The 56,275-nt window shown below is 42.7% G+C and carries 66 protein-coding genes (2 of these 66 cut by a window edge); 49 read left to right on the forward strand and 17 right to left on the reverse strand.

Annotated features, from left to right (window positions below; all coding sequences use genetic code 11):
* The 7 genes from FTV38_RS04425 to FTV38_RS04455 all read left to right on the forward strand — a co-directional run.
* Window positions 1-536 carry the 3' portion of an inositol monophosphatase family protein gene (locus tag FTV38_RS04425; protein ID WP_078189303.1) on the forward strand. It extends 295 nt beyond the left edge of the window, so only the last 536 of its 831 coding nucleotides appear in the window; the start codon falls outside the window, past its left edge; it ends in the stop codon at window positions 534-536.
* A 456-nt stretch (window positions 537-992) separates the two neighbouring features.
* Window positions 993-2,804, forward strand: a complete 1,812-nt coding sequence (locus FTV38_RS04430) for a DEAD/DEAH box helicase (protein WP_180021587.1) — start codon at window positions 993-995, stop codon at window positions 2,802-2,804.
* Between the two features lie 407 nt (window positions 2,805-3,211).
* The gene (locus tag FTV38_RS04435) at window positions 3,212-4,030 is read left to right on the forward strand and encodes an ABC transporter ATP-binding protein (RefSeq protein WP_218947263.1); all 819 of its coding nucleotides are present in this window, start codon (window positions 3,212-3,214) and stop codon (window positions 4,028-4,030) included.
* On the forward strand, window positions 4,027-4,806 hold the full coding sequence (gene mlaE, locus FTV38_RS04440; protein WP_078189301.1) for a lipid asymmetry maintenance ABC transporter permease subunit MlaE: 780 nt from the start codon (window positions 4,027-4,029) through the stop codon (window positions 4,804-4,806). Before FTV38_RS04435 ends, mlaE begins: the two co-directional genes overlap by 4 nt.
* Window positions 4,806-5,486 (forward strand): outer membrane lipid asymmetry maintenance protein MlaD, encoded by a 681-nt coding sequence (locus FTV38_RS04445; protein WP_168379104.1) that lies wholly within the window; start codon window positions 4,806-4,808, stop codon window positions 5,484-5,486. The genes mlaE and FTV38_RS04445 overlap by 1 nt, the downstream gene beginning before the upstream one ends.
* 17 nt (window positions 5,487-5,503) lie before the next feature.
* Window positions 5,504-6,139: an ABC transporter substrate-binding protein gene (locus FTV38_RS04450; RefSeq protein ID WP_180008463.1), complete on the forward strand. Its 636-nt coding sequence runs from the start codon at window positions 5,504-5,506 to the stop codon at window positions 6,137-6,139.
* Between the two features lie 39 nt (window positions 6,140-6,178).
* Window positions 6,179-6,439, forward strand: a complete 261-nt coding sequence (locus FTV38_RS04455; protein ID WP_218945760.1) for a lipid asymmetry maintenance protein MlaB — start codon at window positions 6,179-6,181, stop codon at window positions 6,437-6,439.
* Window positions 6,440-6,517: 78 nt separating this feature from the next.
* Here FTV38_RS04455 and FTV38_RS04460 read toward each other — a convergent pair whose 3' ends face one another.
* Window positions 6,518-7,531: a CorA family divalent cation transporter gene (locus tag FTV38_RS04460; RefSeq protein ID WP_078189297.1), complete on the reverse strand. Its 1,014-nt coding sequence runs from the start codon at window positions 7,529-7,531 to the stop codon at window positions 6,518-6,520.
* Window positions 7,532-7,686: 155 nt separating this feature from the next.
* Between FTV38_RS04460 and FTV38_RS04465 the strand changes: the two genes are divergently transcribed.
* On the forward strand, window positions 7,687-8,292 hold the full coding sequence (locus FTV38_RS04465; RefSeq protein ID WP_180021591.1) for a TIGR00730 family Rossman fold protein: 606 nt from the start codon (window positions 7,687-7,689) through the stop codon (window positions 8,290-8,292).
* Entirely contained in the window at window positions 8,292-8,699 is a 408-nt protein-coding gene (locus FTV38_RS04470; protein WP_180021593.1) for an NUDIX domain-containing protein, read from the forward strand. Before FTV38_RS04465 ends, FTV38_RS04470 begins: the two co-directional genes overlap by 1 nt.
* 46 nt (window positions 8,700-8,745) lie before the next feature.
* On the opposite strand, the gene FTV38_RS04475 is transcribed toward FTV38_RS04470, so the two are convergent.
* Entirely contained in the window at window positions 8,746-9,378 is a 633-nt protein-coding gene (locus FTV38_RS04475; protein WP_180021595.1) for a ComF family protein, read from the reverse strand.
* A 146-nt stretch (window positions 9,379-9,524) separates the two neighbouring features.
* Window positions 9,525-11,570, reverse strand: a complete 2,046-nt coding sequence (gene recG / locus FTV38_RS04480; protein WP_180003443.1) for an ATP-dependent DNA helicase RecG — start codon at window positions 11,568-11,570, stop codon at window positions 9,525-9,527.
* A 59-nt stretch (window positions 11,571-11,629) separates the two neighbouring features.
* Here recG and FTV38_RS04485 point away from each other — a divergent pair, with 59 nt between their 5' ends.
* A complete protein-coding gene (locus FTV38_RS04485) occupies window positions 11,630-12,409 on the forward strand; it encodes an NAD-dependent epimerase/dehydratase family protein (protein ID WP_180021597.1) in 780 nt (259 codons plus the stop codon).
* Window positions 12,410-12,607: 198 nt separating this feature from the next.
* A complete protein-coding gene (locus tag FTV38_RS04490) occupies window positions 12,608-13,156 on the forward strand; it encodes a methyltransferase domain-containing protein (protein ID WP_373685436.1) in 549 nt (182 codons plus the stop codon).
* 87 nt (window positions 13,157-13,243) lie between these two features.
* Here FTV38_RS04490 and plsB read toward each other — a convergent pair whose 3' ends face one another.
* Window positions 13,244-15,817 (reverse strand): glycerol-3-phosphate 1-O-acyltransferase PlsB, encoded by a 2,574-nt coding sequence (gene plsB, locus FTV38_RS04495; protein WP_180021599.1) that lies wholly within the window; start codon window positions 15,815-15,817, stop codon window positions 13,244-13,246.
* A 287-nt stretch (window positions 15,818-16,104) separates the two neighbouring features.
* On the opposite strand from plsB, the gene FTV38_RS04500 reads away from it, so the two are divergent.
* Window positions 16,105-16,977, forward strand: coding sequence for an acyl-CoA thioesterase II (locus tag FTV38_RS04500; RefSeq protein ID WP_180021602.1), 873 nt, complete (start codon window positions 16,105-16,107; stop codon window positions 16,975-16,977).
* A gap of 246 nt (window positions 16,978-17,223) precedes the next feature.
* A complete protein-coding gene (locus FTV38_RS04505) occupies window positions 17,224-18,483 on the forward strand; it encodes a dicarboxylate/amino acid:cation symporter (RefSeq protein ID WP_180021604.1) in 1,260 nt (419 codons plus the stop codon).
* On the opposite strand, the gene FTV38_RS04510 is transcribed toward FTV38_RS04505, so the two are convergent.
* The 7 genes from FTV38_RS04510 to FTV38_RS04540 all read right to left on the reverse strand — a co-directional run bounded on the left by FTV38_RS04510 (window position 18,480) and on the right by FTV38_RS04540 (window position 25,864).
* Window positions 18,480-18,905, reverse strand: coding sequence for a VOC family protein (locus FTV38_RS04510; RefSeq protein ID WP_180021606.1), 426 nt, complete (start codon window positions 18,903-18,905; stop codon window positions 18,480-18,482). The two genes, FTV38_RS04505 and FTV38_RS04510, sit on opposite strands and share 4 nt — an antisense overlap.
* Before the next feature lie 221 nt (window positions 18,906-19,126).
* Window positions 19,127-20,071: a metal-dependent hydrolase gene (locus tag FTV38_RS04515; RefSeq protein ID WP_180021608.1), complete on the reverse strand. Its 945-nt coding sequence runs from the start codon at window positions 20,069-20,071 to the stop codon at window positions 19,127-19,129.
* Between the two features lie 157 nt (window positions 20,072-20,228).
* Complete coding sequence (yihA, locus tag FTV38_RS04520) at window positions 20,229-21,089, reverse strand: ribosome biogenesis GTP-binding protein YihA/YsxC (RefSeq protein WP_180021610.1); 861 nt, start codon at window positions 21,087-21,089, stop codon at window positions 20,229-20,231.
* 85 nt (window positions 21,090-21,174) lie between these two features.
* The gene (locus FTV38_RS04525; RefSeq protein ID WP_078192461.1) at window positions 21,175-21,618 is read right to left on the reverse strand and encodes an Rrf2 family transcriptional regulator; all 444 of its coding nucleotides are present in this window, start codon (window positions 21,616-21,618) and stop codon (window positions 21,175-21,177) included.
* 86 nt (window positions 21,619-21,704) lie between these two features.
* Complete coding sequence (gene hmpA, locus FTV38_RS04530) at window positions 21,705-22,913, reverse strand: NO-inducible flavohemoprotein (RefSeq protein WP_078192460.1); 1,209 nt, start codon at window positions 22,911-22,913, stop codon at window positions 21,705-21,707.
* Between the two features lie 150 nt (window positions 22,914-23,063).
* Window positions 23,064-24,647: a helicase HerA-like domain-containing protein gene (locus FTV38_RS04535; RefSeq protein WP_180021612.1), complete on the reverse strand. Its 1,584-nt coding sequence runs from the start codon at window positions 24,645-24,647 to the stop codon at window positions 23,064-23,066.
* Between the two features lie 14 nt (window positions 24,648-24,661).
* A complete protein-coding gene (locus FTV38_RS04540) occupies window positions 24,662-25,864 on the reverse strand; it encodes a PLP-dependent transferase (RefSeq protein ID WP_180021614.1) in 1,203 nt (400 codons plus the stop codon).
* 158 nt (window positions 25,865-26,022) lie between these two features.
* Between FTV38_RS04540 and FTV38_RS04545 the strand changes: the two genes are divergently transcribed.
* From FTV38_RS04545 to FTV38_RS04695, 31 genes are all read left to right on the forward strand, one after another.
* Window positions 26,023-26,760, forward strand: coding sequence for a type 1 glutamine amidotransferase (locus FTV38_RS04545; RefSeq protein ID WP_180008436.1), 738 nt, complete (start codon window positions 26,023-26,025; stop codon window positions 26,758-26,760).
* 268 nt (window positions 26,761-27,028) lie between these two features.
* Window positions 27,029-27,340 carry a 30S ribosomal protein S10 gene (gene rpsJ / locus FTV38_RS04550; RefSeq protein WP_000070912.1) on the forward strand — a complete coding sequence of 104 codons (312 nt, stop codon included), beginning with the start codon at window positions 27,029-27,031 and terminating at the stop codon, window positions 27,338-27,340.
* Window positions 27,341-27,399: 59 nt separating this feature from the next.
* A complete protein-coding gene (rplC, locus tag FTV38_RS04555) occupies window positions 27,400-28,038 on the forward strand; it encodes a 50S ribosomal protein L3 (protein WP_078189280.1) in 639 nt (212 codons plus the stop codon).
* A gap of 11 nt (window positions 28,039-28,049) precedes the next feature.
* Window positions 28,050-28,652 carry a 50S ribosomal protein L4 gene (gene rplD / locus FTV38_RS04560; RefSeq protein WP_078189279.1) on the forward strand — a complete coding sequence of 201 codons (603 nt, stop codon included), beginning with the start codon at window positions 28,050-28,052 and terminating at the stop codon, window positions 28,650-28,652.
* Window positions 28,649-28,969, forward strand: a complete 321-nt coding sequence (gene rplW / locus FTV38_RS04565) for a 50S ribosomal protein L23 (protein ID WP_005012992.1) — start codon at window positions 28,649-28,651, stop codon at window positions 28,967-28,969. Before rplD ends, rplW begins: the two co-directional genes overlap by 4 nt.
* Before the next feature lie 11 nt (window positions 28,970-28,980).
* Window positions 28,981-29,805 (forward strand): 50S ribosomal protein L2, encoded by an 825-nt coding sequence (gene rplB, locus FTV38_RS04570; RefSeq protein ID WP_078189278.1) that lies wholly within the window; start codon window positions 28,981-28,983, stop codon window positions 29,803-29,805.
* 19 nt (window positions 29,806-29,824) lie between these two features.
* Window positions 29,825-30,100, forward strand: a complete 276-nt coding sequence (gene rpsS, locus FTV38_RS04575) for a 30S ribosomal protein S19 (protein ID WP_004281508.1) — start codon at window positions 29,825-29,827, stop codon at window positions 30,098-30,100.
* A gap of 11 nt (window positions 30,101-30,111) precedes the next feature.
* Complete coding sequence (gene rplV, locus FTV38_RS04580) at window positions 30,112-30,441, forward strand: 50S ribosomal protein L22 (protein ID WP_035265103.1); 330 nt, start codon at window positions 30,112-30,114, stop codon at window positions 30,439-30,441.
* A gap of 1 nt (window position 30,442) precedes the next feature.
* Window positions 30,443-31,195, forward strand: coding sequence for a 30S ribosomal protein S3 (gene rpsC, locus FTV38_RS04585; RefSeq protein ID WP_078189277.1), 753 nt, complete (start codon window positions 30,443-30,445; stop codon window positions 31,193-31,195).
* Window positions 31,196-31,198: 3 nt separating this feature from the next.
* A complete protein-coding gene (gene rplP, locus FTV38_RS04590) occupies window positions 31,199-31,612 on the forward strand; it encodes a 50S ribosomal protein L16 (RefSeq protein WP_078189276.1) in 414 nt (137 codons plus the stop codon).
* Window positions 31,612-31,809: a 50S ribosomal protein L29 gene (gene rpmC / locus FTV38_RS04595; RefSeq protein ID WP_005012982.1), complete on the forward strand. Its 198-nt coding sequence runs from the start codon at window positions 31,612-31,614 to the stop codon at window positions 31,807-31,809. Before rplP ends, rpmC begins: the two co-directional genes overlap by 1 nt.
* On the forward strand, window positions 31,806-32,063 hold the full coding sequence (gene rpsQ / locus FTV38_RS04600; RefSeq protein WP_078189275.1) for a 30S ribosomal protein S17: 258 nt from the start codon (window positions 31,806-31,808) through the stop codon (window positions 32,061-32,063). The genes rpmC and rpsQ overlap by 4 nt, the downstream gene beginning before the upstream one ends.
* A gap of 89 nt (window positions 32,064-32,152) precedes the next feature.
* Window positions 32,153-32,521, forward strand: coding sequence for a 50S ribosomal protein L14 (gene rplN / locus FTV38_RS04605; RefSeq protein WP_005012978.1), 369 nt, complete (start codon window positions 32,153-32,155; stop codon window positions 32,519-32,521).
* A 9-nt stretch (window positions 32,522-32,530) separates the two neighbouring features.
* Complete coding sequence (rplX, locus tag FTV38_RS04610) at window positions 32,531-32,848, forward strand: 50S ribosomal protein L24 (RefSeq protein ID WP_078189274.1); 318 nt, start codon at window positions 32,531-32,533, stop codon at window positions 32,846-32,848.
* Between the two features lie 15 nt (window positions 32,849-32,863).
* Window positions 32,864-33,400: a 50S ribosomal protein L5 gene (gene rplE, locus FTV38_RS04615; protein WP_067762907.1), complete on the forward strand. Its 537-nt coding sequence runs from the start codon at window positions 32,864-32,866 to the stop codon at window positions 33,398-33,400.
* Between the two features lie 9 nt (window positions 33,401-33,409).
* On the forward strand, window positions 33,410-33,715 hold the full coding sequence (gene rpsN, locus FTV38_RS04620; RefSeq protein ID WP_067762906.1) for a 30S ribosomal protein S14: 306 nt from the start codon (window positions 33,410-33,412) through the stop codon (window positions 33,713-33,715).
* A 12-nt stretch (window positions 33,716-33,727) separates the two neighbouring features.
* The gene (rpsH, locus tag FTV38_RS04625; RefSeq protein WP_078189273.1) at window positions 33,728-34,123 is read left to right on the forward strand and encodes a 30S ribosomal protein S8; all 396 of its coding nucleotides are present in this window, start codon (window positions 33,728-33,730) and stop codon (window positions 34,121-34,123) included.
* Between the two features lie 13 nt (window positions 34,124-34,136).
* Window positions 34,137-34,670 carry a 50S ribosomal protein L6 gene (rplF, locus tag FTV38_RS04630; RefSeq protein WP_078189272.1) on the forward strand — a complete coding sequence of 178 codons (534 nt, stop codon included), beginning with the start codon at window positions 34,137-34,139 and terminating at the stop codon, window positions 34,668-34,670.
* A gap of 14 nt (window positions 34,671-34,684) precedes the next feature.
* The gene (gene rplR / locus FTV38_RS04635; protein ID WP_067762903.1) at window positions 34,685-35,035 is read left to right on the forward strand and encodes a 50S ribosomal protein L18; all 351 of its coding nucleotides are present in this window, start codon (window positions 34,685-34,687) and stop codon (window positions 35,033-35,035) included.
* Between the two features lie 2 nt (window positions 35,036-35,037).
* Window positions 35,038-35,535: a 30S ribosomal protein S5 gene (gene rpsE / locus FTV38_RS04640; protein WP_067762902.1), complete on the forward strand. Its 498-nt coding sequence runs from the start codon at window positions 35,038-35,040 to the stop codon at window positions 35,533-35,535.
* A gap of 6 nt (window positions 35,536-35,541) precedes the next feature.
* On the forward strand, window positions 35,542-35,718 hold the full coding sequence (gene rpmD, locus FTV38_RS04645; RefSeq protein WP_005012961.1) for a 50S ribosomal protein L30: 177 nt from the start codon (window positions 35,542-35,544) through the stop codon (window positions 35,716-35,718).
* 3 nt (window positions 35,719-35,721) lie between these two features.
* Window positions 35,722-36,162 carry a 50S ribosomal protein L15 gene (rplO, locus tag FTV38_RS04650; RefSeq protein WP_078189271.1) on the forward strand — a complete coding sequence of 147 codons (441 nt, stop codon included), beginning with the start codon at window positions 35,722-35,724 and terminating at the stop codon, window positions 36,160-36,162.
* 45 nt (window positions 36,163-36,207) lie between these two features.
* The gene (secY, locus tag FTV38_RS04655; RefSeq protein ID WP_171263746.1) at window positions 36,208-37,527 is read left to right on the forward strand and encodes a preprotein translocase subunit SecY; all 1,320 of its coding nucleotides are present in this window, start codon (window positions 36,208-36,210) and stop codon (window positions 37,525-37,527) included.
* A 20-nt stretch (window positions 37,528-37,547) separates the two neighbouring features.
* Window positions 37,548-37,664, forward strand: coding sequence for a 50S ribosomal protein L36 (gene rpmJ, locus FTV38_RS04660; protein ID WP_000867907.1), 117 nt, complete (start codon window positions 37,548-37,550; stop codon window positions 37,662-37,664).
* A gap of 107 nt (window positions 37,665-37,771) precedes the next feature.
* Window positions 37,772-38,128: a 30S ribosomal protein S13 gene (rpsM, locus tag FTV38_RS04665; protein WP_078189269.1), complete on the forward strand. Its 357-nt coding sequence runs from the start codon at window positions 37,772-37,774 to the stop codon at window positions 38,126-38,128.
* A 19-nt stretch (window positions 38,129-38,147) separates the two neighbouring features.
* Complete coding sequence (gene rpsK / locus FTV38_RS04670) at window positions 38,148-38,534, forward strand: 30S ribosomal protein S11 (protein ID WP_001040166.1); 387 nt, start codon at window positions 38,148-38,150, stop codon at window positions 38,532-38,534.
* Between the two features lie 12 nt (window positions 38,535-38,546).
* A complete protein-coding gene (gene rpsD / locus FTV38_RS04675) occupies window positions 38,547-39,173 on the forward strand; it encodes a 30S ribosomal protein S4 (protein WP_078192454.1) in 627 nt (208 codons plus the stop codon).
* 17 nt (window positions 39,174-39,190) lie between these two features.
* Complete coding sequence (locus FTV38_RS04680; protein WP_004650465.1) at window positions 39,191-40,198, forward strand: DNA-directed RNA polymerase subunit alpha; 1,008 nt, start codon at window positions 39,191-39,193, stop codon at window positions 40,196-40,198.
* Between the two features lie 18 nt (window positions 40,199-40,216).
* Window positions 40,217-40,582: a 50S ribosomal protein L17 gene (gene rplQ, locus FTV38_RS04685; protein ID WP_005012953.1), complete on the forward strand. Its 366-nt coding sequence runs from the start codon at window positions 40,217-40,219 to the stop codon at window positions 40,580-40,582.
* 216 nt (window positions 40,583-40,798) lie between these two features.
* The gene (locus FTV38_RS04690) at window positions 40,799-42,289 is read left to right on the forward strand and encodes an NAD(P)/FAD-dependent oxidoreductase (protein WP_180021616.1); all 1,491 of its coding nucleotides are present in this window, start codon (window positions 40,799-40,801) and stop codon (window positions 42,287-42,289) included.
* A gap of 134 nt (window positions 42,290-42,423) precedes the next feature.
* Window positions 42,424-43,221, forward strand: a complete 798-nt coding sequence (locus FTV38_RS04695) for an alpha/beta fold hydrolase (protein WP_373887001.1) — start codon at window positions 42,424-42,426, stop codon at window positions 43,219-43,221.
* 44 nt (window positions 43,222-43,265) lie between these two features.
* Here the strand turns inward: FTV38_RS04695 and FTV38_RS04700 are convergent, their stop codons facing one another.
* Window positions 43,266-44,438 (reverse strand): acyl-CoA dehydrogenase family protein, encoded by a 1,173-nt coding sequence (locus tag FTV38_RS04700; RefSeq protein ID WP_180021618.1) that lies wholly within the window; start codon window positions 44,436-44,438, stop codon window positions 43,266-43,268.
* A gap of 182 nt (window positions 44,439-44,620) precedes the next feature.
* On the opposite strand from FTV38_RS04700, the gene FTV38_RS04705 reads away from it, so the two are divergent.
* From FTV38_RS04705 to FTV38_RS04725, 5 genes are all read left to right on the forward strand, one after another.
* A complete protein-coding gene (locus FTV38_RS04705) occupies window positions 44,621-44,878 on the forward strand; it encodes a succinate dehydrogenase assembly factor 2 (protein ID WP_078189264.1) in 258 nt (85 codons plus the stop codon).
* Complete coding sequence (locus FTV38_RS04710) at window positions 44,871-45,257, forward strand: hypothetical protein (RefSeq protein ID WP_078189263.1); 387 nt, start codon at window positions 44,871-44,873, stop codon at window positions 45,255-45,257. The genes FTV38_RS04705 and FTV38_RS04710 overlap by 8 nt, the downstream gene beginning before the upstream one ends.
* Before the next feature lie 519 nt (window positions 45,258-45,776).
* Window positions 45,777-46,841 (forward strand): hypothetical protein, encoded by a 1,065-nt coding sequence (locus FTV38_RS04715; protein WP_180021620.1) that lies wholly within the window; start codon window positions 45,777-45,779, stop codon window positions 46,839-46,841.
* A 43-nt stretch (window positions 46,842-46,884) separates the two neighbouring features.
* The gene (rrtA, locus tag FTV38_RS04720) at window positions 46,885-47,457 is read left to right on the forward strand and encodes a rhombosortase (RefSeq protein ID WP_168379122.1); all 573 of its coding nucleotides are present in this window, start codon (window positions 46,885-46,887) and stop codon (window positions 47,455-47,457) included.
* Window positions 47,458-47,648: 191 nt separating this feature from the next.
* Window positions 47,649-49,934, forward strand: coding sequence for a TRAP transporter large permease subunit (locus FTV38_RS04725; RefSeq protein WP_180003463.1), 2,286 nt, complete (start codon window positions 47,649-47,651; stop codon window positions 49,932-49,934).
* An 87-nt stretch (window positions 49,935-50,021) separates the two neighbouring features.
* Here FTV38_RS04725 and FTV38_RS04730 read toward each other — a convergent pair whose 3' ends face one another.
* From FTV38_RS04730 to rnr, 5 genes are all read right to left on the reverse strand, one after another.
* On the reverse strand, window positions 50,022-50,897 hold the full coding sequence (locus FTV38_RS04730) for a DMT family transporter (protein WP_180003465.1): 876 nt from the start codon (window positions 50,895-50,897) through the stop codon (window positions 50,022-50,024).
* Between the two features lie 66 nt (window positions 50,898-50,963).
* Complete coding sequence (locus FTV38_RS04735) at window positions 50,964-51,401, reverse strand: hypothetical protein (protein WP_111885422.1); 438 nt, start codon at window positions 51,399-51,401, stop codon at window positions 50,964-50,966.
* A gap of 16 nt (window positions 51,402-51,417) precedes the next feature.
* Window positions 51,418-51,627 (reverse strand): YheV family putative zinc ribbon protein, encoded by a 210-nt coding sequence (locus FTV38_RS04740; protein ID WP_171256675.1) that lies wholly within the window; start codon window positions 51,625-51,627, stop codon window positions 51,418-51,420.
* A gap of 40 nt (window positions 51,628-51,667) precedes the next feature.
* A complete protein-coding gene (locus FTV38_RS04745; protein ID WP_180021622.1) occupies window positions 51,668-53,707 on the reverse strand; it encodes a M3 family metallopeptidase in 2,040 nt (679 codons plus the stop codon).
* A gap of 160 nt (window positions 53,708-53,867) precedes the next feature.
* Window positions 53,868-56,275, reverse strand: the 3' portion of a protein-coding gene (gene rnr, locus FTV38_RS04750; protein ID WP_180021624.1) for a ribonuclease R. The gene runs 10 nt beyond the window's last position; the window shows 2,408 of its 2,418 coding nt (coding positions 11-2,418); its start codon lies off the right edge, out of view; its stop codon occupies window positions 53,868-53,870.

The raw sequence follows: 56,275 nt of genomic DNA on the forward strand, positions 1-56,275 counted from the left end.
GTGTTCCACATTTCTGTATCTCTATTGCAGTTCAACATAAAGGTGTAACTCAACACGGTGTTATTTATGACCCTGTGAAAGATGAGTTGTTCTCTGCAAGCCGTGGTCGCGGTGCGATGATGAACCAACGCCGTATTCGTGTAAATGTAAAAGACAGCTTAGAAAACACTTTCCTTTCAGTGGGTCATGCGTATCGTAAAATTCGTAATGGCGAAGTGGTTTCTTATGCGAAAAACCATTTCAACTCATTGTTAAATGTGACTGAAGCCGGTGCTCAATACCGTCGTTCAGGTTCTGCTGCTCTTGATCTAGCATATGTTGCTGCAGGTCGTTTCGATGGTTATTTCGAACTTGGTTTGAAACCTTGGGACATCGCTGCAGGCGAACTTATTGTGAAAGAAGCGGGTGGTACTGTGGTTGATGCTCGTGGTGGTAACGACTCAATGGACAATGGTCAAGTACTTGCATGTTCTATGAAAATGCTTAAACCACTTATGCAAGCTGTTGTTCCAGCTTGGGGTGAAGCTGCTAAATAATAGAACGCTTAGTTCGAGTTTATTGACAGAATAATGAAATAAAGCCCTCTTTATGAGGGCTTTATTTTTGTCTAATCGGTCAAAAATAATAGTTAAACACCTATAATTTAAAGCTTCTTACAAAAAATATTCTGAAGTTGACTAAAACAGGTGACATTTAAAAACTTTCTGCTATAATCCCCGCACGCACTAAATTTCGTTCATTACCTGAACATTCTCTTCTATCATTGTGTATGCGCGTTCCGGTCCAAAGAGAGGACGATATTTCGCGCCCCACCCAATCGCTAAGCGATTCCTTCAGGTTGCGGCTGTAATCATGTGTGCGTTATACGCATCGTCGTTCTCGGATCGCCGCTGATTCTATATTTTCAGCGTCTTTTGCTGTGCCGCTTTTTGCCGATGTCCATCTGAATTTATATTTTTAATGGAGCACCCATTTTTGGGGTGAAATACTCTATGAGCAAAACTTTTGCTGATTTTCCTTTACATGAGTCGTTACAACTAGCATTACAAGGTCTAGGTTTTACTACTCCGACTCCAGTGCAAGAACAATCAATTCCAGCTGCATTAGAAGGTAAAGACCTTCTTGTATCAAGCCAAACTGGTTCTGGTAAAACTGCTGCATTCTTACTCCCAACTGTGAATGCTTTGGCTGGTCAAGACACATTGATGTCTTTTAAAGAGCGCATGAAAGCGGTAACTGCACCGTCTATTCTTGTACTTTGCCCTACACGTGAATTGGCTCAACAGGTTAGCCAAGACGCAATTGCTTTAGTACGTCACATGAAAGGTGTTCGTATTGCTGCAATCATGGGTGGTATGCCTTTCGGTAAACAAATCCAACAGCTTAAAGGTGCACAAGTTGTCGTAGCGACTCCAGGTCGTTTACTTGACTTGGTGAACCGTCGTCAAATTAAATTAGACAACGTTGATGCGTTAATCGTTGACGAAGCTGACCGTATGCTTGACTTAGGTTTCTCTGAAGACCTAGAAGCGATCAGCGACTTGGCTGCTAACCGTAAACAAACATTAATGTTCTCTGCAACATTTGCGCCGCGTATCATTACACTTGCAGAACGCATGATGAATGATCCACAGCGTATTGCGATTGAAACTGGTCATTCTACGAATACTGACATTACTCAGACACTTCACTGGACTGACGGTTTCGAACACAAGAAAAAACTTTTGACTCACTGGTTATCTGATGAGTCTGTAGATCAAGCAGTTGTATTCGCATCTACCCAAGAAGATACAGATATGTTGGCTGAAGAACTTGCAGAAGCAGGTCACTCAGTTGTCGCTCTTCACGGTGCAATGCCACAAACTGTACGTAACCGTCGTTTACGTAGCATTCGTGAAGGTCGTGCAAAAATCTTAGTTGCGACTGACGTTGCTGCACGTGGTCTAGACGTACCAACTATTTCACACGTAATTAACTTCGGTCTTCCAATGAAGAACGAAGACTATGTACACCGTATCGGTCGTACAGGTCGTGCAGGCCGTACTGGTAACGCGATTACTTTAGCGACTTACCGTGAACGCGGTAAAATCCGTGCTTTAGAAGACTTCTTAGATGCACGTTTAAATGTATCTGAAATTGAAGGTCTTGAGCCATCTCCACCTCCTGCACGCGGTAGCCGTGATGGCGGTCGTGGTCGTCGTGATGGCGGTCGCGGTGGTCGTGGTGGTTTCGGTGGCGGTCGTCGTTTTGAAGGTGAATCAAACTTCAAACGTCGTGAAGGCAACCGTGATGGCGAACGTCGTTCATTCGGTGGCGAAGATCGTCCACGTCGCGAATACAACAACGATCGTCCACGTCGTGAAGGCGGTTTCGAAGATCGTCCACGTCGCGAATTTAACAACGATCGTCCACGTCGTGAAGGCGGTTTCGAAGATCGTCCACGTCGCGAATTTAACAACGATCGTCCACGTCGTGAAAGCGGTTTTGAAGATCGTCCACGTCGCGAATTTAACAGCGATCGTCCACGTCGTGAAGGTGGTTTTGACCGTCGTTCTAACGATGACAACCGTGGTAACCGTGTAGATTACAAACCAGCTCGTGAAGGTTATGGCGATCGTCCAAAACGTTCATTTGGTGAAGATCGTCCACGTCGTGAATTCAACGGTGACCGTCCTCAACGTTCATTTGGTGAAGATCGTCCAAAACGTTTCGGCGATGACCGTCCAAAACGTTTCGGTGATGATAAACCACGTGGCGAACGCACTTTCGGTGAAGACCGTCCACGTCGTAAATTCAATGACTAATTGAATTTCGAAAGAAATATCGAAAAAACCGGTGGAAACACCGGTTTTTTTTATGGATTTAAATTAGCTTTTTAATCAGAAAAATGTATACTTGATCAAACTTTATGTGTTTAATGATAATTAATATGAACGGAAACGCGTTGGCAAATATGCGTACAGTGATGATCGAGGTACTTATGCCTTATATCGGTTTGACACTCTTATTGTGTAATATCGTTTACTATATATACAATTATTTTAACTAAATTCTTCTTTTGGGTTGAAAACACCCTCTATAAAATCGCATTAATAATAAAAAACAATTTACCTGATGGAATGCAGGGATATGCGCTCATGCAATGGTAACATTTTAAACTTCAATCCTTTATAGTATGCATGCTGAAAAAAATGCAGGAAAATCCTCAGCTATGAATAATCAAACGTCTTCTCAGACTCAGGCACTGATCGAAGTGAAAAACCTGAGTTTTAAGCGAGGAGAGCGCGTCATTTATGACAATGTCAGTTTAAAAATTCGTCGTGGTCAGATCACTGCAATTATGGGTCCATCTGGTACAGGTAAAACGACTTTACTCCGTTTAATCGGTGGTCAATTGACTCCCGATAATGGAGAAGTGTTGCTTGATGGGCAGGACATTGCACAGATGTCACGTCAGGAGCTTTTCGCTGCGCGTGCGCGTATGGGGATGTTGTTTCAGAGCGGTGCATTATTTACCGATATGTCGGTATACGAAAACGTAGCCTTTCCCATTCGTGCGCATACCAAGTTGCCAGAGCATTTGATCGCTGAAATTGTTGCGTTGAAATTAGAGTCGGTTGGTTTACGTGGTGCAGAAAAAATGATGCCCTCTGAACTATCGGGTGGTATGAATCGTCGTGTGGCTTTGGCCCGTGCAATTGCACTCGATCCTGAGCTGATCATGTATGACGAACCCTTTGCAGGGCAGGACCCGATTGTGATGGGGGTATTAACTCGCTTGATTCGTTCGCTACGTGAAGCTTTAGATTTAACCACGATTATTGTTTCGCATGATGTGGCTGAAACATTATCAATTGCAGATTACATCTATGTGGTGGCTGAAGGGAAAGTGCAGGGCGAGGGAACACCTGAGCAGTTAAAAGCACATGCCTCGCCGTTTGTGAAGCAGTTCTTGACGGGTTCGGTAGAAGGTCCAGTCGATTATCAATTCAGTCATCAGCCCTATTTAAATCATGAGGTTCGTTCATGAATGCTATTGCCGCATTAGGTAGACGCGTCATTGAACGTGTTCGAGGAATCGGCGTAGCAACCATTATGTTGCTGCAGATTCTTTTTTCCATGCCGACTTTACTTGGCGTGAAATTGTTTATTTATCAGATGTACCGTGTTGGTGTGCTTTCATTACTAATTATTGTGGTATCTGGCTTATTTATTGGCTCGGTACTGGGTTTGCAGATGTATAGCATTCTGTCGACCTTTGGTAGTGAAGCGATGCTCGGCACCGCAGTTGCGCTGACTTTATTGCGTGAACTTGCACCTGTGGTTGCGGCTTTACTCTTTGCAGGTCGTGCAGGTTCAGCTTTAACGGCTGAAATTGGTTTGATGAAAGCCACTGAGCAGTTGTCGAGTATGGAAATGATCGGGGTCGATCCATTAAAACGTGTGATCTCGCCACGACTTTGGGCCGGTATTTTTAGCTTGCCAATGTTGTCGGTGATTTTCGCTGCTGTCGGCATCATGGGCGGTAAATTGGTGGGTGTTGATTTTCTGGGTGCAGATGAAGGCTCTTATTGGAGTGGCATCGAGAACAGTGTGCAATTCTTTAAAGACGTCTTTAATGGCACCATCATCAAAAGTTTTGTTTTTGCATTAATTTGTACTTGGATTGCGGTCTATCAGGGTTATGCCTGTGTCCCAACTTCAGAAGGTATTGCAACGTCGACCACACGTACTGTCGTGTATTCTTCGTTGTGTGTTTTAGGATCAGATTTCGTGTTGACTGCGGTCATGTTCGGAGGTATTTAATGAAATCACGTACGAGTGAACTGGCCGTTGGTTTTTTTGTCATTCTTTTTGCTATTGCTATTTTCTTCTTGGCGATGCGTGTGAGTGGTTTGGTCGGCAATAACATCGAAGACAGTTATGAATTGACCGCGACATTTGAAAATGTAAACGGGATTAAACCCCGTGCCAAAGTCACCTTAAGTGGTGTCAAAGTTGGTCAGGTGGAATCGTTGAAACTCGATCCTGTGACGCGTTTAGTGACAGCACATCTGATTATGGATGGCTCATTAACCTCTTACAACGCAGAACAATTAAAAGAAGTGCAAAAGAATGCACTCGAAGAACTGCGTTACACATCAGACTATGAAGCAGCGACACCTGCGAAACAAAAAGAAATGGAACAACAACTGATTGCTAACATGAAATCCATCACCAATATCGATGAAGATGCTTACATTATGGTGGCAACCAATGGTTTATTGGGCGAGAAATATTTGAAAATTGTACCGGGTGGTGGTGTCAACTTCTTAAAACGTGGTGACCAAATTGGTAATACCCAAGGTACGATGGAAATCGAAGATTTGGTGTCTAAATTTGTGACCGGTGGTGCAGGGAACAAATCTGACAGCACAGCAGATACTGAACAAAAAACAGAAGCTGCTGACACAACAACGGCAGAAGAACCTGCATTTGTTGAATAATTTTTAGGAGAAATTAAGTGAACACATTGTTAAAACATACGCTTACAGCAAGTATCTTATCAACTATGATGGCAGGTACAGCTTTTGCTGCTCCAAGCGAAGCACCACCTGCATTTGTAAAAAAAGTGGCTGATGGCCTCATTACACGTTTAAAAGCAGACCACGCAAAACTACAAAATAACCCTGCGGCTGTGAAAGCGATTGTTCGTCAAAACTTAGACCCGTACATCGATTCACAAGCGTTCACACGTATCGTGATGGGTACGTATGCAACGAATCAATACAGCTCAGCGGCTCAACGTGCACAGTTTGAACGTAACTTCCGTGCAACACTGATCGAAAACTATGGTTCAGCTTTTGCCAAGTTTAGTAACCAAACGTATAGCATGCGTCCATATAAGGTGTCGAACAGTAAGAACCCTGTTGTAACGATTGATTTCCATAACAACGGTGAAAAAATTCCAGTCTCTTTCCAGTTGGCGGATAAAGGTTCACAATGGAAAATCCGTAATATCAACGTTTCGGGTATCGACCTAGGCTTACAATTCCGTAATCAGTTTGCGGCAACTGTAAAACGTAATGGCGGTAACATTGATAAAGCAATTGCGAACTTCAAACCTGATGCTGACGCAGCATTGGACAAGAAAAAATAAGATAGGTGATGTGTGATTAAACTTCATCAACAAGAATTGATGGTTTCAGGCAAAATCGATTACAACAATGCCGAATTGTACTATCAAGACGGCTTGAAATTGATTCAACAACAGCAAGCTTTTCCCTTAGTGGTCAATCTTGCTGAGCTTGAGCATGGCAGTACTTTGGCTTTAGCTGTTTTGGTCCGTTGGTTACGTCAAACGCCAAAAGCGCAAGGTTTGCAGTTTAAAGCAGTCCCTGAAAAAATGATGAAGATTATTCAAGCCTGTCATCTTGAGCATGACTTGCAATTGATCTAAATAAAAAAAGCACCGTAAGGTGCTTTTTTTATTTCAGTGAGAGAAGAAGTTCTCGCAAGTCTACGCAATAGGAACGGATTAAATCCATTTCTTCCAGCGAAAGTACATCAATGGACCAATAAAGAATGCCACGATGATTAAGCTGACCACGATAAAACTTGTTGTACCATGCGCGAAGGGCAGTACATCGGTGTTCATCCCATAGACGCTAGCCACTAACATCGGTGGCGCAAGCATACTTGGTAAAATCGAGAATCGACGAATCGTATCATTCTGTTCGGTGTTAATGAACCCAGAGGTGGTATCCAGTAAGAATCGAACCTTTTGGAACAAAAAGGCATCATGCTCAACAAGAGAGCGCACGTCTTCACTGAGTTCTCGGATGTCGGCATCATAAATATGGCTGCCCAAGGCGCGAGGACGTGACAGGAAGGTGAGAACACGACGTAAGTCGATCAAACACAGTTGAGCTTTCCCGAGCATATCTTCTAAATGCGCAAGTCGGGTAATCATGTCATCTAAGTCTAAAATCATCTCACGATGGCGGTTATTTAGCACTTCTGTGGAATACTTTTCTAAGTCCTTGTGGATATCTTCCAAGATATCCGCAAGCTCATCGAGTTTGGCTTCTAAAAGGCCCAATAAAATCCAAGTTGGATCTTTATAGTCAATTTCATAGTCATTACGACGCGCACGGGCACGAAAGGCACGGAAAGCCACCAGCTTTTCACCCCGTAAAGTGAATAAGCGCTCTTTATGCAAAATAAAGGCAACCGTTTGTACGGTAGCTAAGGTGCTGGCATTTTCTTCGGGTTCGCCATCGACCTGAAAATTTTTATTTTTCGTTAAAAAATAGGTGCTGATGTGCAAAATACCGTCGTCATCACGGTAGAATCGTGCACTCGACGAAATATCTTCTAATGATTTTAATGTAGGTAAATTCTGATCATAGGCATCCATAATCCATTGCTGCTCTTCCTGAGACGGGGCAATGAGATCGAGCCAGACTAAATCCTGATGTAAATCGAAGTCACCATTGATGGTGACATCTTCCAGGCTACCGCGCTCTGTGGCGTAAAAGGCTTCAAGCATGTTGTCTTTTCCCCTTACGCAGTAAGTTAAAAATGAATGGGTGTATTTTAGACAAGGATTTGCTGAAAAACACTGTTCTAATGCTTAATTTATGAAAAAATCTGTTTAAAGTTGATTTTTCCAGCATAGCGTTCCTGATCTGATGGTGATTATAAATGAAATCTATCGCAATTTTCTGTGGTTCCGCCCTTGGTAACAATCCTGCCTATTTACAGGTGGCTGAAAATGTCGGTCGTCATTTGGCGGCACAAGGCATCACACTGGTCTATGGTGGTGGTCGTTCAGGTTTGATGGGGGTTGTGGCAGATAGTGCTTTGCGTGCAGGCGGGCAAGTCATTGGGGTGATTCCAAAAGTCCTGGTCGATAAAGAATTGGCGCATCCAGATTTAACCGAATTGCATGTAGTAGAAAATATGCAACAACGGAAAACTAAAATGTCTGAACTCTCGGATGGTTTTGTGGCGATTCCAGGTGGAGCAGGCACCTTAGAGGAAATTTTTGAGCAGTGGACGTGGGCTCAATTGGGCATTCATTTAAAGCCATGTGCCTTTCTCAATGTAGATGGTTTTTATGACGATTTATTGAATTTTCTGAAAACTACCGCAGAAAAAGGCTTTACCCATCCACGTTTTATCGAAGGCTTAATTGCAGAAGATAATATTGAAACGATTGTTGAGCAGTTTCAACATTTCACTGCGCCAGAGCCGAAATGGGGCATGGTTGAACGTACAGCCTTTATCGCGGATTTGGAACAAGATTGATGAAAACTATTACTGTAGCCGCAGCAATTATTCTAAATGAACAGCATGAACTTTTAGTGGTTCGTAAAAAACACACGGCATTCTTTATGCAAGTGGGTGGTAAGTTAGAACCCAATGAAGCCCCTGAAATCACCATGCTGCGTGAAATTCAGGAAGAAATAGGCTGCGCTGCGCAGATTGAGCAATTCATTGGTCGTTTTGAAACGGCCGCTGCGAACGAAGCAGATCATCTACTGGTGAGTTATGTCTATCTTGTTCAGTTGCAAGGTGAACCGAAAATTGATGCGGAAATTGCAGCGATGCAATGGGTCAGCTTGGATGATACACAAACAAAACTTGCACCTTTAACACGTGAGGTGGTGATTCCTTGGGTGAAGCAGCAGGCGCGATCTCTTGCTGAAAGCTAAACCGCTTCGCTTGCTCAGTTTCTTTATTAGTGGTTGATGTTTGAAACTAAGACTGTGCCGCAGCAATGCATGCGGCATATACCTGCGTGCAATGTAGCTGATGTAACAGCGTACTTAATGCATGGATTGAACTCCCCGTGGTCACCACATCATCGATGATGAGGACTTTGCGGAAACGGCGTTTTTCGGTTGGGTCGATAATAAATTGCTGTTCGATATTTTCTAGTCGTTCTAGCCGACTTAAACCTTTTTGAGCGTGCTGTGCTTGACGAATCACGGGTTGCCAAACAGGGATGCGCAATTGCTTTGCCATCATCTGTGCAACGAGTAGCATTTGGTTGTACCCACGGTCTTTGAGGCGTTCTACTGAAATAGGCATCGGCACGATGGCTTGAACTCTAGCTAAGCGCATGCTTAAAAGGCTCTGTGCCAGTAAATTTTGATACTGCAATTGTTGCTCATACTTATAGCTTTGAATGATGCGATCTATAGGGAAATCATAGTAAAAGGCACAAGAGATGCTGTGTTCATGGCGATCAACCGCTTGTTTAAACCAAGGCAATTGTGCCCAGCAGTCAGTACAAAGCGAATGATGTTGTTGTCGATCGATACCACAGAGCAGGCAAGGGGAAACGCTCTGCATTCCTTTTCGGATGAAATGTTGGATGGATTGGAGCATGTTTTTATTCTAATCATTCTTTTTTGAGTATTTTGCACAGATTGCTGTGAAGTGCAATCACGACACTACAGCAATCTGTTCGACAAGCTTACTGGTTAAAGCCAATCTGTATTTTTAGGATGATCGATCTGTCATCCCAATAATTATTATACATAGGCATAACGAGGAGCTTCCGGCAGCCAGCGTTTTAAAAGTGCTTGAGCCTGTGCAGGATAATCATTTAGGACTTGTTGAGCCACATAGTGTGCCTGATTGAGTAAATGGTCATCTCGCTCTAATTTTGCTACACGAAAGCCCATATCGCCCGTTTGTTTAGTGCCGAGGAGCTCACCGGGGCCGCGAATTTCCAAATCTTTTTCAGCAATAATAAAGCCGTCATTGGTCTCGCGCATAATGCGTAAACGCTCTTGCCCATTTTGCGACAAGGGATTTTTATACAGCAAGGCACAGAAACTGGCTTTGGCACCACGCCCTACACGACCACGTAGCTGATGTAGTTGTGAAAGCCCTAGGCGTTCTGCATTTTCAATCACCATGATCGAGGCATTTGGGACGTCAACACCGACTTCAATCACTGTGGTTGCAATCAGTAATTGCAATTCATTATTTTTAAATTGCTGCATCACTGCTTGCTTTTCATCGGCCTTCATTTTGCCGTGAACAAGGCCAATATTGAGGTCTGGAAAGCGTTCTTTAATTTCATTAAAAGTCGCTTCAGCGGCCTGAGCATCTAAGGTTTCGGATTGTTCCACTAAGGTACAGACCCAATAGGCTTGTTTACCTTCAGCACAATTGCTGGCAATCCGCTGTAGTACTTCTTCACGACGGTCAAGTGGAATGGTGACTGTTTGAATCGGTGTACGACCGGGTGGCAGTTCATCAATGACGGAGGTGTCTAAATCGCCATAAGCCGACATGGCCAAGGTACGAGGAATAGGGGTTGCCGTCATCACCAGTTGATGCGGTGTCATGCCATTGAGACCTTTGTTCCGTAGCGCCAAACGCTGATCGACGCCAAAACGGTGTTGTTCATCAATAATCACTAAACCCAATTTGGCAAATTGTACATTGTCTTGAAATAAAGCATGTGTGCCGACCACTAAATTGGCTGAACCATCTTGAATACTTTGTTCTGCAGCAGCTCGAGCTTTACCTTTTTGCTTGCCGGAAAGCCAAGACACGGTTAGACCCATAGGCTCAAACCATTTTTTGAAATTTAGATAATGCTGTTCGGCCAAAATTTCTGTTGGCGCCATCATGGCCACTTGCCAACCTTCCTCGAGCGCATGACAGGCAGCCACGCCTGCGACTAGGGTTTTACCTGCACCTACATCACCTTGTACGAGTCGCAGCATAGGTTTGTTTTTTTTCAGATCGACCGCAATTTCTTTGGACACACGTTTTTGTGCGCCGGTCATTTCAAATGGCAGCGTACTTAAAAGTTGTTTGGTGAAGTTCTTACTTGCAGAGAATGACGGTGCTTCGATTTGTTGAATATAAGCACGGCGGCTGAGCAAACTGACCTGATGGGCAACCAATTCTTCGAAAATTAAACGTTGCTGTGCAGGATGAGAACCTTGGCTGAGTTGCAACATATTGGCATCGACAGGGGGGTGATGAATATAGTCCAGTGCTTGTTTTAGGGCATAGCCATTGGTGAATTTTTCTGGTAGTAATTCAGGTAAGTCATCACTATATAACTGTAGTGCTTGTTTGACGTATTCACGCAGTTTAGGCTGTGTTAAGCCTTCGGTTGCAGGGTAAATCGCAGTGAGTTGGGTTTGTGGTAAAGGCGTGTGTTCAGTAATCACCTGTAGTTCAGGATGATACATTTCTAAGCCACGAGCACCAACACGGACTTCACCAAAAATCCGTAAACGATTGCCCGGTTTTACCCGATCAGTAATGCCTTTGTAGATATGGTAAAAACGTAAAGTAACTTTGCCACAGTCGTCATCCAGTAGGGCGGCCATCGATTTACGCTTACCGGGTGGGAAGTCGATATTTTTGACTGTACCTTCCAGTAAATAACTGCGACCCACGGTCAATTGGTTCATGGGGATGATCGTGCTACGATCTTCATAGTCGCGTGGCAGATGAAACAAAAGATCATCTGTTGTGAAAATATTTAGTTTTTCAAGTAAAGCAGCGGCGGCATTGCCAACCCCTTGCAATTGATGGACGGCAGCCATGTCCCCTCAACTTCGGTTTATATGATCTAAATGGATCAGTTCTGAGAATAGGTCGTTTGATGCATATTCTATTTATCGGTTATGGTAAAACATCGCAACGTGTTGCTAAACAATTATTTCAGCAAGGTCACCAAATTACCACAGTGAGTCGTAGTGCGAAAGAGGATGATTTTGCAGAACATTTAATCCAAGATGTTCACCAACTGGATTTGTCGCAGGTTCAACCGATTGATGTAGTCTATGTTCTTTTGGCTCCTGCACGTCATGCTCAACTCAATGCTGTGGATGCTTACCGACACACTTATGTCGATTCTGTACAGCCGATTGTTCAAGCATTAGCACATCATCCAATACAACGTTTAATCGTGGTGTCTTCCACTCGTGTCTATGGTGAACATGCGGGGGAGCGGATTGATGATGACACTGTGCCACATCCGATCGATGAGCAGGGCATGTTGTTACTGGAAATGGAGCATCGCTACACACAAGCATTTCCTAACGAATGCGTGATCGTACGTCCCTCTGGGATTTATGGCACATCGACAACACGAATGCAGAAACTGGCAGAAACGACTCATCGCTATCCCAATATTCATTGGTCAAATCGAATACATATCGATGATTTGGCAAAATTTCTGTGTCATCTACTTCACGTGGAACATCCTGAAAAATCATATATTTGTACTAATAACCAACCTCAACCTTTGCATGAGCGAATCTTGGAATTGCAAAGAGCTATGCATTTACCCGAATTGGTTTTAGAGAGTGAAGTAGAAACAGGTAAAAAGATTTATGCAACGCGGATGATGGAGAGTGGTTTTAAGTTAGCGCACGATTGATTGTGATGTGTATGTAAAATTGGCGTGACGTATAAAATTCAGAGCAGCTTTGTGAGTATTAAAAGAAATTCTATAAATGAATAAGATAGGTCTTTTACAACATGTATTGTTCAAATTTTCGGATGGATCTCAAAGGATAAAAATTAAATAATGACAAAATCATTTGCTGAACTTACTTAGAATCTACCCCATAGACCGATTCTGGAAAAAGCTTTGAGTTATTTTGAAAATTTACCAAAGATCTCGATTGATTGTGGTTGTGGTGCAGGAAATGAATCATCATTTCTACTCCGTCATAATTTTAAAGTATATGCATTTGATCCAACTGTTGAAGCTAAAAATATCTGTCTAAGTAAATTTAAAGACAATAAGAATTTTTTATTTTCTAATCAGGCCTTTGAAGACTATAGCTTTCCTAAAGCTAGTTTAATTATTGCTTTATTCAGTTTATTTTTTTGTTCTACGGATTCGCTTGAAAGTGTTTTAAAGAAAATGCAGGAATCCTTAAGTGAGCAAGGCATTTTACTCATACAACTATTAGGGAAAGATGATGATTGGGTAAATAATTTTTCTGAAAAATTTATAGGTTTTGAACAGGAAGAGCTTAAACAATTGTTTGATGCGGACTTTGATATTATTTATATCGATGAATTTAAAGGCAATAAACCGCTAGCCAATGGAAATCCAAAATTTTGGAATGTACATACCTTAATTTTAAAAAAGAAAATATTAAATACTTTTGTATAGTCCAAAAAATAGAGACAAGCTTTTTACAACTTGTCCCTAATTTTGCTCAAATTCTTTTGCTTTTATAGTGAAAAAAATCAGAACCGTTTATTTTTTCTTACGTTTCAAGCGCTTTTTAGCTTGTTCCGCAGCAACTTTATCTAGTGCTTCTTTTAACTCTTCATCACTAAAGGTTGTAATGTGCTGCAACATTTGCAGGGTCACATCATCCAAAACGAGGTTGGCATATTGCGCAACATTTTGGAAATTTTCATCAAACACAATGGCGTTGTTTTCATTGGTACTGATATAACCTTGTTGGGTTAAGACTTTAATAAAGCTTTGGAACAAGGCCTTATCAAAGAACTCTGGCGAGTTAAATTCATACAACACAGACAGACGTTGACCAACCAAGTGGCTGAGTTCTTCAACCTGACGGGTTGAGATGTTGCCTGAACCACGTTGTGTGATTAAAGCCAAAGTCATGTAGTAACGCTCTAGACTTTGCATCACAGGTGCAGCCAAGACCACTAACTGATTGTGCTGCTCTGAGTTAGGCGCAGGGGAGATCAGGTTGCCTTCTGCATCTTCAGAAATTAGCTTGGCTTTGATCAGTACTTCTGCATACGCACAGATCTGATCTTTAAGCTCTTCATTATTCCATTTGAGGAATAACTCAGCTTTTAAGAATGGATAGAGTGTACGAATGACATTAATCAAATCACCACGGCGAATAGAACCATTATGTTCAACCAAAGCGGCAATGAGTGATGGCAAAATAAATGCGTGCAGGATGTTGTTACGGAAGTAGGTTAACAGCACCGCTTGATTATCAGCAATGGCAATAATATCGCCAAGGACATGATTAACACGTTTGATCAGCTTGAGTTTTAAACCATAAGCAATGATTTCTTTACCTGACAGCGGTGTCACTTGCATGCGCTCATCGTAAGGTAAGGCAGTTAAAAGATCGCGATAGGTATCTAACTGCTTAATGCAAATCTCTTCATCTAAAGTATGTTTAGATGTTGCCAATAAAATCAGTGAAAGCAATGAAACTGGGTTCACCACTGCTGCACGGTTAATATTTTCTAAAATCACGTGTGCAGAACTGTTAATGGCATCCGAAACTTCTGGCGGAATTGGATCGTCATTCTTCTCGATTTTGATGTTGCTTGCATTGTGCTGTTTCAGCATATCATCAAGGAAAACTGGCTCACCAAAGTTCAAATGAACTTTACCGAAAATACGTTCGATCTTACGCAGAGTTTTCATAATCCCGATGATCGATTCGCCCTCTTTCGGCTTACCATTCATTTCGCCAACGTAGGTCGCACCTTCCATTAAACGCTCATAACCAATATAGGTCGGTAAGAACACGATTGGTTTGGCTGGATTGCGTAAATGACCATGGACAGTCATGGCGAGCATGCCGGTCTTCGGTGGTAATAAACGACCAGTACGTGAACGCCCCCCTTCGATGAAGTATTCAAGTGGTGTATTACGCGCCAAAATACTATAGAGGTATTCTTTAAATACGGTGGTGTAGAGACCATTGCCACGGAATGAACGACGAATAAAGAACGCACCGCCACCACGTAAAATTTGCCCGACAAATGGCATGTTTAAGTTATCGCCCGCAGCAATGTACGGCACCATCAAGCCACGCTTATAGATCACATATGACAATAATAAATAGTCGATATGGCTACGATGACATGGGGTGTAAATGATCTCGTAGTCTTTGGCTAGTTCACGAACGGTACTGAAGTTATGCACTTCGACGCCATCATAAAGCTGTGTCCACAGACGAGTCAGGGCTAAGTCAGCAAAACGAACCGTTGAGGCTGAATAGTCAGAAACGATTTCATTTAAATAACCAATCGCACGACGTTCAGCTTCAACCATACTGATTTTACTGCGAATGCTTTCACGACGAATCGCATCTTGCACATCCGTAGATTTGATCAGGCCATGCATTACATTACGACGGTCGGATAAATCCGGACCCAAAACCACTTCACGCTGCGCATCTAAATAATCATTCAGTGTGCTAACAATATAAGTCGCAGGTGACAAGTTTGGATGTGTAGTTTTGGCATATTCAACCAAACGACGCAAAGACTGTGGCTCATGGAATTCGAGGTACGATTGACGACCGTGCAAACCAATATTGACCAGCTGCTTCACTTTGCTTGGTGTAGACCATGTATCGGTAAATAATAATTTAAACCAAGAATCTTCTTTATCGGGTTCACGGCCCCACAGCACGGTTACAGGAACGAGCTCAACATCCGCATCAGGATTTTTTTCCAAAACCTCAATTAAACGCAATAAACGAGGTGGAAATGCATGTGGCGGTGGATTGAGTAAGTTGTCTTCATCATGATGTTGTAAAAACACCACAGAGGCTTTTTCTGTTTGTGTACCCACTGTCATTGGGTCGAGTGCAGGGTGTAGCTTTAAACGACGGGTTTCACCATCGACAATTAAAGCATTACTCCGTGAATGATTTTGCAGAACGTAGCAGGTAATTTTCGTTGTCTGTACGCCGGTATCTGTATCGGTTTCAGTCACTACAGGTTCTACAGGGACTTCACCTAAAACATGCGGTGTTACCACAAGGTCAAGCAGTTTACTCGAAAGCTTTCGATACATCTGACCAAAGCCGCTCTTGGACATACAAACTCCTACTTTTCATGACCAAACCACAGAGATTCTGAGGGGAATCTATTCTGCGTAATTGTACTTAAAAACTGTATGTCATTTTCTGACAAATTGCATAGATATTGTAAGATTTTATCGTTAAAAAACGTATTTTTAGCAGTTATATTGCATCAGCAAGGTGACAGATCAGTCAGCGAATCTTTAGGGTTTTAGTCTGGATTTATGGCAAAATGGAAAATATATTTAAACATCTGTTGATGTTGCCTGCGTTAGCTTAATCCCGAATGATAGATAGGTTTGTTATGAATGCCTTAACACAAGAGTTGGTTGATTTACTCAGCCTTGAAAAATTAGAAGAAAATATTTTTCGTGGGCAAAGCCGAAATTTGGTCGGGAAACGTGTCTTTGGCGGACAGGTTTTAGGTCAGGCGCTACGTGCGGCATCTTATACGACAGATCGACCTGCTCATTCTTTACATGCCTATTTCTTATTTGGCGGTGATATCAGTGCACCAATCATTTATGAAGTGGATCGTATTCGCGATGGACGCAGTTTTGTGAGTCGTCAGGTTCGTGCGATTCAACATGGTAAAACCATTTTTATGTGTATGGTGTCATTTGCAGAGCAAGAAGAAGGGTTGAATTACCAAGTTGCAGAGCCAGAATATCCAGCCGTTGATGATTTAAAATCTGAAGCTGAGCTAAAACGAATGATGGTGGAGTTTGTTCCTGAAAACGTCCGTGCATCTTTTATGCGCGACCGTCATGTGGAAATTCGCCCGATTGATCCACAAAACCCGTACCAACCCCAGCCTGCTGCGCCATCGTATGCACACTATATTCGTACCCATGACACGATTGCTGCCGATGTTGATGACATCTCTTTACATCAGGCCATTGCAGCATTCTATTCAGACTTTACGCTGATGACGACTGCACTACGTCCACATGGTTTAAGTTATTTATCACCAAGTTTGCAGTGTGCCAGTATTGACCATGCCATGTATTTCCATAAGCCATTCCGTGTAGATGAATGGATGCTTTATGACATGGATGCCACCGTCAGCGCTAGTTCACGTGGTCTAAATTTCGGTCGCATGTGGCAAAACGGTGAGCTGGTCTGTAGTACGACACAAGAAGGCTTGATCCGTTTACGCGAAATTGAAACCCAATAAGCTTTGAGCAATATGTGTTAATAGTAAAAGCTGAATACTGAAAAAACCGAATCTCCTGATTCGGTTTTTTTATGCCGTCAATATTTGGTATGAATCTACTCACGGATTCGAGTTATCTAATTAGGGTGCAGTACAAATTGAATTGGCTTGAATACATGCTTTGCAGAATTGTAGCAGTATATGTGACAAAAAATTCCTCGATTCCCAGTGGGTCGCATGGCATAGTGCCTGAATAAAGGATGATAAATGCAAGGCACAATGAGCTTAAATACGCAGATTTTAATTGCCGCAATATTGGGTGTGGCATTTGGGTTTTTATTAATTCAGTTTCCAGGGACGCAGTTTTTATCCGCCAGCCTGTATGGCTTGGGGATTGCCAGTAGTATTTTTATTGGTTTGCTGAAAATGATCTTGGTTCCGCTGATCTTTAGTTCGATCGTGGTGGGTGTATCGAATTTACAGGCAGGTGGTCAGCTGAGTCGTACGTGGAAAATTACCTTAGCTTGCTGTGTCACCACCACGACTTTGGCACTGATCTTAGGTCTAGCATGTGCGCATATTTTTAAAGTTGGGCAGGGCGTGGACATCGTTATGTTCCAAGATGCAATGCAACAGCATCAGAGTCCTGACACCCTCACAGCAGGTTCATTCTTTACCAATTTTATTCAAAATACACTGATCAATCCGTTTAAAGCCTTTAGTGATGGCAATGTACTCGCAGTCGTGGTGTTTTCACTATTTCTCGGTGTGGCCTTGGTCAAAGGCGGTGAAAAATTTCGAAGTGTGAGAAAGCTCAGTCAGCAATTTTTTGACATCATGATGATGATCATCGGTTGGGTGATGAAGCTTGCACCGATTGGTATTTTTGCATTATTGGCTAAATTGATTGCTACCGAAGATATTTCGGTGTTGAGTCGCCTCGCGGAGTTTGCTGCCGTAGTCACAGGGACCACGATTTTTCATGGGGCAGTGGTGTTACCTCTGCTGCTTTGGATCTTTGGGAAAATGAGTCCACTGACATTTTTTAGAGGAACACGAGCTGCCTTAATCACTGCTTTTGCAACCAGTTCAAGTTCAGCAACGATGCCACTGTCGATGAAATGTGCGCAGGAAAATTTAGGCGTACGTCCTCAAACAGCAGGTTTTGTGATTCCATTGGGCACACAGTTAAATATGGATGGTACAGCGTTGTATGAAGCTGCTGCTGCGTTATTTATTGCCAACTTGATGGGCTTAGATTTAACCTTGGGTCAGCAGTTAATTGTCTGTGCAACCGCCATGATTGCTTCACTCGGCGCGCCGGGTATTCCAAGCGCTGGAATGGTGACGATGATTATGGTTTTACAATCGGTTGGACTCCCTGCAGAAGCCATTGCGATTTTACTGCCGATCGATCGTCTCTTAGATACGGTGCGAACTGTGGTGAACGTACAGGGCGATATGATGATTAGTGTGGTGGTGGATCGTCATACGCGAGATGTAGATGAACCAGCGTTGTCGAATTAAGCAGATAAAGAACTAAAATGTGGGTTGTAGACGATCTCCCACAGATGTCCATCTAAGTCTTGAAAATAGCCTGCATAACCACCGTAAAACGTGGGCTGTGCGGGCTTAATAGTTTTTGCACCTGCGCGTTGGGCTTGTTGCATGATTTGATCGACGGCTGCGGGACTGTTGACGTTATGTCCAAGAGACATTTGCGTTGGACAAAACGCTGAAGTGCTGAGTCCGGTGTCATGACTCAGGCTATCTTGTGGCCAGAGTACGAGCTTTAAACCGTGTTGTAAATCAAAAAATGCCACAGCGCCATGTTCAAACTCAGTCCCAATAATCCCTGCGCTATTTAGACCTAAACCCTCCTGATAAAACGCGAATGCAGCATGTAAATCTTTCACGGCCAGTGTAATGACGGAGATGTGAGCGTGCATGGAGATGCTCCTGAATGGCTTATTTTTATTTTAGGATGAGACTGAGTATAAATACATTTTAAAGAGAATAGGGAGTTCGGAAGAACTGTACTTTAAACCTCGAACTTATGAGCCTATCCATCTTGAGTTTGTTGATTGCTCAATAAAAAACGGAGCGTAATGGATGTGAGCACAAAAAAAAGCAGGGCGAACCCTGCTTAATACAGATTTTAAAGTAGTGTTTAAGCGACTTTCAGTGCGGCACGTTTTGCAGCAGGAGAGTTGTCGAGATAGGCAATCGCATCTTCCGTTTTTGCTTCATGCACAGGATCGTACCAAGGCATTAAATACCCCAATTGCTGCGACACTAACCAAAGTGGATGTGGCAATAAGCGATTGTCTTTTTGCGCGATACGCGCCCATTCACGCCAAATCCACGGTTTATATACAGCAGGTTTAATCGATGCATAACGCGAGTCTTGCTGCATGATATGTGCAGCACCATCGACCCATAGACCAAGTACGGCAGCAATCACGATCACACTTTGATAATAGCGAGAAATATAGCCCCCACCGAGATGACGATACAAATCAAAAGCCACGGTACGATGTTCTATCTCTTCTGCACCATGCCATTTTACTAGATCGAGCATATTCGGATCGGCACCGAGGCGTTCCCACTCTTTATTATATAAAGCATATTTGCCTAGTACACAGGTCATGTGTTCAACCGTTGCAATCACCCCTAAACGAAAGAGATCCCATTGATGATCTAAAGCTTTGGGTACGTTGAGCCCTAAAGGTTGGTCTGCAAGCAGTTTGCCAAAGAGAAAATCCATGATTTCAAGGTTGCGTTGAATACTGATATTGCGCTGAGACAGATATTCTTTATTGGCAGAGTTATGCGCCTGAGCATGCATAGCTTCTTGGCGGATAAATGCTTTAACGTCCTCGGCTAGTTTTTCATCTCTAATTTGTGGCAATACTTTGTTATACAGACGGCAAAACCAAAACTCACCAGCCGGTAAGATCATGTTAATTTCATTAATAAAATAGCTGACAAAAGGTTGGTTGGGCACCCAGTCAACTTGGGTATCTTGCCACTCAAATTTCACTTTACGTGGTTTAATTTTATATTCGATTGATGATCCAAGTTTTGTGTTTTTCAAGCGGGAGAGTAATTTCATGACCTATCCTTGTTTTTATGTGATCGAGTGCACATCTGATATATTCAGTATCCAAAAAAAATCCTGCATTGTGATTAGCAATACAGGACATTTCATTATCTTCAGATGATACTTTTTGTCAGACAATCATCCTTGCGCTGACTTTAAAAATACTGGATTAGTGGTCTGAATTTTTGCCTTCAGCTTGGGGTAAATCTTCAGATGTGGTGTCGACGTCATCGAATGCTTCCGCATCCACATCGATTTCAATATCATCTTCCGATGCTTCAGGTATGCTGTCGAGATCAAACTCTGTGGATTGCTCTAGAGTGAAGTTTAGGCGACCCGCCATGACACTCGCTAACTCTTCTAAACCTTGTTTATTCAATGATGAGAACAATTGGATTGAGAAGTTAAGTTTCATTTTTTTCAATGCCGCTTTCACTTCTTGTAGTGCTTTAGAGGCTGGGCCACGGTTTAATTTATCTGATTTGGTGAGCAGTACATGCACGAACAATTTACGTGAATGTGCCCATTCCAACATCATGACGTCAAAGTGTTGTAGTGGATGACGGATATCCATCAACAGCACAAGACCTTGTAAACTTTCACGGTGTATCAGATAGTTTTCTAACTCTTTTTGCCACACGATTTTCATCGCTTCAGGTACAGCGGCATAGCCATAACCCGGTAAGTCGACCAAACGCTGATCAGGATTTCCTAAACTGAAAAAGTTGATCATTTGGGTACGACCCGGTTTTTTCGACGCACGAGCCAATTGTTTTTGGTTAGTGAGCGCATTAATGGCACTCGACTTACCCGCATTGGAGCGGCCAGCAAAGGCAATTTCATAGCCGGTATCTTCAACGCAGAGGTTGAGTTTAGGCGCACTCATTAAGAACTCAGCTTTGCGTAGCCAGTTGAGCGAGCGCACAGCGTATTCAGTAATCGCAGAGTCTACTTTTTTCTCATAAGTAATCTTTTGCTTCGGCGCATTGGCCGCTTTACTGTTTCGTGATTTTCCTCTGTGCTGATGCATAACCCAACTTCAATAACTGATTTAACAACACGCATTATAAAGGAAGTCGGGCAGGCAAGCGAATTTTGTCGCAGGCAAAGTGAAATTAGAGATTGATCATTTGAATTGGAGATTGTGTTGTAAATTTAGATGCGCTGCTTGGTTGCAAGACATCGGCAAGTTTGTACTGATCGAGACTTTGATAAAACTGTTCTAAAGCTTGGTCTAAAATGCTTTTTAAACCACACTGACTGCGCAGTACGCAGGGTGGGTCATTGCATTCAACAATTTGGTGATTACCTTGCAAAATCCGTACGATTTGACCGAGCTGAGCCTCAAGTGCTTCAGGGTTAAGGCGGATGCCGCCACCTTTGCCGCGGCTGGTGATTAACCAGTTTTGCTTTGCCATAAAATGCACAATTTTCACCAAGTGATTACGCGAAACGTGCAGGTCTTCTGCAATTTCAGCAATGTTATAAGGCACATCACGAGGACGTGCGATATAGAGCAAAATGCGTAATGCATAATCGGTGAATTTATTGAGTTGCATGATAATACTGTGAGTCTGAGAGAAATAAATAAGGGCTAGTCTAGCATAACTAAACTAACCCTTTGTATTTCAGGTGAATAGCTTAGTTAGTGTTTTACACCACCAGTGCCGAAAGCTTCGCTGTGAATATTGCTAGCAGGAATACCACGAGCAATTAAAGCTTTCTGTTGTTCAGCCATAAATGGCATTGGACCGCAAAGGTAATAATCCGCATTGATCGGTAACAGTGCAGTATCCATGCTGCCTAAGTCTAGACGACCAGCAGCATCATAATCTTCACCTAATTTATCATTAGCATGAGGGAACTCATACGCTGTAAAAGTGCTAAGACGTGGGTATTTTGCTTCCAAATCCTGAATGTGTTTATGCATTGCATGCACTTGTTTGCTACGGCAGGCATGGATAAAGGTTACAGGTTGTGGCATGTCTAAAGTCACCAACTGATTCAGCATCGCAATCATTGGTGTTAGACCTACACCACCACTGATAAAGACATTGCGTTTTTGTGAATCAATCAGGAAGAAATTACCTGTTGGTGCAGACACTTCGATTTCTGAACCGATCTCCAAGCCATGCAGTGTATTTGATACCCAACCTGGAACCAAGTCACCTTTCTGATCTTCACGTTTTACAGAGATACGTAAGTAGTTGTCTTGTGGGCTGGTAGACAGTGTATATTGACGTGGTTGTTTTAGACCCAGCTCATCGACCAATACACGTACAGAGATGTACTGACCTGCTTCATATTTTGGTAAATCACCACCATCAGAAGGCTCAAGGTAGAATGAGGTGATTTCATCACTTTCAGCCACTTTTTTCGCGATTTTGAAATTACGCCAACCTAACCAACTGCCTTTAGTTTGCTGATGTTGCTCATAAATCGCTTTTTCAGTGCTGATAAACAAGTCTGCCAATTGTCCATATGCTGCTGCCCAAGCTGCAATCAGTGGATCTTCCATTGAAATGCTTAATACTTCACTGATCGAGTGCAGCAAATTTTCGCCGACAATATTATAGTCTGGCGCTTGAATGTTAAGACTCACATGTTTATGCGCAATTAATTCTACAACTGGTAAAAGTACAGATGGGTCCTCAATATTTTCAGCATAAGCCAATACAGCACCCGCCAAGGCTTGTGCCTGAGCACCGCTGCGCTGATGTCCCATGTTAAAGGTTTCTTTGAGGTCAGGGTTATTGCCCAACATACGATTATAGAAGTAACCAGTCAGCGCGACACCATTTTCACGTAGAACAGGAACAGTTGCTTTTACTAGGTCAATTTGCTGCGGAGTCATAGCTGATCTCTCATGGCTGTTATTTATAAGATGTATTTAAAATACATTTTTAAATACATCCGCGCAATACATGTTTTAGTAAAAACCATAAAAAAATTATGGAATATAAAAAGATTCCATAAATTTGTACTTTTTAATTGGGCTTTTAGATTATTTCTTGCCGAAAATAGAACCTAAGAGGCCACGGATAATTTTCTGACCTGTCGACCCACCCAAGCTGCGTGCTGCACTTTTTGCAAAAGTTCCTACAGTGTCTTGAATCAGTTTTTCACGTTGTTTGGCTGAGCGCTCAGCGTCTTTTTGTTGTTCGCGTGCAAGGCGTTCTTGTTCACGCGCTTGCTGTTTAGCGAGTGCATCTGCTTCTTTGGCTTGTTGTTTGGCCAACGCTTCTTGTTCTTTGGCTTCTATTTTATCTTGTTCCGCTTGGACGGCTTGTTGTTGGCGCTCCGCCACTTTATTTTGTAAAAGTTCATAGGCACTTTCACGATCTGCTTCGGTGTCATACACACCTGCGACAACGCTATTTGCCATCAGAGCTTTGCGTTCTTCTACAGCAATTGGGCTAAATGAAGAGTAGGGTGGCATCACCCAAGCACGTTCAACAATTTGAGGTGTGCCTTGTTCATCTAGACAGCTGATCAGTGCTTCACCTACAGCCAGTTCCGTAATCACTTGATCGACTTTAAACGCAGGATTGGCTCGGAAAGTATCTGCTGCCGTCTTAACAGCTTTCTGATCTTTGGGGGTAAATGCACGTAGCGCATGCTGAACGCGGTTACCTAGTTGTCCTAAAACACTCTCGGGTAGGTCAAGTGGATTTTGCGTTACAAAGTAAATCCCGACGCCTTTAGAGCGAATTAGACGAACCACTTGTTCAATCTTTTCTTGTAAAGCAGGGCTGGCATTATCAAACAATAAATGCGCTTCATCAAAGAAGAACACCAGTTTGGGTTTATCCATATCTCCAACTTCGGGCAATTGTTCAAACAGTTCTGACAGCATCCAAAGTAAGAAAGTCGCATAGAGCTTAGGGGTATTCATTAACTTGTCGGCTGCGAGCAGGTTGATGTTGCCACGACCTTGTGCATCCGTTTGAATGAAATCCATGATATTGAGCGCAGGCTCACCAAAGAACTTGTCACCGCCTTGATCTGCCAAGGCAAGCAAATTACGTTGAATTGCACCTAAACTTGCAGGCGATAAATTGCCATATTCATTTTTAAATTCAGCTGCATGTTCACTGACGTAGCTGATCATGGCTTTTAAGTCTTTAAAGTCGATGAGCAATAAGCCCTGATCATCGGCAATACGAAAGACCGCAGATAACACGCCTTCTTGCGTGTCGTTTAAATTCAGAATTCGGGCAAGGAGCAGTGGGCCAATTTCAGAAATGGTGGTGCGAATGGGATGTCCTTGTTCACCAAACAAATCCCAAAACACCACAGGTGAGGCAGCAAAAGGAATACTCTCGATATTTAAACTTTTAATACGCTCGTCAAACTTAGGATTGCTTTCACCTGCTTTGGCAAGGCTAGAAACATCCCCTTTGGCATCGGCTAAAAATACGGGTACACCCAGCCGAGAAAAACTTTCTGCCAACACCTTCAACGTCACCGTCTTACCAGTACCTGTAGCCCCAGCAATTAAACCATGGCGGTTTGCAAATTGTGAATGAAGCACCACATCTTGTGTGGTGTCTTGTGTCTTTTTGCCAATAATAATTGGTGTACCCATAGATGTTCCTGTATTTATTCGAGTTGCTGTTTATTTAAATGTTGTAGTGCATTTTCTATATCTTGTATTAAATCTGCAGGATGTTCTAGTCCTATGCAAAAGCGAACCAGTAAGCCGGCTTGAATGTGTGAATGTTCGAGTACACGCATATCTTTTAAGTTATATAGCATGACTAAACTGACTGGGCCACCCCAGCTAAAACCAAGCTTAAAGAGTTTCAGCGCATCGCAAAAGCGGCGTACATCTTGCAAGCTATATTTTTCATTAAATACCACGCTGACCAAGCCGGCACTGTGTTGTTCTGTACAAATTTCTTTCCAATGCTGATGTCCTGCGGAAGCTTCATCAGCAGGATGTAAAACCTGTACAAAGGCTGGCTGCTGTTTTAGCCAATTTAATAAAGTTAAAGCACTTTGTGACTGGTGTTCATAGCGCAAGCGCATAGAAGCCAGGCTGCGTTGTACTTGCGCGGCGTCATCACCAGAGATACTAATGCCTTGAATGGCGTGGGCACGAAACAGTTTGTGATGAAGCTTTTTATCTCGTGTAATTACCGAGCCCATTAAAATATCGCCACCACCACTTGGGTATTTGGTCAAGGCATGCACACTGATATCGACACTCAGATGCTCAGCACTGAAATCAAAAGCATTAAAGGCAAGTCCTGCGCCCCAAGTATTGTCCAGTGCAGTGAGAATGTTATGGGCTTGGGCTTTTTTGACCAAGCCGACTAAATCTGGAAACTCTAAAGTGACAGATCCAGCAGCTTCTAACCAAATAAGCTTGGCTTGCGCTGAAGGTGTGAATGAGTTGACATCAATCGGGTTATAAACCTTGACCACGATACCGTAGCGGGTTTCTAGGTTGCGTAGATGTTCCATATTTGGGCCATAGATATTATCTGCGACCCAAACCTCATCCCCCTGACTTAAAAAACATGAATTGACCAAATTAATTGCAGACAAACCGCTTGGTGCAAGTAAGTGATACAAGCCTCCTTCAATCTGAGCAAGCTGATCGCCTAGGGTAAATGTCGTGGGGGTACCATGCGTGCCATAGCTATAGTCATAATCATCGGTCCAATGGCGATTAAATAGCGCATCTGTATTTTCGAAAATTATAGTGGATGCACGAAACAGGGGAGGTTGAACACTATTGATGTATTGCGGTGCCATTCTTGGTGCATGAATGAGTTCAGTTTGAGGATTCTTTTTCACGTGGCGCTCTGAAATGATCAAAATAATAATGAATGTTCAAAAGAATACGACTAAAACGCATGGATTTACGATGCTTTTGTATAGAAAATTAAGTGAAAAGCAAAGTTGGCTTCATTCTTGCAAAACCGATATCAGAGCAACAACAATAGGTTTAGCGCATGAAGTCGCATTTAAAAGTACATTATTTTCAGCATATTGCTGGCGAAGGGTTCGGCAGTTGTTATGATTTTTTAAAACAGCATCAGGCCAAAATTACGGCCACAGAATTCTTTGCATTACCTGTCGATCAAGCCTTGGATCTCGAGGCTTTGCCGCATGTTGAAGATGTCGATTTACTTATCATCATGGGTGGGACCATGAGCGTAAATGATGAGGCAAATTTCCCATGGTTAAAAATAGAAAAACGATGGCTGCGACGCTATTTAGCACTCGGCAAACCCGCAATCGGGCTTTGTTTAGGTGGGCAATTGATTGCCAATGCTTTGGGTGGGGCGGTGAGCCGAAATGCACAACAAGAATTGGGTTGGACGACCATCCGTAAGGTCGCTAACGTACCGCATGACTGTTTCAAACTACCGGAAGAGTTTAAAGTCATGCAGTGGCACAGTGAAACATTTGAAATTCCGAAAGGAGCGGTATTGCTGGCGGAAAATGATGCATGTCGTAATCAAATGTATCAAATCGGGCAAAATGTTTTGGGCTTTCAATTTCATCCTGAAATTACCCCAGAAGTGCTCGATTTATTTTTGGAAAATGATGAAGAAGTGGCATTTTTTTCAGGAACACATGTACAGCCAGTACATGATCTACGGAAAAGCGCAAAGAACAAATTTATTGAGGGAAATCAAATACTAAACCAAGCAATAGAGTATGTATTAAGAAAAAACGCCTATTGATTAAAAGTTAAGCAATTGATCTTGCATAAAAAATGAAAAATATAAGAAAAACAGCAAAAGAGATTTGCTTATGCATTAAACAATAGCTATAATGGGCGACCCTTTGATGAAGGGGGTTAGCTACGAATAAAGTAGTTAACATCGTGACAGTCGCGGCATCGATCGTGACCTTAGTGATATTTCACTGCTCTTGACACTTGCCTCTTTTAAAGTGGGGTGAGATGCGTCAAGGGTGATTCTTTATATATTTGGCTTGGAGTTAACTGGTATGTCTAACCAGAGAATTCGTATCCGTCTTAAGTCTTTTGATCACCGTCTAATTGATCAATCAGCTCAAGAAATCGTAGAAACAGCAAAACGTACTGGCGCACAAGTTTGTGGTCCAATCCCGATGCCTACACGTATCGAACGTTTTAACGTTTTAACATCACCACACGTTAATAAAGATGCGCGTGACCAATACGAGATCCGCACTTACAAACGTTTGATCGACATCGTTCAACCTACAGATAAAACTGTTGATGCATTGATGAAATTAGATCTTGCAGCTGGTGTTGATGTTCAGATCGCTTTGGGTTAAGGCTTTCGGTTAATTAACGCTCTAAGTTAATTAGGCCGCTTTTTTAGAGGTTTATGCACATGGCTATTGGTTTAGTCGGTCGCAAGTGCGGTATGACACGTATCTTTACAGATGCTGGTGTTTCTGTACCTGTAACAGTGATTGAGGTTGATCCTAACCGCATCACACAAATCAAAACGCTTGAAACTGATGGTTATCAAGCGATTCAAATCACTACTGGTGAACGTCGCGAATCTCGCGTAACTAACGCTCAGAAAGGTCACTTTGCGAAAGCTGGTGTAGCTGCTGGTCGTCTAGTTCAAGAATTCCGCGCTACAGAAGCTGATCTTGAAGGTCGTGAAGTTGGCGGAACTATCGGTGTAGATGTGTTCACAGTGGGTCAAATTGTTGACGTTACTGGTACATCTAAAGGTAAAGGTTTCCAAGGTGGTGTTAAGCGTTGGAACTTCCGTACTCAAGACGCTACACATGGTAACTCTGTATCTCACCGTGTTATCGGTTCTACAGGTCAAAACCAGACTCCTGGTCGCGTGTTCAAAGGCAAAAAAATGCCTGGTCACTTAGGTGCTGAACGTGTAACTACACAGGGTCTTGAAATCGTTGCTATCGACGCAGAACGTTCAGTTCTGGTTGTTAAAGGCGCGGTTCCTGGTGCTACTGGTGGCGACGTTACTGTTCGTCCTACTATCAAGGCCTGAGGGGAAATAACGTGAATTTAAATACTGTTTCCGGCTCTGCTGTTGAGTTATCTGAAGTTGCGTTTGGTCGTGATTTTAACGAAGCTCTTGTACACCAAGTTGTTACAGCTTACTTAGCTGGTGGTCGTCAAGGTTCTAAAGCGCAAAAATCACGTGCTGACGTTTCTGGTGGTGGTAAAAAACCTTTCCGTCAAAAAGGTACTGGCCGCGCTCGTGCTGGTTCTATTCGTAGCCCAATCTGGGTTGGCGGTGGTAAAACTTTTGCTGCTCGTCCACAAGACTGGTCTCAAAAAGTAAACCGTAAAATGTATCGCGGTGCTATGCAATGCATCCTGGCTGAGCTTGTTCGTCAAGATCGCCTTGTTTTAGTTGAAGAGATTGCTGTTGCAGCTCCAAAAACTAAAGAATTGCTTGCAAAACTTAACGACTTGAATGCACCTCGTGCATTAATCGTTACAGATGCTGTTGATGAGAACTTGTATCTTGCTGCTCGCAACATTCCACACGTTGATGTGGTTGATGCTGCTGCAATCGATCCTGTTAGCTTGATCGCGTTCGATAAAGTTGTTATGTCTGTTGCTGCTGCTAAGAAAATTGAGGTAGAACTCGGATGAACAACGAACGTATCTATCAAGTCCTACAAGGACCTGTATTCTCAGAAAAAGCACAAGTTTTAGGCGAAACTGCTGGTGTTCAAGTGTTCAAAGTTGCACTAGATGCAAACAAACTTGAAATCAAAAAAGCTGTTGAGCAACTATTTGGTGTTCAAGTTGTTAAAGTTAACACAACGATCACTAAAGGTAAGACTAAACGCTTTGGTAAAACATTAGGACGTCGTTCTGATGTTAAAAAAGCATACGTCACCCTGAAAGCTGGCCAAGATGTTGAAATGGCTGACTTGGGCGATACCGCTGAAAACGCAGCGGAATAAGGACGAAAATTATGCCGATTCAAAAATGTAAGCCAACGTCTCCAGGACGTCGCTTTGTAGAGAAAGTGGTTCATAACCACCTTCACAAAGGCGCGCCATATGCTCCGTTGGTTGAAGCTAAAAAACGTACTGGCGGTCGTAATAACAACGGTCACATTACAACTCGTCACGTTGGTGGTGGTCATAAACAGCACTACCGTATCGTAGACTTCAAACGTAACAAAGACAGCATCCCTGCTGTAGTTGAGCGTATTGAATACGATCCAAACCGTACAGCTCATATTGCTTTATTGAAATATGCTGACGGTGAACGTCGCTATATTATTGCACCTAAAGGCCTTCGCGCTGGTGATCAAGTTCAATCTGGTAACGATGCTCCAATCCGTCCAGGTAACTGCTTGCCACTTCGCAACATGCCTATCGGTTCTACTCTTCACAACATCGAGCTTAAAATCGGTAAAGGCGCACAATTAGTACGTTCTGCTGGTACATCTGCTCAATTGTTGGGTCGTGACGGTTCTTACGCTATCATTCGTCTTCGTTCAGGCGAAATGCGTAAAGTACACGTTGAATGCCGTGCTGTGTTAGGTGAAGTTTCTAACTCAGAAAGCAACCTTCGTTCACTTGGTAAAGCAGGTGCATCACGCTGGCGTGGCGTTCGTCCTACCGTACGTGGTATGGCGATGAACCCAGTAGACCATCCACATGGTGGTGGTGAAGGACGTAACAAAGGTATTCAACCTGTAAGTCCATGGGGTCAAAAAGCTAAAGGGTACAAAACACGTACCAACAAGCGTACGACTAAGATGATCATTCGCGACCGTCGCGTTAAGTAACAAGTAAAGGAATCTGACAATGCCTCGTTCTCTGAAAAAAGGCCCATTCGTCGATGCGCACTTGTTCGCTAAGGTTGAAGCGGCTATCGCGGCTAATAACCGTAAGCCGATCAAAACTTGGTCGCGTCGTTCGATGATCTTACCGGATTTTGTTGGTCTAACAATTTCTGTACACAATGGCCGTAACCATGTTCCAGTGATCGTATCTGAGCATATGGTTGGTCATAAATTAGGTGAATTCGCGCCAACTCGTACCTATCGTGGTCACGGTGTTGACAAGAAGTCTAAACGTTAATAGGTGCTATGATGGAAGTAACTGCTAAATTACGCGGTGCCGCTATCTCGGCACAAAAAGCACGTTTGGTTGCAGACCTAATTCGCGGCAAATCTGTTGCGCATGCTTTAAATATCTTAAACTTCAGCAACAAAAAAGCTGCAGTTTTAGTTAAAAAAGCATTGGAATCTGCGATTGCAAACGCTGAACACAATAACAGTTTAGATGTAGACGACCTTAAAGTTTCTACGATCTACGTTGATGAAGGCATGAGCCTGAAACGTATTTTGCCACGTGCTAAAGGCCGTGCAGATCGTATTACTAAGCGTACTTGTCACATTACCGTTAAGGTAGGGGTTTGATATGGGTCAGAAGGTTCATCCAATCGGTATCCGCCTAGGTGTTGTGAAACGTCATAACGCTAACTGGTATGCGAATCCGAAACAATATGCTGAATATTTGCTAAAAGATCTTCAAGTTCGTGAGTTTTTAACTAAAAAACTTAAGAATGCGATGGTAAGCAATATTCTTATCGAACGCCCTACAGGCGCAGCTAAAGTAACTATTAGCACTGCACGTCCTGGTATCGTGATCGGTAAAAAAGGCGAAGACATTGAGAAATTACAACGCGAATTAACAGCCATTATGGGTGTTCCTGCGCAAGTAAGTATCAATGAAATCGATCGCCCAGATTTAGACGCTCGTTTAGTTGCTGAAGCAATCGCTTCTCAATTAGAAAAACGTGTAATGTTCCGTCGTGCTATGAAGCGTGCGGTTCAAAACTCTATGCGTGCTGGTGCTAAAGGTATCAAAGTAGAAGTTTCAGGCCGTCTAGGTGGTGCTGAGATTGCTCGTACTGAATGGTATCGTGAAGGTCGTGTACCTCTTCATACTCTTCGTGCTGACATCGACTATGCTACTATGCGTGCTGAGACTACTTACGGTACGATCGGCGTTAAAGTATGGATCTTCCGTGGTGAGATCTTGGGTGGCATGAAACAAGTCATGAACCCAGCTCCAGCTGAAGAACGTCCAGCTAAACGTGGTCGTGGTCGTGGTGAAGGTCAAGAGCGTCGTGGTCGTCGCAATGATCGTTCTGCTGAAAAAGGAGAATAATCCATGTTACAACCTAAACGTACTAAATTCCGTAAAGTGCAAAAAGGCCGTAACACTGGTCTAGCACATCGCGGTAGCTCAGTATCTTTTGGTACTATTGCACTTAAATCAATTGAACGTGGTCAAATGACTGCACGTCAAATTGAAGCAGCGCGTCGTACAATCAGCCGTCGTATTAAACGTGGTGGTAAGATCTTTATCCGTGTTTTCCCAGACAAACCAATTACTGAAAAACCATTAGAAGTTCGTATGGGTAAAGGTAAAGGTTCTGTGGAATACTGGGTTTGCCAAATCAAACCAGGTAAAGTCTTGTACGAAATTGATGGTGTTAACGAAGAACTTGCTCGCGAAGCGTTTACGCTTGCTGCTGCAAAACTTCCGTTTAAAACCACTATCGTGACTCGGACGGTAATGTAATGAAAACTAATGATCTACGTGAAAAGTCGGTAGAAGAGTTGACAGCTTTGCTTGATGAGCAACAGCTTAACCAATTCCGTCTTCGTATGGCGAAAGCAACTGGTCAATTGGGTAAATCGCACGAAGTTGCGCTTACTCGTAAAACTATTGCTCGTATTAAGACACTCCTAACCGAAAAACAGGGGAACGGACAATGAGTGAACAAACAGTTCGCACGTTAACCGGTAAAGTAGTTAGCGACAAGATGGACAAGTCTATCGTTGTTCTTATCGAACGCCGCGTTCAACACCCGTTGTATGGCAAATCAATCCGCCGTTCAACTAAATTACACGCTCATGATGAAAACAATGTTGCTAAAGTTGGCGACGTAGTAAGCATCAAAGAAAGCCGCCCAATTTCTAAAACTAAGTCTTGGACTTTAGTTGAAGTTGTTGAAGCTGCTGCTGAGTAATTAAACGTTCTTGCATCATCGGTCAATTTCGAGTACTCTTTGAGCCTTTCGAAATTGCGACCGGTGATGCTCGGTTTTGGAGTAGGGCAATGATTCAAACCGAAAGTATGCTAGACGTAGCAGACAACAGTGGTGCTCGCCGCGTACAATGTATTAAAGTACTTGGTGGTTCACATCGTCGTTATGCTTCTGTTGGCGACATTATTAAAGTTACTGTAAAAGAAGCTATTCCACGCGCACGTGTTAAAAAAGGTGACGTGATGAATGCTGTAGTTGTACGTACAAAATTCGGCATCCGTCGTGCAGATGGTTCAGTTATTCGTTTCGACGATAACGCAGCTGTTATTTTGAACAACAACAAAGCGCCGATTGCAACTCGTATTTTCGGACCAGTGACTCGTGAACTTCGTACTGAACAGTTCATGAAAATTATTTCATTGGCTCCTGAAGTTCTATAAGAGGCACTCATGGCTAAGATTAAAAAGGGCGATCAAGTAATTGTGATCGCAGGTAAAGAAAAAGGCAAACAAGGTACTGTTTTGTCTGTTTCAAATGACCGTGTTAAGGTTGAAGGCCTTAACTTGGTAACGAAGCATCAAAAGCCTAACCGAGCTACTGGCGCTGAAGGCGGCATCGTAACTCAAGAAGCTGAGCTTCATATCTCTAACGTGGCAATTTTTAATGCTACAACCCAAAAGGCTGACCGTGTTGGTTACCAAGTGATTGAAGGCGTGAAAACTCGCGTATTCAAATCTAATGGTGAATCAGTGGCGGTAGCGAAGTAATAGGTTGACTAGGCAATGGCCAGACTTAAAACGCGTTACAACGACGAACTTAAGGCTCAATTAAAAGAAACATTGGGCGTTAAGAATGTGATGGATATTCCTCGCATTACAAAAATCACCATCAACATGGGTGTTGGTGCTGCATCAGCTGACAAGAAATTGTTAGATGGCGCTCTTTCTGATATGCAAGCAATTGCTGGTCAAAAACCAGTACTTACTTTAGCTCGTAAATCTATCGCTGGTTTCAAAATCCGTGATGGTTGGCCGATCGGCTGTAAAGTTACTTTACGCGGCGAACGTATGTACGAATTCTTAGACCGTTTGATCTCTATCGCGATCCCTCGTATCCGTGACTTCCGTGGTTTCTCTGCGAAATCATTCGATGGTCGTGGTAACTACTCAATGGGTCTTAAGGAACAAATCATGTTCCCTGAAATCGATTTTGATAAGATTGATCGTATTCGTGGTATGGACATTACCATCACTACGACTGCTCGCACCGATGACGAAGGCCGTGCGCTTATGCGTGCATTCGGCTTCCCGTTCAAATAAGAGGTCGATATGGCTAAGAAAGGTATGATTAATCGCGAATTGAAACGCGAAGCTACTGTTGCTAAATACGCTGCGAAACGTGCTGAATTAAAAGCAATTATCGCAAACGTTAATGCATCAGACGAAGAACGTTTCGAAGCGATGATGAAATTTCAAGCATTACCACGTAATGCGTCTCCAGTACGTCTACGTAACCGTTGTGGTTTAACTGGTCGTCCTCATGGTTACTTCCGTAAGTTCGGCTTAAGCCGTAACAAATTACGTGAAACAGTAATGCAAGGTGATGTACCGGGCGTTGTTAAGGCAAGCTGGTAAGGAGCACTATAAATGAGTATGCAAGATACCGTTGCCGACATGCTAACACGTGTTCGTAACGCACAAATGGCAAAGAAACAAACTGTTTCTATGCCAAACTCAAAGTTGAAAGTTGCGATTGCTAACGTACTTCAACAAGAAGGTTATATCGCTGATGTAGCTGTTGCTGACAATGAAGGCAAAGCGACTTTAACGATTACTTTAAAATATTTCGAAGGCAAACCAGTTATCGATACTGTGAAACGCGTAAGCCGTCCTGGTCTACGTCAATATCGCGGTAAAGATGCACTTCCTAGCGTTAAGCAAGGTTTAGGTATTGCAATTGTTTCTACAAGCAAAGGCATCATGACTGATCGCGCTGCACGTGCTGCAGGTATCGGTGGTGAAGTTATTGCTTTTGTTTCTTAATAGGTGATTCCTCATGTCTCGTGTGGCTAAAGCCCCAGTAACTGTACCTAACGGTGTTACAGTTACTCAGAACGGCCGGCAGGTCGAAGTGAAAGGCAGCAAAGGTACATTGTCTTTCAACCTGCATGCGCTGGTCGAGCTAAAACAGGAAGACGGTACTCTAGTTATTGCTCCTAAAGCTGAATCTAAAGATGCTTGGATGCAAGCTGGTACTGCTCGCGCTGTGCTTAACAACCTTGTAAAAGGTGTTAACGAAGGTTTCGAACGTAAGTTACAGCTTATCGGTGTTGGTTATAAAGCTGCGGTTAAAGGTAACATTGTTAACCTTAACCTTGGTTTCTCTCACCCGATCGACTACAACCTTCCTGAAGGTGTAACTGCAGAAACTCCTACTGCAACTGAAATTGTACTTAAATCAGCTGATAAAGCTAAATTAGGTCAAGTTGCTGCAGAAATCCGTGGTTACCGTCCGCCAGAGCCTTATAAAGGTAAAGGTGTTCGTTATTCTGACGAAGTTGTACTTCGTAAAGAAGCTAAGAAGAAATAAGGCGCGAGGTTCTTATGAACGAAAAGAAACAATCCCGTTTGCGTCGTGCGAAAAGCACACGCTTGCACATCCGTGCATTGGGTGCGACTCGTTTGTGTGTAAACCGCACTCCGCGTCACATCTATGCTCAAGTTATCTCTGCAGATGGTGGCAAAGTATTAGCGCAAGCTTCTACTTTAGACGCTACTCTACGTGCTGGTACTACTGGTAACGTTGAATCGGCTCAGAAAGTTGGTGCTTTAATTGCAGAACGTGCTAAAGCGGCTGGTGTAACTAAAGTTGCATTTGACCGTTCTGGTTTCAAATATCATGGTCGTATCAAAGCCTTGGCTGATGCTGCTCGTGAAAACGGCTTGGAGTTCTAATCATGGCTAAAGTTGAACAAAACGAAGGTCTTGTTGAAAAGCTGGTTGCCGTTGATCGTGTAGCCAAAGTTGTTAAGGGTGGTCGTATCTTCTCTTTCACAGCATTAACTGTTGTGGGTGATGGTAATGGTCGCGTAGGTTTTGGTCGTGGTAAAGCACGTGAAGTTCCAGCTGCTATTTCTAAAGCACTTGAAGCTGCTCGTCGCAACATGATTACTGTTGACCTTGTTGACGGTACTGTTCAGCACCCTATCAATGCTCGTCACGGTGCAAGCCGCGTTTACATGCAACCTGCTTCTGAAGGTACTGGTGTAATTGCTGGTGGCGCTATGCGTGCAGTTTTAGAAGCTGTAGGTGTACGTAACGTATTAACTAAGTGTTATGGTTCTACTAACGCTGCTAACGTAGTAAACGCAACTTTTAACGGTTTGCGTGATATGACTTCTCCTGAGAAAGTTGCTGCGAAACGTGGTTTATCAGTAGCACAAATTCAAGGGTAATCAATCATGAAAACGATTAAAGTTACCCAGACTAAATCTTCATCGCATCGCTTGAAAAATCACAAGCTTAGCCTTAAAGGTTTAGGTCTGCGTCGTATTGGTCATACAGTTGAAGTGCAAGATACGCCTTCTAACCGTGGTATGATCAACCAAGTTTACTATATGGTTAGTGTAGAGGAATAAGCCATGACTCTGCGTTTAAATACAATTGCACCTGCAGAAGGTGCTAAGCGTGACAACCTTCGTTTAGGCCGTGGTATCGGTTCTGGCGTTGGTAAGACTGGTGGCCGTGGTGTCAAAGGTCAAAACTCACGTAAGAGCGGTGGTACTCGTCCTGGTTTCGAAGGTGGTCAAACTGCGTTATACCGTCGTTTACCTAAATTCGGTTTCACTAGCCAAATGGCTTTGAAAACTGCTGAAGTACGTTTATCAGAACTTGCTAAAGTTGAAGGCGACATCGTGTCTCTTGAAACTTTAAAAGCTGCTAACGTTGTACGTAAAGATATGTTGCGTGCACGCATCGTACTTTCTGGTGAAATTACTCGTGCATTCACTGTTCAAGGTGTTGCATTGACTAAAGGCGCTAAAGCTGCTGTTGAAGCTGCTGGCGGTAAAGTCGAGGAGTAATCCCCAGTGTCTATGACTCCTAGTTCGACAGGTCATGTTAACATGATGAAAGGCCAACCTTTTCATGTGAAATATCGTGAAATTATTCGCCGTATGATGTTCCTCATCGGGGCGTTGTTGGTTTTTCGACTGGGAGCACATATTCCAGTACCGGGCATTAACAATGCCGCACTAGAGAATCTGTTTAATGCAAACCAAGGTACGATCCTTGGTTTGTTTAACATGTTCTCAGGTGGTGCATTAGAGCGTATGTCAATTCTTGCTCTTGGGATTATGCCGTATATCTCTGCATCGATTATCGTGCAGTTAATGTCTACGGTTGTTCCTTCGCTGGAAGCTTTAAAGAAAGAAGGCGAACAAGGTAAGCGTAAGATCAATCAATATACGCGACAAGGCACATTGTTTCTTGCACTTGTGCAAGCCGTTGGGATGTGTGCAGGTCTGATTAGTCAAAATATTACTTTGACTAGTGGACTTGCTTTTTACGTTCCTGCTGTAACTTCTTTGGTTGCAGGTACAATGTTCCTGATGTGGTTAGGTGAGCAAATTACTGAGCGTGGAGTAGGGAATGGTATTTCCATGATCATCTTCGCTGGTATCGTTGCTGGTTTGCCGAACTTGGTTCTGCAATCTTTAACCTCAGTAGATAATGGCCAATCAAGTTTAATTGGTCTTGCAATCTTTGCATTGCTATCTGTTGCAGTGTTAGCAGCAATTGTGTTTATTGAGAAGGCGCAGCGTCGCATTCCAGTAAACTATGCTCAAAAACAGCAAGGTCGTCGTGTATTTACTGCTCAGCAAACACATTTGCCATTAAAAATTAATATGGCGGGTGTGATTCCTGCAATTTTTGCGAGTTCATTGCTATTGTTCCCAGCGAGCTTAGGGCAATGGGTTGGCAGTGCAGACCCAAATGCTGGCGTGATTAAACGTGGCCTACAAGATTTGGCACTCGTATTGTCGCCGGGTCAACCGATGTATTTGGTGCTATTTGGTGCATTAATTATCTTCTTCTGTTACTTCTATACTGCGCTAGTATTTAGTCCGAAAGAAGTGTCAGAGAATTTAAAACGTAGTGGTGCTTATGTGCCGGGTATTCGTCCTGGTGAGCAAACTGCACGCTATTTAGATCATATTTTGAATCGTTTGACTTTTATTGGCGCGGTTTATATCACAATCATCTGTTTAATGCCGATGATTCTACAAAGCTCATTTGGTATTCCATTTAGCTTAGGTGGTACGTCTTTACTGATCGTAGTGGTGGTGGTGATGGACTTTATGGCTCAGCTCCAAGCTCATCTCACATCGCATCAATATGACAATCAATCGTTAATGCGTAAAACGACTGCTCATCCGAAAGGATAAGCGCACTTAGAGGTTTCATTATGAAAGTTCAAGCTTCTGTAAAGAAAATTTGTGGTAGCTGTAAAGTTATCCGTCGTAATGGGGTTATTCGCGTAATTTGCAGCGCAGAACCTCGTCATAAGCAGCGTCAAGGTTAATCTGATCAAGACCTGTTGATTTCAGTAGGCTAATTAGGTTATTATCCGCCCCTCAAAGATTTTGTCGGGCGGTTGATTATCTTAACTGCCTTTTTGGAGAAAATTGAATGGCTCGTATTGCCGGTGTAAACATTCCGGATAACAAGCATGCTGTTATCTCTCTAACGTACATTTTTGGTATTGGTCGCCACACTGCAAAAGCTATCTTAGCTGCTGCTGGTATTGCACCAACAACTAAAATTCGTGAATTAGATGACGCTCAGCTTGATGCGATTCGTGCAGAAGTTACTAAGGTTCCTACCGAAGGTGATTTACGTCGCGAAATTTCCATGAACATTAAACGTTTAATGGATTTAGGCTGCTACCGCGGTCTTCGTCATCGTCGCAGCTTGCCTGTCCGTGGTCAACGCACCAAAACTAACGCACGTACCCGTAAAGGTCCGCGCAAACCTATTAAGAAATAAGATTTCTGGAAGCTAAAAGATGGCTAAAGATACTCGCACACGCAAGAAGGTCACTCGTACCGTCTCTGAAGGTGTTGCACACATTCACGCTTCTTTTAATAACACCATTGTGACTATTACCGATCGTCAAGGTAATGCACTGGCTTGGGCTACCTCTGGTGGACAAGGCTTCCGTGGATCACGTAAATCAACTCCGTTTGCTGCTCAGGTAGCTGCTGAAGTTGCTGGTAAAGCTGCTTTAGATTACGGTTTGAAAAACTTGGACGTCCTTGTAAAAGGTCCTGGTCCAGGTCGTGAATCTGCGGTTCGTGCTTTAGGTGCAGTGGGTTATAAAATTAACAGCATTACCGATGTGACGCCAATCCCGCACAACGGTTGCCGTCCACCTAAAAAACGTCGCGTGTAAGGAGAAACATTCATGGCTCGTTATATTGGTCCAAAATGCAAACTCTCTCGCCGCGAAGGGACAGACCTGCAATTAAAATCTGGCGTTAAACCATTTGACGTCAAAACAAAAAAAGCTGCTAAAGCACCTGGCCAACATGGTGGCGCTCGTGGCGGCAAACAATCTGAGTACTCACTACAATTACGTGAAAAACAAAAAGTACGTCGTATGTACGGTGTTTTAGAGCGTCAATTTAGTAACTACTACAAAGAAGCTGCTCGTGTTAAAGGCGCAACAGGTGAAAACTTGTTGAAACTTCTTGAAAGCCGTCTAGATAACGTTGTTTATCGCATGGGTTTTGGTTCTACACGTGCAGAAGCTCGTCAGCTTGTATCTCACCGTTCAATCACTTTAAATGGTCGTCGTGTTAATATCGCGTCTATCCAAGTTAAAGCTGGTGACGTTGTTGCAGTTCACGAAGGTGCTAAACAACAATTGCGTATCAAAAACGCAGTTGAGTTAGCGACTCAACGTGGCATTCCATCTTGGATTGAAATTGATCATTCTAAATTGGAAGGTACGTTCAAAGCTGCACCAGATCGCTCTGATTTACCTGCTGAAATCAACGAAAGCTTGATTGTAGAATTGTATTCTAAATAATCCTTGAGGTAGCAATAATGACGCGTACTGCAAATGAGTTTCTAACTCCGCAAGCGATCAAGGTCGAAGCGGCAAGCGGGACCTCGGCAAAAGTTATTCTAGAACCATTAGAGCGTGGCTTTGGTCATACTCTTGGTAATGCTTTACGTCGTATCCTTTTGTCTTCTTTACCTGGCGCAGCCGTGGTTGAAGTAGAGATTGAAGGTGTCGAGCACGAGTACAGTACTTTGGAAGGCTTGCAGCAGGACATCGTCGAGCTCTTGCTGAACCTAAAAGGATTGTCTATTAAGCTGTTCGATCAAAATGAAGCTTATCTGACATTGGAAAAACAAGGTCCTGGCGACGTTACAGCCGCTGACCTTCGTTTACCACACAATGTTGAAGTGGTTAACCCTGAACACTTGATCGGTACTTTAAGTGCTTCTGGCTCATTAAAAATGCGCCTGAAAGTTTCTCAAGGTCGTGGTTATGAGACTTCTGATTCACGCTTCCCTGAAGGCGAAACTCGCCCAGTGGGTCGTTTACAATTAGATGCTTCTTACAGCCCAATCAAACGTGTGTCTTACACAGTGGAAAACGCTCGTGTAGAACAACGTACTGACCTTGATAAATTGATCATTGATCTTGAAACCAACGGTACTGTTGATCCTGAAGAAGCAATCCGCAAAGCGGCAACAATCTTGCAACAACAAATTGCAATTTTTGTTGATCTTCAGAAAGATCAAGCACCAGTTGCTCAAGAGCCTCGTGAAGAAGTTGATCCGATTTTGCTTCGTCCAGTAGATGATCTAGAGCTTACTGTTCGTTCTGCTAACTGTTTGAAAGCAGAAAATATTTACTACATTGGCGATCTTGTTCAACGTACTGAAGTTGAGTTGCTTAAAACTCCTAACTTAGGTAAAAAATCGTTGACTGAGATTAAAGATGTTCTGGCATCGAAAGGCTTGCAATTGGGCATGCGTTTAGAGAACTGGCCACCGGCTAGCCTCCGCATGGACGATCGCTTTGCTTATCGTAGCCGTTAATTAAGTAGGACTATCACCATGCGTCATCGTAATAGTGGTGTGAAATTAGGCCGTACAAGCAGTCATCGTAAAGCGATGTTCCAAAACATGGCTAATTCTTTGTTCGAACACGAGTTAATTAAAACTACTGTTCCTAAAGCAAAAGAATTGCGTCGTGTTGCTGAGCCTTTAATCACTTTAGCTAAAGTCGATTCTGTAGCAAACCGCCGTTTAGCGTTTGCTCGTACTCGTTCAGCTGCAACTGTTGGTAAATTATTTACCGTTCTTGGCCCTCGTTACAAAGAACGTAACGGCGGTTATCTACGTGTTCTTAAAGCGGGCTTCCGTGCAGGTGATGCTGCACCGATGGCTTACGTTGAGCTAGTAGATCGCGAAGTTAACTAATTTCGTGAAGAGCAGCGTACGTTGTTCTAAAAAAGGTCGGTTTTTAACCGACCTTTTTTAATGCCTGCAGTTTTGTATTGGCTGTATATTGTTAGACAATAATTCAATTTGTCCTTAAAAGATAAAAATAAATCGCCTTTTGCTTAAACTTGACATTGTGCATTGTCAAAAATGTGATTTAATAAATATAAATCTAAGATAGGTTAAAAGAACAACATGGAAAAACAAGTTGATATTCTCATTGTAGGTGCAGGGATTTCCGGTGTAGGTTTGGCTGCGCATCTTTCAAAAAATTGTCCAAATCGTTCATTTGAAATTATTGAACGTCGTGAAAGTTTCGGTGGAACATGGGATCTATTTAAATATCCGGGTATTCGTTCTGATTCGGACATGTCAACTTTTGGCTTTAATTTTAAGCCGTGGAAAAAATCTAGTGTGCTTGCAGACGGGCCTTCGATTAAAGGCTACCTATCTGAAGTGATTGATGAATATAAAATCAAAGAAAAAATTCATTTTAAACATCGTGTTGTGAGTGCAAATTACGACTCACAAACTCGTAAATGGTCTGTTGTTATTGAAGATGCGAAGAAGAAGCAACAAACCTGGGTTGCAAATTTCGTCTTTGGCTGTACGGGTTATTATAATTACGACCAAGGGTTCCAGCCTGAGTTTGCAGGGCAAGAAAAGTTCAAAGGTACCTTTATTCATCCACAACATTGGCCTGAAAATTTTAATTACGCAGGTAAAAAAGTGGTCATTATTGGCAGTGGTGCAACAGCGATTACCTTGGTCCCTGCTATGGCAAAAGGAGGTGCAGCTCATGTAACGATGTTACAGCGTTCTCCAACCTATATTGCCTCAGTACCTTCTATTGACATCATTTATGACAAGATGCGTAAAGTATTGCCTGAAGATGTTGCTTATAAACTGACCCGTGCACGAAATATCGGTGTCCAACGGGCTGTTTATGCTGTTGCACAAAAGCAACCTAAATTACTCCGTAAATTTTTATTAAAATCAATTGAGTTGCAGTTGAAAGGTAAAGTAGATATGAAGCACTTTACCCCAGATTACAATCCTTGGGATCAGCGCCTTTGTGTGGTGCCAGATGGTGATTTGTTTAAAATTTTACGCGATGGCCGTGCATCTGTTGAAACCGATCAAATTGAAAGTTTTACTGAAAATGGCATTCAATTGAAATCAGGTAAACATCTTGATGCAGATGTAGTAATTTCTGCTACAGGTCTCAACATTCAAATTTTAGGCGGCATTAGTGCCACAATCGATGGACAGCCACTGAATACCTCAAAACATATGTTGTACCGTGGTGTTATGGTCAGTGATGTACCCAATATGGCGATGATTATTGGCTATATTAATGCTTCATGGACTTTAAAAGTCGATATTGCTTCTGAATACATCTGTAAATTGATTAACTATATGGATCAAAATGGTTATAACCAAGTGATTCCACAAGGCGATGCGACCGAGTTGTTAGAAGATACCGTAATGGGAAGTTTGACTTCAGGCTATATTGCACGTGCAGCAGATGTGATGCCAAAACAGGGTAAACATGCACCGTGGAAAGTCAGCAATAACTATTTGGCAGATCGTAAAGAATTAAAGCATGCTTCATTTGAAGATGGAGTGCTGAAATTTGAAAAAAAGTCTGATCAAGTGGCTGCTAAACCCAGATTAGTTTCTTAAGTCTATTACATAAAAAAGGAGCATGATGCTCCTTTTTTTTACTTTAGATGTGTGACTTTAGGGTTTTATTTGATGCGCTTTATTTGTTGAAAAATATATCATGTTGAAAATAAGGAAAAGCACACAGGGTTAATGTGAATATTCAAGAACATTCAGAATTTATAGAATTAAATGCTTATGAGCTATATACCCAAGTTTGGCAGCCAGAAACTACAGATAAAGATGCAACTTTGGCTCCGATTATATTAATGCATGATTCACTAGGAAGTGTGGATTTGTGGCGTGATTTTCCTGCGCAATTGGCTTCTGCGTCTGGCAGAAAGGTCATTGCTTATGATCGGTTGGGTTTTGGTCGTTCGTCAGCAAATCCTGATGTATTAAGTACTGATTTTGTCTATGCCGAAGCACAGCAGGGCTTTAAGGCGCTTCTTCAACATTATTCCATTCAACAGTTTATTGTGATGGGGCATAGTGTCGGTGGGGGAATGTCTGTTGTGATTGCCAGTGAATATACTGAACAATGTCATGGTCTGATTACCATAGCCGCACAGTATGAAGTGGAAGTACTGACATTATCGGGTATACGTGAAGCCAAAACAGCGTTTGCGCAGCCGGGACAGCTTGAACGCTTGGCTAAATACCATGGGGATAAAGCCCAATGGGTTTTGGATGCTTGGACAGAAACATGGCTCTCACCGAGTTTTCGTCAATGGAACCTTGAGCATTATGTTGGAAATGTACAGTGTCCAAGCTTGGTTATTCACGGAGAACTGGATGAATACGGGACGACAGCACAAGCTCAGAAACTTTTTTCGGGGATTCAAGGTGATGCCGAGCTAGAGATTTTGGAAGGGCTTCATCACATGCCGCATAAAGAGCAACCTGCATTGGTCACCGCACTGATCTGTGATTTCGTGAATGATTTAAGTTGATATCGAAAGAATGTAAAAAGCCCATCAGATGATGGGCTTTTTTGTTATAAAGAGCGGGAAATCAGCTCTTTCATAATTTCATTGGTACCGGCATAGATACGATTGGCTCGGTTGTCGATGTAGGCGCGTGCAATTGGATATTCAAGCATATAGCCATAGCCACCATGCAACTGCAGACATTCATCCACAACTTTTGAGAACATCTCTGAAATTTTGTATTTAGCAGCGGCTGCCGCGTCAATACCGAGCTGTTCCTTAAGTTGTAGCTCCATACAGCGATCTAAATAGGTACGACAAAAATCAATTTCAGTTCTGAGTTCTGCCAATTTAAAACGGGTGTTTTGGAAACTTGATACTGTCTTGCCAAACGCCTTACGTTCTTTGGTGTACTGAACTGTGTGCGCAAAGGCTGCTTCTGCTCCCGCTTGGCAAATAATCGCGACTAACATACGCTCCCAAGCCAATTCCTTCATCAGCATCATAAAGCCCATACCTTGCATGCCAAGTAAGTTGCTTTTAGGGACGCGGACATTGTCAAAGAACAGTTCACAGGTATCCTGACCTTTCATGCCAATTTTATTTAAAGGTTTGCCTTTGCTAAAACCGACGCGATCTGCCTCGACGATAATTAGCGATAAATTAGCTGAACCTTTTTCACTATTACCTGTCTTGCAGACCACAATTGCCATGTCACATAAATAGCCATTGGTGATAAAGATTTTTGACCCATTAATAATATAGTCATCGCCATCTTCTGTAGCGGTTGTGCGTACCGCTTGTAGGTCTGAACCTGTGCCCGGTTCGGTCATTGCAATGGCAGTCACGGTTTCGCCAGAAGCCATTTTCGGCAGCCAATGCAGCTTTTGTTCTTCATTGCCAAAGTTATGAATATAATTGGCCACAATGTCGGAATGCAGTGAAAAGCCAGTAGAGGAGTCCATAGCATAGGCCTGCTCTTCAATCAGAATCATGCTATAGAGTCGGTCTACACCATAGCCACCGTAAGCTTCGGGCATGGTCGGGCAAAGTAAGCCCATGGCACCGGCTTTATTCCATAAGTCACGGTCAACGTGTTGCTGATTTTCGTATTTTTCGATATTAGGTATGACTTCTTTTTCATAAAATTTTCGTACTGTTTCACGAAATGCATCATGTTCTGCATTAAATAATTGACGTGGCAGCATGTTGTTGAGTGGGCGAATCGCTCCAGATTGCATTTTGAATATCCTATTCATTTTTATGGCTTTGTCTTCAACTTATAAGATGCAGCGTGTGACTGCAATGTGCAGAACATTCAAAAGCAAGAATTGCGATGAAGCATTCGGTCAATCTGTGAAAACACTCCACTTCAATGGGGTGGATGAGTTACACTAGACGGGTTCAACGATTGGGGAAGACAATGACTGATGAAATCAGCTTAGAAGAGCGTAAAGTGATCTACCGCGCACGTCGTGGTTTAAAAGAGATTGATGTTTATTTTGATCCCTACGTCAAAAATTACTATTTACAAGCCGATGCAGCTGAAAAAGACATGTTTGCAGAACTCGTTGCTGCAGAAGATCCAGATTTGTTGGATTGGTTTATGGAAGTTAGTGAACCGCCACGTCCTGAATTAAAAACGTTTATTCAAAAATTAAAACATTACGTTCATGGATAATCGGCAATTCAAACTGAAACGCAGTTTTTTATCGCATGCGTTTCAGTTTTTTATTTTTGCGGTATTGATGACGCTGCTTTATCAGTTACTAACACCCATGCTTTGGGGGATATTTTTCCTAATCGGGCTAGTGGTTTATGTTCTGTTTTTCCGTAAGCATTTACACGTCACCAGTCTAGATTATTTGGATGGAACTGATTGGTCTTTGCAACGACTCAACCGCCCGGTGCAACGCGTTCAAATAAGCCATATTTTGGATCATCAAATGTATATTGTGGTGTATTTTATGCATGCACGTGCAAAACCAGTGATTATTTGGCGCGATCAATTGTCATTGAAACAGTGGAAATCACTCAAAGTATTGGCCAAAATGATCTAATTGTTAGACAGCCTTTATTTTTAAAATTCAATAAAATGCAAATATTTCATTATCTTATATTGTGGGTAAAATAATCTTGTCTGACAGGATTGAAATTTATTGGCAAAATATTTAAATTGTCTGACAATTTTAAGCTGTGCGGTGATTCTCTGCCTATATATTAGCCTTACCAACAGCCGTTAAGGGAAATCATCATGATGATGCCAACTTGGATGTTTCTGGTAATAGCGATTGTGTTAGCAATTGTTATAGGACGACTAGGAACAGTGCTGAAGGAACAGTTAACTCAAAAATAAGCAGTCAAACGCTTTCACAGTTAATAAGTAGCATGTGCCGAACCGTCGCTATGCTACTTTTTTTTGCCTAAAATTTAGTCTTTGTAAAAAATCAGTCAATTGCATTCAGCGTGATTCATGGCACAGTGTGTCGTTCAAATTAGAGCAAATACTCTTTTATTCATTTTTTGCTTCTGATATGTTTGTCGTGATGGACATAAACACAATTATAGAGGACAGGAAAATGTCGAGCGTCCAAAAAATATGCCAGGGTGTGGCAGTTGTAGCAATAACAAGTACATTATTCGCGGGTTGTTCGCAGGTTGTAAAAACCGGTGCTAATGTTGCACTCGGATTTACAGAAAAACATATTGTGCCACCAATTTTAGCCATGGAAGATGCTGAAATGGTGTGTAATTCAGGTAATTCATTAACTCCAGCCATTATGGCCACCAAAGATATGGGCGCAGACCCAACACGTGTGGCTGTGTTGATGTATTCAGCAGCAGGGATTTGTGCAGAACAAAAAGCCTTGGATGCAGAGTTACGCTATTTACGTGCATCTAAAGCTAACCAAGTATCCGAAGCACAGGATGCTCGTGTTGAGCAAAAGCGTTGGGCGGCACTTGCTGCACAGCGTCAATATACCGGCTATCAATTATTTCAAGATCGTTTTGAAAAGAAGTATAAGAAAAGTCTAGGTGAAGGCTGTCCAAAAATGAACAGCGACATTGACCAAACAGTGTATATGTTGGGAATGTTAAGTGGCTTACAGGCCATGACCAATGATATTAACTCAGGTGGGGCGGTAAACGTTCCAAAAGACATTGCTGCGATTGTTGAACGCGGTATGGTATGTCTGAATAATGAAAAATTCTGGGGCGCACCAAATGCAACCCGCGCTGTGATCTGGACGTTATTGCCGGGTGCAGGTGATGGAAAACCTGATCCATACCAAACATTGAAACAATCTACGCAAATTGGTGAGCAAAAGGGTGTGAGACTGTCACATGCTTTATATGCGGTTGCTGCACAAGCCAGTGGCGATGATGCGAAAATCCGTGATGCCTTACGTACCTTTGCACAAGCGCGTAGCGATGAGAAACCTGTTAATCCACAATTTAAGCTCATCGATAGCATGGCTGAAACCATGGTGAAAGGGATTTCAGATCGTTATTGGACTGAACATACAGGCGTTCGTACGGCTGATGATGGTATGGAACATTTCTGGGATGAAAGTGCCAATAGTTCTGAACTCGATGATTTGTTTAGTGGTGATATTGAAACCAGTGGCACAGCTGCAAATTAATCTTTGCAATAGCGTTTAAAAGTGAGGTACAGGAGGAGCGAAAATGAAACTACAATTTTTAATACCGAAAATTGTCTTTCTTGCCGTATTCGTTTCGATCTGTGCCTCGCTACAGGTATTTAAAGATTATTTTATCTATTGGCAAGATGACTTATTTCATGATTTTTGGCGCTTATGGACCGCACATTGGGTTCACGTCGGTTGGATTCATTTTGTTTTAAATATATTGGCCTTTATTTGCTTACCGTTTATTTTCCCACGAGTTTCGACATGGCATTTTGTTGCCATTTTATTGATTTTATCTCCTTTAATCAGTCTAAGTTTCTATTTTTTCTTACCCGATATTGAAGCCTATGCCGGATTATCTGGTGTCTTACATGGTGCCTATGTCGCGGTCGCTTGTGTGCATTTGATGTATCGACGGGAGCGAAATTTTGCAGCCTTTGTATTGTTGCTGATTTTGGCAAAATTGGTGTGGGAAAATACCGTGGGCAATACGGGAACGGCTGAATTAATTGGAAGCCCCATTTTAGTCGAAGCACATTTATTGGGGGTGATTTGGGGCATTATCATCGCCTTGTTCTATCTTGTTGGCAATTATTTCTGGGATCGTTAGCTCACTTTAGGTGATTGGGTTGACAAAAAAAACCGAAAAGAAAATACATATTGTCATTTTAATGTTTTGAATATTGATGCAAATTTAAACGTAATAATAAAACAGTTAGGTCAGGGAAAGGATCTTCTCGAGCCGCTAAGGAAAAGGATGCTTGGCTCCGCTAGGCTCCAAAATAAAAAATAGGAAGACTCATGCAAAATGATGCACAAAACAGATCCGGCATCGTCGGGCTGTTAAGGTATGTCTGGACAGAATGGATTTCGACTCTAGTCGTGTTGATCTTGCTTCTGCTTACATTGATTATCGGTACAGGGGAGATGATTCATGGTCAGCTTCTGCGTACTGGTGAGCGTTTGTATGGTAATGAAAGCATTGGGATGCAGTATTCATTTTTACGTGCAGAACCGACCAAGCCTGAATGTGACCGTAACCCGAATGTCGATGCGTTGGTGAAAACTCAAATGCAAGCCAATGCAGCAGATGAGTTTGCTGATTTTTTTGGTACGGCATCTGAGAATGACGTTCGTTCGTCTATTTTAGCGAGTGTGCAGCAGTGTGAAGAAAAGTATCAATTTTATGATAAAGCCATGCAACATATGGAGAAGCATCCGAGTATTCGCGCCTATCGTAATTTTGAAACAAGCTTCTTCGGTATCTTTAAATTTGGTACTGAAAATCGCGCCATTTTGTTGATTTTTATGGTGGTTATAGCTGCGATTAGTGCGACATTGAAAATTCATCATATTGGTCTACGCGGTCCTGCAACCAAGAAGGATTATCGTGTTTATAGCCTGATGATGAGCTTCGGTAATGGACTGTTAACCTACTCAAGTATCAGCCAATTCAATTCAGTGAAAAATTCGGGAGTTCCAATGACCACCGAAACTGAACTGATTTATTGGATGTGGATGACGCTGTTCTCAATCCTGACATTGATCAGTGTTTTGCAATTGTTTAGTCCGCCAAAAGATGCCAAAGAGGGCGGTAGTCTTAGTTTCGCGTTCCTAAGCGTGCCTTTATATGCGTATATGGCGTTGATTACAGGTATCGCCTTTATCTTCTTTATGGACTACCCGATGGGGCAAGGCATCTATTTAGGGCAATTGGTCGAGTTTTCAAGTATTTTCCTGAATCTAGCGTTATTCATTTGGGCGGGTATGTTGTTGAAGCAAACCCGTGTCGTAGATTTATTCTTGAATATTTTACGCCCATGGAACTTAGCTCCTGAGACTTTAACATGGCTGATTTTAATCGCAGCAGCATTGCCTACAGCCTATACTGGAGCATCGGGGATCTTTGTCATTGCGGCAGGCGCGATTATTTATAAGGAAGTGTGGAACGCTGGCGGACGCCGTCAATTTGCCTTGGCTGCAACAGCAATGTCCGGTTCGCTTGGGGTGGTTTTACGTCCATGCTTATTGATTGTGGTTGTTGCATCGCTAAATAAAGAAGTGACCACGGATCTGCTTTATCAATATGGTATTTATACGTTCTTGCTGACATCTACGATGTTTTTAATTGTGTCGTTATTTTTTGCAGAACATAAGTTCCGTATTGCTCAAGCCAATGTGGCAGCGCCGCAGTCAGGACGTGCCTTCTTAGCCGTTATTCCTTATATTGTGATTTTCGTGCTGATTTGGATGTTCTATAAATATTTATTGAATACAGATTTAAATGAATTTACTGCACCAGTCATGATGCCTGTTATTCTGCTGATGATCGTTTTAGTGGATAAATTACGTCATCAGCCAGCACCATTGTCAGCAGTTGGGCATTGGGATGAAACACTAACAGCAAATTATAGTGCGAATGCTGAACCTGCTTTAGCCGGCGCACAGGTTGCACATGCAGAATACCGTGAAGGATTACATGGTAATAGCACAGATGATGGGCAGGCTGCGAATCATACAGTGGCTCAATCCAGCTCTATGCAGATTCTACGTCAAGTTGGTTTTTGGAAGTCGATGCATATTTCGACCAGTGAAACCGTTGGACATATCGGTGCTTTGGTTATTTTGATGGCGCTTTCGGTAAGCGTTGGTGGATTGCTAGAGCGTACTGAAGTCATGAGTTTATTCCCAACTGATATCAGCAGTACTTTTTTGGTTATCACATTGATTGTCGGATTGATGGTCTTTGTGGGTATGATTATGGATCCGTTTGGCGCAGTCATTTTAATTTCTGCAACTATTGCTCCTGTAGCCTATCAATACGGTATTCATCCTGTGCATTTTTGGATGATTACACTCATTGGTTTTGAGCTAGGTTATGTTACGCCTCCAGTTGCATTGAACCACCTCTTGGCCCGACAGTCGATAGGGGATGCTGAAGTCAATGAAGCGGATGCTGAAGTTCGTCACTTGTCGTTTTATTACCGTTATGAACGTTGGATTTTGCCGCTGATTGTGCTGTTCCCTGCAATGTTGATTATTGCGTATCTGCCGTATTTCTTTAAGCTGTTTGGTTGGTATCAATAAATTAATTTTGAAGCATTAAAAAAGCACCTTCGGGTGCTTTTTTATTGAATAAGGGGCTGTGCATTTGATGGTAAATGGTTTGAATCTTTATGACTTTTTAAACTTATTTTGTAGGATTGGACTACAGAGCAAAATCGCTAAAAATATAAAAGCAAAGCCGAATAGGCTGTAAATGTCTGGCAGTTCCTGCCAAAGAACAAAGCCCCAAATACCTGCAAAAATAATCGTGATATAGTTCACGGGGCCAATTTGACCTGCGGGTGCGAGCTTATAGGCATTGGACATAAAAATTTGACTGATATTGGCCAAAAGTCCCGCTGTAATCAGAAAAGCTAACTCTTTTAAACTATAGGGACGCCAGAGCCAAAACATTGGGATCATGGAAATAAGTGTGCCAAAAAAGCAGAAATAAAACACAATGCGTTCAGGCGGTTCTGTTGCTGTAAGCGCACGGACAGTGACAAATGCCATGGCTGCCAAGAAGCTTGCGCTCAGTCCGATGAGTGATAACTGATTGAACATTCCTGCATCGGGCTTTGCGACGAAGAGCACGCCGATTAAACCAATGACTGCGGCAATGAGCATACTCAGGGTCATTTTTTCTTTTAAAAATAACCATGCAATTAAGGGGATAAAGATCGGTGAGGAATAGGTGAAGACCATGGCATTGGAGAGTTTTAAGTGTGCAATGGCATAAAAAAAGCCATACATTGCCACCAAGCCTACGATTGAACGCCATGTATGCATCCACAGTTTTTCAGTTCTAAAAAATGTGCTCCCTTTTTGCAGGATCAAAGGGAGAAAGATCAATGAGCCAACCGCATTTCGAAAAAATACGATGGTGGCATTATCTACCGTGTGAGATGCGTAGCGTATACAAACCCCCATGATGGAAAAAAGCAGCGCTGACAGCATGAGAAAGCCAATTGCTTTGGGGATGTTCTGTGGTGTAGTAGTGGACATAACAAAAAGGCTAAAAAATCTGATGATATTCTAGCCTATAAGTACGCAGGGTGTAGCAGAAGTCGGTTATTTTGCTTGTTGTGCTAACTGGGCTTCGAGTAATTTAATTTGTTCTTCTTTCAGTTTAATCAGCTCATCTGCATCTGAATGCTGCTGTTTTAAGCTTTGTTCCTGATCATTCAATTGCTGTTGAATGTCATCTAATTTGGCAATTTCTTCTTTGGCTAAAGAGGCATTTTCAGGCACAGCTGCATCTAAAATGTCTTCTTCGACCAATTTAATGGTGTCAGTCTCTGCGGTAGGGACTGATGCTTCAGTTTCAGATTGGACAGGGACTGCAACAGGCGGTTTAGCCGGTGCAGCGACCATTTCTTCTTGAAGTACAGATTTATCAGCTGTACTGCTGCTTAACCATTGATATGCAAAAAAGATAGCAATCAATAACGTTAAGCCCCCAATGATTCCAACTAACAGTTTTGGATTATTTCTTTGATCTACTAGCATTATGTGACCTTAATTTTTATTTAGGCTGGCGCGGCTTAAATTGGATCACACCGATATCATCTGGCACGGCTGGTTGTTCAGGTTGATCGACATGAGTCGGTCGATTTTCACTGTAACCACAATCAATGCATTCGATCCATTCGTCTTCGCCAGAGGTCAGCATGACAACCCGGTCCATCGCTTGGCATTTTGGACATTTTGCACCTGCAATGAAGCGTCGTTTAATGGTCATCATACTTACCTTGAATCTAACTAAGGTCACTAGTTTAAGCGTTTTTAGATGCGTTCGTCCAACCTTGATGACGCAGCAAAGCATCTATTTTTGGCTCGCGTCCACGGAAATTGATAAATGCGTCAAGTGCCGTATCTTTTCCGCCAACTGCTAGAATAAATTGTCTAAACGACTTGCCAGTCGAAGTATTAAAAATTCCTTCATTTTCGAATCGGTCGAAGGCATCACTTGCCAAAACCTCTGCCCATTTGTATGAATAATAACCAGCAGCGTAACCACCTGCGAAGATATGACTGAAACCATGTTGGAAACGGTTGTACGGAGTGGTTGGTGCAACCGCATATTTTTGACGAATATCATCTAAGGTGTGTTGGATGCCTGCAGCGTCCAAAGCAGGGTTGGCCTTATGGATATTTAAGTCAAACATGGCAAATTCAATTTGACGTAACGTTTGCATCCCAGACTGGAAGAAACGTGCATCTTGTAGTGCTTTTAACAGATCGGCTGGTAAGGTTTGTTTTGATTCAACATGTTCACTGAGCAAATCTAAACTTTCTTGATCCCAAGTCCAAAATTCCATGAATTGACTTGGCAACTCTACCGCATCCCACGCCACGCCATGGGTACCAGCCACAGCAATATTATCGACTTCAGTGAGCATGTGATGTAAGCCATGACCAAATTCGTGGAACAGCGTCGTTACTTCATCATGGGTAAGTAAAGCAGCTTGCTCACCGACAGGTGGGGTAAAGTTGCAGACCATGTAGCAAATTGGTTTTTGCAGACCATTTTCAGTTTGCATGCGTGAACGGAAGCCGCTCATCCATGCGCCGCCACGTTTCCCACTTCGTGCATACAGGTCAAAGTAGAAACCACCAATCACGCTGCCTTGATCTTCAAGCTCAAAGTAACGTGCATCAGGATGCCAAACAGGCGCTTCACGCTCGATCACATTGATGCCATAGAGACGATTTACAATGCTGAACAAGCCTTGAATAATCTTAGGTGCAGGGAAGTAGGGCTTCAGGTCTTCTTGTGACAAATTAAACTGTTGAACTTTGAGTTTTTCTGAGTAGAAAGTGGCATCCCACGGTTGTAACTCAGTGATACCGTCTTGCGCTGCAATGGCTTTCAGTTCAGCGATTTCTTTCTCTGCTGGTTCACGCGCATGTTCTGCCAATTCAATCAGGAACTGATCTACAGTCGCTACATCGGGTGCCATTTTGCTTGCCAAGGACAATTCGGCGTAGTTGTTAAAACCAAGCAGGCTTGCCATTTCCTGACGTAGCTTCAAGATTTCTTCCATGACCGCTGTATTATCAAATTCAGCAGAGTCTGCCTGATCAGAAGCACGTGTGGTATAGGCTTTATAGAGCGCTTCACGCACTTCGCGGTCTTCTGCATAGGTCATAATGGCAATATAAGACGGGAAGTCGAGTGTGGCTACAGCCTGTTCGAGTTCGCGTTGCTGACCATATTGTTTCAGAAGTTCAATACTGCCTTGAGGTAGTCCTTTGAGCTGTGCTTCAGTTAAAGGTTTGAAGTAGGCTTGGGTGGCATCCAATACGTGATTGGAAAAGTCTGATGATAACTGTGAAAGTCGTGCAGATATTTCTGCATAGCGTTTTTTCGGTTCACCTTCTAAGGCTACGCCTGAAAGTTTAAAATCTCGTAACGCAAGTTTAATCGCGCTTTGCTGTGCTGCAGGAAGCGTGTCGAAAACACTGTTGTCATGTACATGCTGATACGTTTGATACAACACTGTATGTTGACCTAGCTGCGTATAGTACTCACTCAGGACGGGTAGTAAAGATTGGTAAAGTTCACGAGTTTCAGCATTATTCATCACGGCATTTAGATGCGACAGCACGCCCCAAGCTTCACTCATATTATTTTCAAGGTCATCGACCTGTTCTAACGTATTTAGTTGTTTTTGTACCGAATCTGGAACAACTGTCAGTTCATTTAGAAATTGTTGACCGTGTTGAATCGCATTTTGAATTTTTTCTTTGAGTTGATCTAAGGTAATTTGATCAAATTGAGGAACGGGCAAAGTTGCCTTTTCTAAAGTCATATTTTCTACTTCATATAAATCCTGAGTTATTTATAGATGTAGGGTTTGTTGCGGGTTAAATCAAGACTAAATCAGGAATTATTCATCTTCTGCAGAGGTCGAGAAGTCTTCACTGACCTGAAGAATCAAAAAGAGCGCCGAAGCGCTCTTGATTTAAACCTTAATCCGCAGATGATTTTGCATTGGATTTTTTCTTTTTCGGTTTTGATTTTTTCTTCACTTTATCTTTAGCCTTCGCTTCAGATTTGCTTGCAGACTTTTTAGCAGGCTTTTTACCGAATGAACTGGGCTTAGATTTCGATTTTTTGCGTCGTATGGGCTGTTCTCCATCTTCAGCAGCGTTGGTTTTACGTTCTGAAAAGACTTCTTCTTTGGCTGTAGGTTTTGCAACACGAGGGGCACGCGCGCGAATAGCACGACCTGCATGGCTCAATTGTTGAATCAATTCAAAGTCGATTTTGCGCTCTTCTAGATTCACACCAGCGACTTTAATTTTCACTTCATCGCCGAGACTGAAAACTTGACCTCGAGATTGACCAATTAAGCTCTGACTCGGTTGGTCATAGACAAAGAAGTCATCACCCAATTGGCTGACGTGGATCATGCCATCAACATATAAGTCTTTGAGCGTTACAAACAGGCCAAATTCAGCAGTTGCACTGATGGTACCGACAAACTCTTCACCCAAATGCTGCTGCATGTAATGGCACTTCAACCATGTAGTGACAGAACGTGAAGCTTCATCTGCACGGCGTTCGGTCGCAGAGAAGTGTTCACCTGCATCATCCAGCGAAGCACCAGAAATTGGGTAAGGCTTTTTCTTTAATTGTGCTTTGATGGCACGGTGAAGTAACAAGTCTGGATAACGACGGATTGGAGATGTGAAATGCGTATACGCTTCATAAGCCAAGCCAAAGTGACCTGCATTGTTCGCGCCATAATAAGCTTGCATCATTGAACGGAGTAAAACGGCATGAATACTTGGAGCATCAATACGGTCTTTGGTGGCATCGATTACGGCTTGATAGTCAGCTTGAGTCGGCTGTTCAGGGAATGGCAGCCCCAATAACTTCACAAAATCACGAACCTTTTGAATACGTGAAAACTCAGGTGGCTCATGCACACGGTACAGCATTGGAATTTCATTTTTTAATGCATATTCTGCCGCTGCGACGTTTGCCAACAACATGCATTCTTCAATTAGCTTATGTGCATCATTACGGCTGCGCGGTAGGATTTCGTTAATACCGCCTAGCTCATCAAAGGTCATATAAGTTTCAACGGTTTCAAATTCCATCGCGTGGCGTTCAGCACGTAAGCCTTTCAACACTTGATACAATTGGAATAAGGTATTGACCGATTTACGTACATCACGGTCTTCAGGAATGGCTTGACTATTACCCTCAAAATATTCGGCCACTTGAGTATAGGTCAAACGAGCTTTTGAATGCATTACACCCGGATAGAACTCAAACTTAGTGACACGACCCGCGCGAGATAAGTTTAAATCACAGACCATACATAAACGGTCTACGTGTGGGTTCAAAGAACATAAACCATTCGACAGCGCCTCAGGCAACATCGGCAATACAAAATGAGGGAAGTACACCGATGTACCGCGCTCTTGAGCTTCGTCATCGAGCGGTTTACCCGGACGTACATAATGGCTGACATCGGCAATTGCCACGACAACACGATAACCACCACCCGGACGTTTTTCCGCATACACGGCATCATCGAAGTCGCGGGCATCTTCACCATCAATGGTGACAAGCGCTAAATCACGTAAGTCGACACGATCTTCACGATCTTGTTCTGATGGCTCTTTAAAGCTGTTGGCTTCTTGTTGTACCGCTTCAGGGAATTCGTAAGGTAAACCAAACTCTAAAATGGTTTGCGGAATAATAATTTCAGTGTCTGCTTTATCTGCCATCGACTGAACAATATGACCTGTCGCAAATTCTTCTTTGGTTGGGTAGCTGTCAATCGCAATACGCACAGAGTCGCCGAGTTTGACTTTGGCATGCTCGATTAATTCTTTTTCTAAAGTAATCGGTTGGTGTGCATTGGGATTTGCCGGTTGAATAAAATATTCACCTTCATATTCAGACACTTTACCAATAATTTCTTTGACACGGTGCTGTAGAACTTCAGTAATAAAGCCCCATGCTTTGCCTTTACGGTCTACCGAAGTTTGGCGGACTTTAACACGGTCACCATTAAACACCTGACGTAACTCACGTTCAGGAAGTAAAAGGTCATCTTCACCGCTTATATTGGCTGTGCCTAAACCTTTTGAGTTGATATAAACCGTTGCTTCATGAGTCGGTTGCTCAGCTGCAAGCTGGAACTTAAATCCATCTTTCATCAACTGACCATCTCGAACCATCGCAATCAGACGATGACTCAGTGCATCAATACTTTTTTGATCGGCAATTTCAAAATGTTCTACAAGATCGGCATGCGACATTGCAGTTTTCAGTTGTTCAATCGTCTCTTGAATTAGAGTACGGCTTGGAATTGGATTGTCATAACGTTCGGCTTCAGCTTTTGCTTCAGGGTCGACCC

Source organism: Acinetobacter sp. YH16044, from assembly GCF_013417145.1.
Classification (GTDB): domain Bacteria; phylum Pseudomonadota; class Gammaproteobacteria; order Pseudomonadales; family Moraxellaceae; genus Acinetobacter; species Acinetobacter amyesii.

Bases quoted from the DNA above. Each gene is read 5' to 3' on its own strand.
- FTV38_RS04470 (WP_180021593.1), top strand. From the start codon at position 8,292: ATGAAAACTATTACTGTAGCCGCAGCAATTATTCTAAATGAACAGCAT.
- FTV38_RS04455 (WP_218945760.1), top strand. From the start codon at position 6,179: ATGGTTTCAGGCAAAATCGATTACAACAATGCCGAATTGTACTATCAA.
- rpsS (WP_004281508.1), top strand. From the start codon at position 29,825: ATGCCTCGTTCTCTGAAAAAAGGCCCATTCGTCGATGCGCACTTGTTC.
- FTV38_RS04435 (WP_218947263.1), top strand. From the start codon at position 3,212: ATGAATAATCAAACGTCTTCTCAGACTCAGGCACTGATCGAAGTGAAA.
- FTV38_RS04705 (WP_078189264.1), top strand. From the start codon at position 44,621: ATGACTGATGAAATCAGCTTAGAAGAGCGTAAAGTGATCTACCGCGCA.
- rpsK (WP_001040166.1), top strand. From the start codon at position 38,148: ATGGCTAAAGATACTCGCACACGCAAGAAGGTCACTCGTACCGTCTCT.
- yihA (WP_180021610.1), bottom strand. From the start codon at position 21,089: ATGCATCAGCACAGAGGAAAATCACGAAACAGTAAAGCGGCCAATGCG.
- rplX (WP_078189274.1), top strand. From the start codon at position 32,531: ATGGCTAAGATTAAAAAGGGCGATCAAGTAATTGTGATCGCAGGTAAA.
- FTV38_RS04745 (WP_180021622.1), bottom strand. From the start codon at position 53,707: ATGACTTTAGAAAAGGCAACTTTGCCCGTTCCTCAATTTGATCAAATT.
- FTV38_RS04475 (WP_180021595.1), bottom strand. From the start codon at position 9,378: ATGCTCCAATCCATCCAACATTTCATCCGAAAAGGAATGCAGAGCGTT.
- rplW (WP_005012992.1), top strand. From the start codon at position 28,649: ATGAACAACGAACGTATCTATCAAGTCCTACAAGGACCTGTATTCTCA.
- FTV38_RS04715 (WP_180021620.1), top strand. From the start codon at position 45,777: ATGTCGAGCGTCCAAAAAATATGCCAGGGTGTGGCAGTTGTAGCAATA.
- FTV38_RS04430 (WP_180021587.1), top strand. From the start codon at position 993: ATGAGCAAAACTTTTGCTGATTTTCCTTTACATGAGTCGTTACAACTA.
- rplC (WP_078189280.1), top strand. From the start codon at position 27,400: ATGGCTATTGGTTTAGTCGGTCGCAAGTGCGGTATGACACGTATCTTT.
- rpsQ (WP_078189275.1), top strand. From the start codon at position 31,806: ATGAGTGAACAAACAGTTCGCACGTTAACCGGTAAAGTAGTTAGCGAC.
- rplQ (WP_005012953.1), top strand. From the start codon at position 40,217: ATGCGTCATCGTAATAGTGGTGTGAAATTAGGCCGTACAAGCAGTCAT.
- FTV38_RS04485 (WP_180021597.1), top strand. From the start codon at position 11,630: ATGCATATTCTATTTATCGGTTATGGTAAAACATCGCAACGTGTTGCT.
- rpsD (WP_078192454.1), top strand. From the start codon at position 38,547: ATGGCTCGTTATATTGGTCCAAAATGCAAACTCTCTCGCCGCGAAGGG.
- rpsH (WP_078189273.1), top strand. From the start codon at position 33,728: ATGAGTATGCAAGATACCGTTGCCGACATGCTAACACGTGTTCGTAAC.
- rpmC (WP_005012982.1), top strand. From the start codon at position 31,612: ATGAAAACTAATGATCTACGTGAAAAGTCGGTAGAAGAGTTGACAGCT.
- rpmD (WP_005012961.1), top strand. From the start codon at position 35,542: ATGAAAACGATTAAAGTTACCCAGACTAAATCTTCATCGCATCGCTTG.
- FTV38_RS04680 (WP_004650465.1), top strand. From the start codon at position 39,191: ATGACGCGTACTGCAAATGAGTTTCTAACTCCGCAAGCGATCAAGGTC.
- mlaE (WP_078189301.1), top strand. From the start codon at position 4,027: ATGAATGCTATTGCCGCATTAGGTAGACGCGTCATTGAACGTGTTCGA.
- FTV38_RS04525 (WP_078192461.1), bottom strand. From the start codon at position 21,618: ATGCAACTCAATAAATTCACCGATTATGCATTACGCATTTTGCTCTAT.
- rpsM (WP_078189269.1), top strand. From the start codon at position 37,772: ATGGCTCGTATTGCCGGTGTAAACATTCCGGATAACAAGCATGCTGTT.
- FTV38_RS04545 (WP_180008436.1), top strand. From the start codon at position 26,023: ATGAAGTCGCATTTAAAAGTACATTATTTTCAGCATATTGCTGGCGAA.
- rrtA (WP_168379122.1), top strand. From the start codon at position 46,885: ATGAAACTACAATTTTTAATACCGAAAATTGTCTTTCTTGCCGTATTC.
- secY (WP_171263746.1), top strand. From the start codon at position 36,208: ATGAAAGGCCAACCTTTTCATGTGAAATATCGTGAAATTATTCGCCGT.
- FTV38_RS04725 (WP_180003463.1), top strand. From the start codon at position 47,649: ATGCAAAATGATGCACAAAACAGATCCGGCATCGTCGGGCTGTTAAGG.
- FTV38_RS04690 (WP_180021616.1), top strand. From the start codon at position 40,799: ATGGAAAAACAAGTTGATATTCTCATTGTAGGTGCAGGGATTTCCGGT.
- rplV (WP_035265103.1), top strand. From the start codon at position 30,112: ATGGAAGTAACTGCTAAATTACGCGGTGCCGCTATCTCGGCACAAAAA.
- rpsC (WP_078189277.1), top strand. From the start codon at position 30,443: ATGGGTCAGAAGGTTCATCCAATCGGTATCCGCCTAGGTGTTGTGAAA.
- FTV38_RS04735 (WP_111885422.1), bottom strand. From the start codon at position 51,401: ATGCTAGTAGATCAAAGAAATAATCCAAAACTGTTAGTTGGAATCATT.
- FTV38_RS04710 (WP_078189263.1), top strand. From the start codon at position 44,871: ATGGATAATCGGCAATTCAAACTGAAACGCAGTTTTTTATCGCATGCG.
- FTV38_RS04445 (WP_168379104.1), top strand. From the start codon at position 4,806: ATGAAATCACGTACGAGTGAACTGGCCGTTGGTTTTTTTGTCATTCTT.
- FTV38_RS04500 (WP_180021602.1), top strand. From the start codon at position 16,105: ATGAATGCCTTAACACAAGAGTTGGTTGATTTACTCAGCCTTGAAAAA.
- hmpA (WP_078192460.1), bottom strand. From the start codon at position 22,913: ATGACTCCGCAGCAAATTGACCTAGTAAAAGCAACTGTTCCTGTTCTA.
- plsB (WP_180021599.1), bottom strand. From the start codon at position 15,817: ATGTCCAAGAGCGGCTTTGGTCAGATGTATCGAAAGCTTTCGAGTAAA.
- FTV38_RS04465 (WP_180021591.1), top strand. From the start codon at position 7,687: ATGAAATCTATCGCAATTTTCTGTGGTTCCGCCCTTGGTAACAATCCT.
- FTV38_RS04535 (WP_180021612.1), bottom strand. From the start codon at position 24,647: ATGGGTACACCAATTATTATTGGCAAAAAGACACAAGACACCACACAA.
- FTV38_RS04700 (WP_180021618.1), bottom strand. From the start codon at position 44,438: ATGCAATCTGGAGCGATTCGCCCACTCAACAACATGCTGCCACGTCAA.
- recG (WP_180003443.1), bottom strand. From the start codon at position 11,570: ATGGCTGCCGTCCATCAATTGCAAGGGGTTGGCAATGCCGCCGCTGCT.
- rplF (WP_078189272.1), top strand. From the start codon at position 34,137: ATGTCTCGTGTGGCTAAAGCCCCAGTAACTGTACCTAACGGTGTTACA.
- FTV38_RS04730 (WP_180003465.1), bottom strand. From the start codon at position 50,897: ATGTCCACTACTACACCACAGAACATCCCCAAAGCAATTGGCTTTCTC.
- FTV38_RS04515 (WP_180021608.1), bottom strand. From the start codon at position 20,071: ATGAAATTACTCTCCCGCTTGAAAAACACAAAACTTGGATCATCAATC.
- rplR (WP_067762903.1), top strand. From the start codon at position 34,685: ATGAACGAAAAGAAACAATCCCGTTTGCGTCGTGCGAAAAGCACACGC.
- rplN (WP_005012978.1), top strand. From the start codon at position 32,153: ATGATTCAAACCGAAAGTATGCTAGACGTAGCAGACAACAGTGGTGCT.
- FTV38_RS04460 (WP_078189297.1), bottom strand. From the start codon at position 7,531: ATGCTTGAAGCCTTTTACGCCACAGAGCGCGGTAGCCTGGAAGATGTC.
- rpsJ (WP_000070912.1), top strand. From the start codon at position 27,029: ATGTCTAACCAGAGAATTCGTATCCGTCTTAAGTCTTTTGATCACCGT.
- rpsE (WP_067762902.1), top strand. From the start codon at position 35,038: ATGGCTAAAGTTGAACAAAACGAAGGTCTTGTTGAAAAGCTGGTTGCC.
- rpmJ (WP_000867907.1), top strand. From the start codon at position 37,548: ATGAAAGTTCAAGCTTCTGTAAAGAAAATTTGTGGTAGCTGTAAAGTT.
- rplP (WP_078189276.1), top strand. From the start codon at position 31,199: ATGTTACAACCTAAACGTACTAAATTCCGTAAAGTGCAAAAAGGCCGT.
- rplB (WP_078189278.1), top strand. From the start codon at position 28,981: ATGCCGATTCAAAAATGTAAGCCAACGTCTCCAGGACGTCGCTTTGTA.
- FTV38_RS04505 (WP_180021604.1), top strand. From the start codon at position 17,224: ATGCAAGGCACAATGAGCTTAAATACGCAGATTTTAATTGCCGCAATA.
- rpsN (WP_067762906.1), top strand. From the start codon at position 33,410: ATGGCTAAGAAAGGTATGATTAATCGCGAATTGAAACGCGAAGCTACT.
- FTV38_RS04510 (WP_180021606.1), bottom strand. From the start codon at position 18,905: ATGCACGCTCACATCTCCGTCATTACACTGGCCGTGAAAGATTTACAT.
- rplO (WP_078189271.1), top strand. From the start codon at position 35,722: ATGACTCTGCGTTTAAATACAATTGCACCTGCAGAAGGTGCTAAGCGT.
- rplE (WP_067762907.1), top strand. From the start codon at position 32,864: ATGGCCAGACTTAAAACGCGTTACAACGACGAACTTAAGGCTCAATTA.